The following is a 49651-nucleotide window of genomic DNA, read 5'->3' as shown; positions in this document are numbered from 1 at the left end:
TGCGCCCCCACCCTCTTTCGTCTTGTCAAGGCGTCTTTCCAGCCTTGACAAGACGAAAGAGGGTGGGATAATTGGCGCAACCGGGGGTTCCCCCAAGCACAACACCAACCCTCAACTATGACCAAGACCCTCTTCATCAACCTCAACACCCTTACGGGGCCGGGCATCAGCATCGGGAAAGACCCACCTCTTGTACCCATACCACCGAAACGCCATAGCGATCAACGTTCCAATGATCTGAGCACTGGCAAAGTCCGCGATCTCCTCAAAAACCCGACTGACATGCGGCTCCTGCAAGTCGAACAAGTACCGCGACACGTACAACGGCAACGAGTTCAACGCGATACCAACACCGTTGATCAGGAAGAACAGCAGCGCCTCGTGGTGCCGCTCTCGCCCCCCTCGGGTCCGGAACGACCACTCCCGGTTCAGCACGTACGACACGATCGTCGCCACCAAAGTAGCGATGATCTTCGCTGTCACCGGCTTGTCGACGAGCACGGTCGTCTTCAACCCGAAGAAGATGGCCGTGTCGATCACGAAGCAGGTGCCGCCCACCACCGCGAACTTCAACAACTCGCGGTGCTTCAGGGCCAGTGAGCGGATCGGCTCCGGGAACCGGAGGACCATGTTTTCGACTACGGACACCCAAGCAGTGTACGGAGATCAGCTTAAAGCGCAGGTCAGGCGACCTCGCGGTCCTCGTCTTCGGTGACTACCCGCAGTCGCCTGGTCGCTCGGACGGCATCTCCGCGCGCGTCGGCTTCCGGGAAGACCCACTTCTTCATGGCCCAGTACTTGAAGGCCGTGGCGATCAGCATGCCGATGATCGATCCGCTGACGAAGTCCGCCACTTCCTCCGTGACCAGCGAGACCGCCGGGAACTGGAGCCCGAACAGGTGCCGCGACACGTACAGCGGCAGCAGGTTCAGGCCCACCGACACACCGCTCACGAGGAAGAACAGCGCGGCTTCGTGGTGACGTTCGCGACCCCCGCGGGTGTGGAACGACCACTCGCGGCTCAGGACGTACGACGCGATGACCGCCACCAGGATGCCGATGGCCTTGGCCGTGACGACCTTCTCCTGGAGCACGGTCAGCTTCAAGGCGTACCAGACGCCGTTGTCCACGAGGAACGTCGTTCCGCCGACGACCGCGAACCTGATCAGCTCGCGGTGCTTGTTGAGCAGGAAGCGGAGCGGTTCCGGCAGTCGGGCCATGGCCCTGCGTACGGCTGGCAGCACCAGCGCAGTTTACGGATGCGTGATCAACTGACTACGGAGGGGTCGGGCAGTAGCCCGGCAGGAGTTCCCCGAGCAGCGGCGGCCACCACGGCGGCAACGGCTGGCACGACGGCGTCGTCGGCGGAACCGTCGTCGTGGGCGGCGTCGTCGTCGGGGCCGGAGTCTCCACCGGCGGAGACGGCACGGTGGGTTCCGGCGTAGTCGTTGTCGTAGTAGTCGTCCCGGCAGGCGGCGTAGTCGTAGTCGTTGTCGTCGGCGGAACCGTCGTGGTCGTAGTCGTCGGCGGCACCGTGGTCGTAGTCGTCACCGGCGGCAAGACCACCGGCGGCACCACCGGCGGCTCGACACCGGGGATCAACGACACCGGCACGTCAACCGACTTCGTCGCACTGCCGAGCGTCGCCGTGAACCGCACGGTCCCACCCCGGTACGGCAGCCCGAACGCCCACACGGACATCCGGTACGTGCCGTCGCGCTGGAGGTCGGCGCGGCACTCGACGCGGTGGTGCGTCACCGCGCACCCCGCGTACGGCGCGACCAGGACGATGCTGTCGTCGGTCGAGATCGTCAGGGTCAGCGGCCCGGCGTTCGTCCCCGTGTTGCGCACGGTCACGTCCAGGCGCGGGTCCCAGAACACCTCGTGCCACTTGGTCACCGTCAACGCCAGGTCGTCGCGCACGGGCTGGACGTCGACCGACACCGTCACCTGCACGGTCAGGGTCGTGCCCGCCGACACGGTGCCGGTGATGACCCCGCCGGTCGCCGTGGTGTCGGCCTGGAGGTTGAACACGAACGTCGCCGTGCCGCCGGGCGCGATGCCCTGCGTGGTCGAGCAGGTGACCGTGCCGGTGCCCGCCGGACAGGTGACCGACTGCTCCGTCGCACCGTCCAACGCCAGCACCCGCGCGCCAGCGAACGAGCCGACGGGCCCGACCGAGCGCACGCCGGGCGGCAGCGCCAACGCCGTGCTGGCCGGGTCCGACACCGACTCGCCGGTGTTGCGGATCGTGATCGGCAGTGCCTTCGGGGCCTCACCGGGGACGAGCGAGAACCCGCTGGGCACCGTCGGCACCAACGTGGCAGGCGTCGGCGCGGGCGGGTCGGCTGGAACAGAAGGAGCAGGAGAAGCCGGCGTCGGCGACGGCGGATCCGGCTGCGGCGCCTGCGCGGGCGGCGGCACGACCGGCGGCACCACCGCGGGCGGCACGACAGCAGGCGGCACCACAGCGGGCGGCACCACAGGCGCGGGCTGCGACGTCGCCACAGGCGGCGGCTCGGCGATCGCGGGCGTGCTGTCCCCACCACCGGCCGTCAACCCGATCGCCATGGCCACGGCCAACGCCGCCCCGGACGCGGCCACCCCGAACAACTGCCGGGGCAACGACCCGAGCGCACCCGCCGCACCACCAGCTCCCGCCGCACCCACGACGGCCGTCGTGGCAACGGCCTTGCCCGCCCCGGCGGCGACCAGGTACCCGGTCGCCCCGAGCCCCAGCACCAGCGGCGCGATGACCGCGCGCAGCGATCCGTTCACGTCGGCGAGCTCGGCGGCCAGCGCGCGGCACCGGTCGCACTCGTCGAGGTGCGCCTCCACCTGCGTCGTCTCGCGCTTGGACAGCCCGCCGCGCACCCACGCGCCGAGCTTGTCGACGGTCGCGCGACACCGGTCGGACGTGGTCTCGGTGAGGTGGACCTGGAGGTACGCCTGGCGCAGGCCTTCACGGGCCCGGTAGGCGAGCGCGGAGACGCCGTTGGCGGTCAGGCCGAGCAGCGGGGCGACCTCGGCGGGCGACTGGCCCTCGATCTCGGTGTGCCACAGCACGGTCTGCCAGCGTTCGGGCAGCCGGGCGAACGCCTGCGCGGCCATCGACCGCTCCAGGCCCGCGACGGCGGTGTCGCTGAACGGCACGCTCACCGCGTCGGCGGGCACGCCGGACACGGCGGAGACGTCGTCGGACAGCTCCACCTTCTTGTCGCGGCGCGTCTTGTCGTAGGCGGTGTGCCGCAGCGCGGTCAACAAGTAGGCGCGAAAGGCTGAATCCGGACCGCGTCCACCACGGAGAGTGTCCAGGACTTTTGCAAACGCCTCGGACACCAGATCATCTGCCTCGGCAGAGGAACGCGTGAGCTGGCGGGCCAGGTTGTAGGCCGCCGAAACGTGGCGTTCGTACAGCTCGCCGTACGCTTCGATCTTCCCGCCGCGCACGGAGCCGATCAGCTCCGCGTCGCTCGGTCCCTGGACGTCAGCAGGAACGGTCGCCACGTATTTCCTCCCTCGCAGCGGTCAGTGTGACTCACGACGTCGCTCACCGTCACCTCAAGCCCCCCGACTGGTTGGGTGAAATCCCGTCACGACGGCCCGCCCGCCGCGTCCCGTGGTAGTGAACCGACCGGGAGGGGAGACAACCCACGTGGGTGTCGCACAGGCGGAACGCGTCTTGAAGTCCAGGTGGCGGACGGCCAGCCTGGCCGCGGGCTGGGCTTTTCCCGGCGATTGGCCGTTGCGGGAGGTCGACGACGTCTGCGCGGCCATGCTCGACACGGCGGACCCCGACGAGGCGCTGGTGCGGCTCGGCCGGGCTCGCGCGGAGGCGGGCGCGGGCCTCGACGAGACCCTGCTCGACCTGGCCGCGCTGCACGCCGTGCTGGACGGCGACCACGGCATGGTGTCGCCGAACATCGACGCGCTGCCCGCCCGGATGCTCCGGTTGACCGCCTCGGGGTGGGCCGACGTGCTCACCGAGGAGGCGAACGACCGCGGCGCCGAGGACCCGCTCACGGGCCTGGCGACGCGCGGCTACCTGCGCACCCGGCTGGCCGAGCTGTACCGCGAGACCCCGACGCCCGACGACCACTACGCGCTCGTCCTGGTCGGCCTCGACCTGACCCGCGCCACCGGCTGGTCGCGCGTGGTCGCCATGACCCTGCTGTCCGACGTGCTGCGGGTCGTCTTCGACGGCGGCGAGACCCTGGCCACGGTCGGCCCGTCGGTCGCCGCCGTGCTGACCCGCCGCGACGCCGCGCTCGGCAGGCGGATCTCGAACCTGCGCGTGCTGGCCGCCGACCGCCTCGCCGTCGACCCGCACGTAAGACCCACCGGCCCCGCCAAGGTCTGGTCGGAGCACCTCCCCGCGACCCACCACGACGTGTGCGCGCTGATCGCCGCGCTGGCCAGGTGACACCACTCGCGGGGGCGAGACCGCCGGGGCGCTGAACCCCTGTCCAGCACCCTCCCTTGCCGGAACGCCCGTCGCTCCCCGGAGCGGCGGGCGTTCGCGGTTCCGACGCCTTCGACGCCCGCGGGTTGCTCCCCCGAGGCGGACGTCACCAGGTCCACTACTTCACTAGTGAAAGGTGTTACCTTGGTGGCCGCCGACCGAGGGGAGAGGGACAATGACCTGGCGAGAACCGCCTGACCAGGCGATTCCGGTCATCGCCGAAGGCTTGGGCAAGAAGTACCGCCGAGGGTGGGCGTTGCGGGACACGTCGCTGGTGGTCCCGCGGAACCGGATCGTGGCCCTCGTCGGCCCGAACGGCGCGGGTAAGAGCACGTTGATGGGGCTCGTCACCGGGTTGCTGCGCCCGACGACCGGCGAGATCGCCGTCTTCGGCGACCGCCCGGCGGGCAAGGGCCTGCACCCCGCGGTCTCCTACCTGGCCCAGCAGAAGCCGCTGTACCAGCAGCTCACCGTGGCCGAGACGATGCTGCTCGGCGCGCGGTCCAACCCGACCTGGGACGACGGCTACGCGCGGCGCCTGGTCGAGCAGGCCGCGGTGCCGCCGACCGCGAAGGTCGGCACCCTGTCCGGCGGCCAGCGCACCCGCGTCGCGCTGGCGTTGGCGCTGGGCAAGCGCCCGCGCCTGCTGCTGCTCGACGAGCCGTTGGCCGACCTGGACCCGCTGGCCCGCGAGACCGTGCTGAGCTCGCTGGTCGCCGAGACGAGGGCGCAGGGCATCACCGTGGTGCTGTCCTCGCACGTGCTGGCGGAACTGGAAGGCGTGTGCGACCACCTCGTGCTGCTGCACAAGGGCCGCGTCCTGCTCGCGGGGGACGTCGACCGGCTCGGCGCCAACGGCACCCCGCTCGGCGAACTGGCGCTGAACCGCATGCGCGAAGCGGCACGGGAGGACGCGGCATGATCTGGGTCGCCTGGCGGTTGCACCGCCTCCAACTGATCACCCTGCTCGTCCTCCTGGTCGTCGGCGCGGTCGCGGTCGTCCTGCTGCGGTCGGCCATGCTCGACGACATCGCCGCCCTGCGGATCGCCGACTGCGTGACGAACACGGGCCGGGCGTGCCAGGCCTCCGAGGCCGTCGGGGACTTCAGGGTCGAGTGGCTCACCCCGCTCAACCTGGGGCAGGGCGCGATCCTCAGCCTGCCCGCGATGATCGGCGTCTTCATCGGCGCCCCGCTGTTCGCCAGGGAGTTGGAGCAGGGCACCCACGTCCTGGCCTTCACCCAGTCGGTGAGCCGCACCCGGTGGATGGTCGGCAAGCTCCTGGTCGCGGCAGTGCCCGCGGTGGTCGTGCTGATCGCGGCGCAGCAGCTGGTCCGGTGGTGGCTGTCGGCGGCCGGGAACCTGGGGCCGCTGGTCAACGGGCCGTTCCACGTCCTGAACATCGGGATCGAGAACGCCTCGCCGGTGGGCTACGCGCTGTTCGCCTTCGCGCTCGGCACGTTCCTCGGCGTGGTGTCCCGCCGCACCCTGGTGGCGATGACCGGGGGGCTCGCCGCGTTCATCGTCGTGCGCTTCGCCCTGTTCGACCTGCCCGGCCACCTGGTTCCCGTGCGGCACCTGGAGACCGACGCGGGCGGGAGCCTCGCCGAGAGCCAGGGCGTCTCCCTGGTGATCGACAAGGGGTGGCTGGACGCCGCCGGGCAGCGGGTCCCCGACGACCGGGTCGGCGCGCTGATCCAGGCCTGCAAGCCGACCGGGACGCAGGACGAGTTCCTGGCGTGCCTGCCGCGGTCCGGGCTCGTCGAGAAGTACGCGGACTTCGTGCCGGAGAGCCAGGCGTGGCAGGTGCACCTGGTCGACGCGGCCGTCTTCGGTGGACTGGCGGTCCTGCTGCTGGTGGGCACCGGCTGGGTGCTGCGGCGGCAGAGCTGACCTCGGTGGAGGCCCCTGAACAGCGGGAGCACCTATGCTGGCCGACGTGATCGAGTTCCGGATCGACCGGCGCTCCGGGGTCTCCACCTACATGCAGATCATCCAGCAGGTCCGACAGGCCATGCGACTGGGACTGCTGAACCCCGGCGACCGGCTGCCCTCAGCGCGGGAGGTGGTGGAGGCGACCGCCGTCAACCCCAACACCGTGCTCAAGGCGTACCGCGAGCTGGAACGGGAAGGACTCGTGGAGGCGCGCCGCGGCCTGGGGACGTTCGTGACGAAGTCGCTGTCCTCCGAGGCCACCACCGGCGACGACGCGCCGCTGCGGCAGGAGCTGACCGGCTGGATGGGCCGCGCCCACGCGGGCGGCCTGGTGGTCGAGGACGTCGACGCCCTGTACTCCGCGGTCCGCGACGAGCACTACCCCGCCGAGGAGCGATCGTGACCCCCTTGACCGCCACGGCACTGAGCAAGCGGTACCGAAATCGCTGGGCCGTCCGTGACTGCACGTTCGCCGTCCCCGAGGGCAAGGTCGTCGCCCTCGTCGGCCCGAACGGCGCGGGCAAGAGCACCCTGCTCGGCATGGCCGCGGGCCTCGTCCGTCCGACGTCCGGCGAGCTGAGCGCGTTCGGCACGCCCGTCCGCGGCGAGATCCACCCGGACGTCTCGTTCCTGGCGCAGCACCGGTCGCTGCACGCCGGTCTCACGGTGCGCGAGTTGACGCGGGTCGTCGGGGCGATGAACGACCGCTGGTCCGCCGACCGGGTCGACGAGGTGCTCGGCCTGCTGGCGGGCGTGGACCGGGACGCGAAGGTCGGCACCCTGTCCGCGGGCGCCCGGACCCAGGTGGCCATCGCGCTGGCACTGGGTCGGCTGCCCCGGCTGCTGCTCCTGGACGAGCCGCTGTCGGACCTGGACCCGCTGGCCCGCGACGAGACGCTGCGGATCGTCATGACCGAGGTCGCCGACCGCGGCACCACGGTGGTGATGTCCTCGCACCTGCTCAGCGACCTGCGCGAGGTGTGCGACCACCTGCTGCTCGTCGACGAGGGCCGGGTCCAGGTCGACGGCGACATCGACGAAGTCCTGGCAGGGCACCGGATCCTGGTCGGCCCCGCCGCGGAAGAGTCCACTGTGGAGGGTTCTCTGGTCAGCGCGACCCGCACGGAACGCCAGTCCACGTTGCTGCTGCGCGGGAACGAGTCGACGCCCGCGGGCTGGGTGGGCGCCGAGCCCGACCTGGAGTCCCTGGTCATGGGCTACCTGCGGGCCTCCCGCGAACGCCGGTTGGCGGATCGCCGCGGGTAGTCGTCCCGAAGTCCTCGAACGCCCGTCGCTCCTCGGAGCGGCGGGCGTTCGTCGTCGCGGGGCTTGACACCCGGACAAGTGATCCACTTAGCTAGTGTCTTAGTTGAGTGACACAATTCAGGGAGGGTGGCGTGGTCGAGTTCCGCATCGACAAGGCCAGCGGCCTCCCGGCGTACCTCCAGCTCGCCCGGCAGGTCCGCGAGGCGCTCCGGCTCGGCTGGCTGAAGCCCGGCGACCGGCTGCCGACCGTGCGCGACGTCGTCGCCACCAGCGGCGTGAACGCGAACACCGTGCTCAAGGCGTACCGCGAGCTGGAACGCGCGGGCCTGCTGGAAGCGCGGCAGGGCTCGGGGACGTTCGTGAAGGCCGCGCTGGGATCGGTGGACCCCGCGGTGATGGAGCGGCTGCGCGCCGGGCTCGTCGACTGGGTGGACGGGGCGCGCGCCGCCGGACTGGAGAACGAGGACATCGACGCGCTGGTCGGGTCGGTGCTCGCCGAGGGGGAGACATGACGGCTGTGGTGGACACCGCGGGCATCGCCGTGCGGGGGCTGGGCAAGAGGTACCGGAGGTCGGTGGCGTTGCACGACTGCACGTTCGACCTGCCCGCGGGCCGGGTCGCCGCGCTGGTGGGCGCGAACGGCGCGGGCAAGACGACGCTGCTGACCGTCCTTTCCGGACTGCTGCGCCCGGACGAGGGGGAGTTCGCGCTGCGGCCCGGCGAACGGGTCGCGTTCGTGTCGCAGGAGAAGCCGGTGTACCGGTCGTTCACGCCGAGGGCGATGCTCCAGCTGGGCGCGCGGCTGAACCTGGCGTGGGACCAGACGCGGGCGCAGGCGTGGTTGAAGCGCTTCGACATCCCGATGGACCGCCGGTGCGGAGCGCTGTCCGGCGGGCAGCGCACGCAGGTGGCGCTGGCCGTGGCGATCGGCTCCCGGCCGACGCTGCTGCTGCTCGACGAGCCGCTGTCGGACCTGGACCCGTTGGCGCGCACGGAGGTCATGCGGGAACTGCTCGGCGAGGTCGCCGAGTCGGGGACGACGGTGGTGCTGTCGACGCACATCGTGACCGAGCTGGCGGGGGTCGCCGACCACCTGTTGTTGTTGGCGCACGGGAAGCTGCTCGTCGGCGGCGACCTGGACGAGCTGCTGGCCGCGCACGTGATGGTGGTGGGGCCTCGGGCAGAGACGCCGCCCGTGGCGGGGGAAGTGTTGTGGGACAAGCACTTGGACGGCCAGTCGCTGTTCCTGGTGAAGGTGTCGTCGCCGCCCGCGGTGTCCGCGCCGTGGGTGGTGCGGCCGGTGACGTTGGAGGACTACGTGCTGGCGCAGCTGTCGGTCACGCGCAAGGGGGAGTCGGCATGACCACGGTGACGCGGGCGAAGGTGACCTTCGCCGACCTGCTGTGGGTGGCGTGGCGCAGGCACCGCACGCTGATCCTCGCCACGACCGCGCTGACGGCCGTCGCCGTGCTGGGCATGGTGCGGACGATCGACGCGTCGGAGACCGGGCCGACCGGGCTCATCGGCGTCTACTTCCGGCTGTTCTGGCAGCCCCAGGAGGTCAACCTGGTGTTCGGGGCGGCGATCGCGGTGTTCTGGGGAGCGCCGCTGGTGGCCCGCGAGCACGAGGCCCGCACCAGCCTGGTGGCGTGGGGGCAGGACGTCCCGGCCACCCGCTGGCTGACCGGCCAGGTGGCGCTGCTCGGAGGACTGGCGAGCTGCCTCGCCGCGGCGGTGTGGCTGACCGAGCGGTACCTGACCGGCCGGATCCACGAGGTGAGCAACGGCGCCTTCTACGAGCCGTTCACCTCCTGGTTCGAGGTCTCCCCGCAGCTCCAGATCGGCTACGCGCTGTTCGGCCTCGCCGTCGGCGTGGCGGCGAGCGTCCTGGTCCGGCGGACCATGCCCGCGATGGGGATCGCGCTGGTCGTGTTCGGCGTGGCACGGGTCGGGGTGATCAGGTGGGCTCGGCCGTACCTCGTGCCGCCGGTGCACACGTTCGAGCCGTTCGGCAACGAGTACAAGTTCCAGGTCCCCGACTACGCGATGTACGTCTCCAGCGGGTACGCCGACGCGAACGGCGTGCCGCTCGCCTACCAGGAGAGCTGGAACTGCGGCCGCGTCGGGTCCGTGGAGAACTTCGAGTGCGTCAAGGCCCACGGGGTGGCAGGCCACTACGCCGACTTCCAGCCGCTCGAACGCCTCGGGCTGTTCCAGTGGATCGAGACCGGGATCTTCGTGGTCCCCGCGGCCGGGCTGCTGGTGCTGGCCTGGTGGTGGCTCGGGCGGGCCCGTCGGGTGTAGCCGGTGTCGGGAGTCCACGTTTGTGCAGGTAGAGTGACCGTCCCGTGGACTCCCGTACCGGCCTTCCCGTCGTTGGCATGATCGGTGGCGGCCAGCTCGCCCGCATGACCCACCAGGCGGCCATCCCGCTCGGCCAGTCGTTGCGCGTGCTCGCCGTCTCCGACTCCGATCCCGCCGCGCTCGTCGCGCGCGACGTCGTGCTCGGCTCGCACACCGACCTGGACGCGCTGCGCGCGTTCGCCGAGGGCTGCGAAGTGGTCACGTTCGACCACGAGCACGTGCCCGGTGAGCACCTGCGGGCGCTGGTCGCCGAGGGGGTGAAGGTGCACCCCGGCCCGGACGCGCTGATCCACGCGCAGGACAAGCTGGTGATGCGCCGCAAGCTCTCCGCCATGGGGCTGCCGGTGCCGCCGTTCGCCGAGGTCACCGCCCCCGCCGACGCCCTGTCGTTCGGCGCGGAGCACGGCTGGCCGTGCGTGCTCAAGGCCGTGCGCGGCGGGTACGACGGCAAGGGCGTGTGGATGCTGAACACGCCGCACAGCGCGCGGACCGTCGTGGAGGAACTGCTGGCCGCCGGCACGCCGTTGATGGTCGAGCAGTGCGTGCCGATGCGCCGCGAGCTGGCCGCGCTGGTGGCGCGGTCGCCGTTCGGCCAGGGCGCGGCGTGGCCGCTGGTGGAGACCGTGCAGTCGGACGGCATCTGCGTCGAGGTGCTGGCACCGGCCCCGGACGTCGCCCCCGGTGTGGCCGAGGCCGCGCAGGAGCTGGCGCTGAAGGTCGCCGAGGAGCTGGGCGTCGTCGGGCTGCTGGCCGTGGAGCTGTTCGAGACCGCGGATGGCGTCGTGGTGAACGAGCTGGCCATGCGCCCGCACAACTCCGGCCACTGGACCATCGAGGGCTCGCGCACCTCGCAGTTCGAGCAGCACCTGCGGGCCGTGCTCGACTACCCCCTCGGCGTGACCGACCTGGCTGCCCCCGCCGTCGTGATGGCGAACGTCCTCGGCGCTGAGGAAGCCCCGAAGATGGGCCCCGACGAGCGGCTGCACCACCTGTTCGCCCGGTTCCCCGACGCGCACGTGCACCTGTACGGCAAGGCGGAGCGGCCGGGCCGCAAGATCGGCCACGTGACGCTGCTCGGGGAGCGGATGGACGACGTGCGCGACCGGGCGAAGCTCGCCGCGCACTGGCTCTCCGACGGCGTGTGGCTGGACGGGTACGACATCCACGGAGGGCAGCAGCAGTGACGCACGTTGGCGTGATCATGGGAAGCGACTCGGACTGGCCGGTGATGAAGGCCGCCGCCGAGGCGCTCGCCGAGTTCGACGTGCCGTACGAGGTCAGCGTGGTGTCGGCGCACCGGACGCCGCAGCGGATGATCGACTACGCGCGGTCGGCGGCCGGTCGCGGCCTCAAGGCGATCATCGCGGGTGCGGGCGGCGCGGCCCACCTGCCCGGCATGGTCGCCTCGACGACCGTGCTGCCGGTCATCGGCGTCCCGGTGCCGCTGAAGTACCTGGACGGCATGGACTCGCTGCTGTCGATCGTGCAGATGCCCGCGGGCATCCCGGTCGCCACGATGGCCGTCGGCGGCGCGCGCAACGCGGGCCTGCTGGCCGTGCGCATCCTCGCCGCGTCGGACCCGGCGTTGCAGGAGCGGATCGCCCGGTTCCAGGCCGACCTGGAGCAGATGGTGCTGGACAAGGACGCGGCGCTGCAGAAGTCGCTCTGACCATCCCCGCGCGGGTGCCTTCCCCGAAGTGGTGAAAGGCACCCGTGCGCGGGTATGTGAACGCGGGCTAACATCGACCCAGTAGGCCCTACTGGGAGGTAACAAGTGGACCCGAGCTTCGGCACGTACCAGCTCGCCGAGGAGCACGACGCGCTGCGCGAGGCCGTCCGCTCGCTCGCCGACAAGGAGATCGCGCCCCACGCGGCCGACGTCGACGAGAACGAGCGCTTCCCGGTCGAGGCCCTCGACGCGCTGGTCAAGTCCGGTTTCGCCGCCGTGCACGTGCCCGAGGAGTACGACGGCCAAGGCGCGGACTCGGTGGCCACCTGCATCGTGATCGAGGAGGTCGCGCGGGTCTGCGCGTCGTCGTCGCTGATCCCGGCGGTCAACAAGCTGGGCACGATGCCGATCCTGCTGTCCGCGTCGGACGAGCTGAAGCAGCTCGTCATGCCGTCCATCGCCTCCGGCGAGGCCATGGCGTCCTACGCGCTGAGCGAGCGCGAGGCCGGGTCGGACACGGCGTCCATGCGCACCCGCGCGGTGCTGGACGGCGACCACTGGGTCCTCAACGGCACGAAGTGCTGGATCACCAACGCCGGCGAGTCGACCTGGTACACCGTCATGGCGGTCACCGACCCCAAGGCGGAGAAGAAGTCCAACGGCATCTCGGCGTTCGTGGTCCACAAGGACGACCCCGGCTTCACCGTGGGCTCGAAGGAGCGCAAGCTCGGCATCAAGGGCTCACCCACCCGTGAGATCCACTTCGAGAACTGCACCATCCCGGCGAACCGCATCATCGGCGAACCCGGCACGGGCTTGAAGACCGCCCTCCGCACCCTCGACCACACCCGCCCGACCATCGGCGCGCAGGCCGTCGGCATCGCGCAGGGCGCACTGGAAGCCGCCATCGCGTACGTCAAGGACCGCAAGCAGTTCGGCAAGGCGATCGCCGAGTTCCAGGGCGTCCAGTTCATGCTGGCCGACATGGCGATGAAGGTCGAGGCCGCCCGCCACATGGTCTACGTGGCCGCCGCGAAGGCCGAACGCGGCGAACCGAACATCGGCTTCATCACCGCCGCAGCCAAGTGCTACGCCTCCGACGTCGCCATGGAGGTCACCACCGACGCCGTGCAGCTGTTCGGCGGCGCGGGCTACACCCGCGACTTCCCGGTGGAGCGCATGATGCGCGACGCCAAGATCACCCAGATCTACGAGGGCACGAACCAGATCCAGCGCGTCGTCATGTCCCGCGCGCTGCTCAGGGGCTAGTTCGACGGTGTCGCACGACGGCCCGGAGGCGGTTCGCCTCCGGGCCGTTCTGTTGTCCGGCAACGGGTTGTGAGCAGGGGCACAGTGGCGGGTTCTTGCCTTCGGCGCAAACGCTTGCTGAATGCTGACAGCGTTTCGACAGCTTGGAATCGACCGAAACGGTGTTTGGATTCCCTAGAGTGTCGTTCAAATACGAACGAATCTTCGGGGAGTGGGAAGCATGGAGCGCGTGCGGGACCTGGCGGCACTGATCGGGCGACTGGGCGTGGGCGCGGTGTTCATCGCGCACGGCTGGCAGAAGTTCTTCGAGTACGGCCTGGACGGCACCGCGGCGTCGTTCGTGCAGATGGGAGTGCCCGCGGCCACGCCTTCGGCCTGGTACGCGGCTGTCGTGGAGCTGGTGGCGGGCGCGTTGCTGCTGGTCGGGTTCGCCCTGCCGGTGGCCGGGGTGCTGCTGGCGCTGGACATGGCGGGCGCGCTGCTGATCGTGCACCTGCCGAACGGGATGCTGGCCCCCAACGGGTACGAGCTGGTGCTGGTGCTCGGGGTGGCCGCGTTGGCGCTGGGCTTCAACGGTGGCGCGTACTCGCTGGACCGGGTGTTCAGGAAGACGCCGGAACCCGTGTCGGTCTGAGGCGGTGCCGTGGGGGCGGCCGAAGCCCCCACGGCTAACGTCCGCGTCCATGGACAGCCGGATCAGGTCGCTGCTGCCGACCCTCGTGGTCGACCTCGTGCTGCCGATCGGCGGCTACTACCTGCTGCGCCAGTTCGGCGTGGACGAGTGGATCGCGCTCGCCGCGGGCGGTGTGGTGTCGGGGCTCGTGCTGGTGGCCGGGATCGTGCGGAGCCGCCGGGTCGACGGGACCGCCGTCTTCATGCTCGGGCTGTTCGCGTTCGGGCTGCTGACGCTGCTCCTCACCGGCGACGAGCGGTTCGCCATCGCCAAGGACTCGCTGATCAGCCTCGTGCTGGGGCTGCTGTTCCTGGGGTCGCTGCTCACCGCGCGGCCCCTGCTGCTCGTGCTGGTGGCGAAGACCGCGCCCGCGGTCGTGGAGCGGTACGAGGACTCACCCGCGGTGCGGCGGACCGTCCGGTTCGCCACGCTCCTGTGGGGTGCGGGTCTGCTGGCCGACGCCGCACTGCGGGTGGTCCTCGTCTACGCGTTGCCGGTCGACGTGATGGTGGTCGGCTCGCCGTTGCTCACCGTGCTGGTGGTCGCCGTCCTGATCGTCGTGACCCGCTGGTACGGCAAGCGGCAGCGCGACTAGACCGAGAAACCGCCGTCGACGCTGAGCGCGGCCCCCGTGGTGAACCACGACTCGGGCCCGGCCAGCCAGCCGACGGTGGCGGCGATGTCGTCCGGCGCGGCGTAGCGCCCCACGGGGGTGAGGCCGCGGACGACGTCGGCGTTCGGGCCGTCCGCCGGGTTCGCGTCGGTGTCGGTCGGGCCGGGGTGGACGAGGTTCACCGTGATGCCCCTCGGGCCCAGTTCGCGGGCCAACCCCTTCGTCAGGCCGACGAGCGCGGTCTTGCTCATCGAGTACAGGCTGAAACCGGGGAACACCACGCGTTCCGCCATGTTGCTGCCGATGCTGATGATCCGCCCGCCGTCCCGCAGGTGCCGCGCCGCCGCCCGCGCGGCCACGTACGGCGCCCGCACGTTCACCGCCATCGTCCGGTCGAACTCCTCCGGTCTCAGGTCCTCGACCGGGCCGACCGCGAACACGCCCGCGTTGTTCACCAGCACGTCCAACCCGCCGAACGCCGCGACGGTCTCCTCCACCGCGCCCGTCACGGCGTCCACGTCCGCGCTGTCGGCCCGCAGGGCCAGTCCACGGCGACCCTCCGCCTCGACGCGGCCGACCACCGCGGCCGCGTTCTCCTTGTCGTGCAAGTAGGTCAGCACCACGTCGGCGCCTTCCCGCGCCAGCCGCACGGCCACCGCGGCGCCGATGCCCCGGCTGCCCCCGGTGACCAGTGCGACCTTGCCCTCGATCCTGTTCATGGGACGAGCCTGGCCGACGCGGAAGTCGTTGTCCGGCGGGAAAACGACGTCAGGGTCAGGCCGCGCCGCCCAGTTCCACGGTCGTCTTCTCGCTGATCCGCCTGGCGGGCAGCAGGTCCGCGTTCACGTTGCTGCACTGCACCAGCGACCCGCCGCCCGCGAGCACGGCGAGCAGGCCGTTGAGCAGCCCGTCCGGCTGGTTCCACTCCACGGTCGACAGCACCCGCGTGTCCAGGCCGATGCCGAGGACCTCCGCGCGGGTGCGGGCTTCCGCGACGACGTCGTCCACAGTGGACTTCCCGAGCGCCGGGGTGTCGCCGGGCGTCGGGCCGTACGGGGTGAAGTCGTCGCCGTACACCCGGACGTCGTCGAGGAAGTCGACCGCGCCGTCCAACTCCTGGCCGCGCAGGCCGAGGCCCATCGGGTGCAGCGAGGCGACGGCGACCACGTCCGCGCCCGGAGCGGTGCCGTCGGGCGCCACGAACGCCACCTTGGCGCCGCTCGGGTCGTCCGTCACGGTCGCGCCCGCCCACCACGCGCCGAGCAGCACGCCCGCCGTCTGCCAGTGCGCGGGCAGCAGCACGGCCACCCGGTCGCCGGGCTCGACGTCGTGCTCGTCGCGCAGCCAGTTCGCGGTCTTCGCGGCCCAGTTGGCGATGGTGGCGCGCGACAGCTCGACCCGTGAGCCGTCCGCGTCGTCGTAGTGGGTGATCAGAGGTCGCCCCGGCCCGGCGGCCAGCAGCGGCGCGAACAGAGCTTCGGTGACGCTCACGGTGGTGCGGCTCCTAGTCGACGCAAGGGACTTCCGGCTGGGCGGCGCGGTGCGCGCCGTCCAGACCGACCACCTTGCCACCCGCCATCCGGTGCGGGGGGCTCGGGGGCGTGCTGGGCACCAGCGTGGGCCCGAGCAGCTGCCCGACGAACGCCTTCACGGCCGCCACGTCGACCTTCACGATGCTCTGCCCGCGCTCGTTGCGGGCGTCGATGTCCACGACCGGGATGGTGGCGAACTCGACCGTGCCGCCCGCGATGCCCTTGGCCTGCTGGGCGAGCGTCACGAGGTCCAGCTTCTCGTCCACCACGATCGACTTGGTCACCGCGTCCAGCAGCCCGGACAGCTTGGCCTGGTCGGTGAACGTCCCCGCCGACAGCAGCTCCGTCACGGCCGAGGACAGGAACACCTGCTGCCGCCGGATCCGGCCGAGGTCGCCGCCGGGCAGGTTGCGCTGCCGCACGAACGCCAGCGCGTCGCCGCCGGTCACCCGCTGCCGCCCCGCGCCGAAGTTCGCGCCGGACGCCGGGTCGCTGGTGCCCGCGTTCAGGCACACCTCGACGCCGCCGATCACCTGCGTGAGCAGGTAGAAGCCGTAGAGGTTGATCTCCGCGTAGTTGTCGACGCGCACGCCGGTGAGGTCCTGCACGACCTGCACGAGCACCCGCCGCCCGGCCTGGTCGCCCTGCTTCTCCAGCTCGGCGCGGTCGGTGACGCCCTCGCCCTCCAACCGGCGGATCGTGGCGTACTTCGTCAGGCCGTACGCCCCGTTGATCTTGTCCTCGCCGACGTCCGGGATCGGCACGTACGTGTCGCGCGGGATCGAGATCGCCGTGGCCTTCCCGCCGCCGTGCGGGATGCGCAGCACGATGAGCGTGTCGGTGTTCACGCCGTCGGCCGCCTCGGTGCGCAACTGCCGCAACACGCTGGGGGGCAACGTGTTCCCCTGCGCGTCGGTGCGGCTGTCGCTGCCGACGAGCAGGATGTCCGTCGCCCCGTCCATCATCGGCGGCGCGTTCGGCACGTCCGACAGCACGCTCAGCACGTCGGTGGTGTTGACGCTCTCCTGCACCCGCTTGAGCGTCGCCCAGCCGTACCCGGCGCCCGCGAGCACCGACGCCGACAGCACGGCGACGAGCACGCGCGCGACCACGGCAAGGGCAGCCCTCAAGGCGTCCTCCTCAGCGGGGGGTGGTGAGCACCAAGGCTAACCACGCGACGGCCTCCGACGTGGCCGTATTCACTGATACGGACGCGTCAGTTCACGCAGACGAGGCCGCCCGCGGTGATCGCCGGAGGCGCCGAGGGCGTGGTCGACGGCGAGCCGGGGACCGACGTGCCCGGCGTGCCCGCGGGGTCCGACCGGTCCTCGGTCGGGGTGTAGTCGGCGCCGACGTAGACCGCGACCTGGTTCCTGGTCAGCGATCCGTCCTCCTCGACGGTGGCGTCGCCGAACTCCTTCGCGAGCTTCTCCGCGACGGCCTTGTCGCCGGGGGCGTAGTGGACGACGCTGGACTCCAGCAGCGTGTCGGCGGTGCCCGGCTGGCCGCGCAGGTAACCCTTGGTGGCCAACGAGTCCAGCACGGTCGCGGCGAGCTTCGCGGTGCCGGAGGCGTTGTACACGTTCACGGTGACCTGGCTGTTGGGCGTGACCGGCAGGTTCGACGACGAGGTGCTCGGCGACTGCGTCTCGTCGGTCGCCAGGTTCTTGATGAAGTTCTTCACCTTGGCCGGGTCGACCTGGAGCACGTTGCCGTCGCCGTAGGTGTCCATCGTGTCGCCGACCGGGATGGTGCGGAACTCGATGTTGCCGCTCACCAGGCCCTGCATCTGCTCGGCGAACGTCGCGATGTCCCAGCCCTGGCTCAGCACCACGGACTTCTGCACCGCCGCGACGAGGTTGTCGAGCTGGGTGATGTTGGTCAGCATCCCGGTCGACAGGACCTTCTTCGCCAGCGCGCCGATGAACACCTGCTGCCGGGCGATCCGGTCCAGGTCGCCGCCGGGCAGGCCCTCGCGCTGCCGCACGAACGACAGCGCCATCGCGCCCTCGATCGTCTGCGGGCCCGCGACGAAGTTGGCTCCGGACTTGTAGTCGCTGGTGGCCTGGTTCACGCAGACCTCGACACCGCCGATGGCCTTGGTGACCTCGTAGAAGCTGGCCAGGTTCACCTCGGCGTACCGGTCGATCGTCACCGAGTTGCCGGTGAGGTTCTCGATGGTCTTGATGAGGGTCTTGCGGCCCGCCGTCGTGGACTCGGTGTTGATCTTGGCCTGGTCGGTCTCGCCCTTCGCGGCCATCTCCTCCGCGACGGTGTTCTTCTGCCGGGCGAACGCCGAGTTGAGCTTGTGCTTGCCGAAGCCGTCCGCGATCTCCACGTACGAGTCGCGCGGGAACGAGAACGCGCGGGCGCGGGTCCCGTCGACCGGGATGTGCACGAGGATCATCGTGTCGGTGTTCATCTCGCCGTCGGCGACACCGCCGCTGAGGAGGTCGAGCACCTCGGGCGCGAGCGGGTTGCCCTGCGCGTCGACGCGGCTGTCGATGCCGACCATGAGGATGTCGACCGCGCCGTCGAGCGGCTTGCGTCCGACGCCGCCCGGCTCCTCGCCCGCCTGGGCGGAGATGACGTCGGTCGTGGTCGTGCCCTGGTCGAGCGTGCGCAGGAAGCTCCAGCCGTACCAGGTGACCACGATCACAGCCGCGGACAGCAGGGCCAGCAGCGAACGCCCGGTGATGAGCAGTGCTCGGAGCGTGGTCGAACGCCGAGGTGCGGGGGTCGCGACAACCCGGATAGGTCCTGGTTGCTCGCTCGCCAGTGGCGGTCTGCCCTCCACGAGTGGTGCCTCCCCCGTGCGCGGTGCTCTGAAGCAAAGATTAATGGGCCAGGTGCCATGGGCGCTGGTTGTTCTTCTTATACGGGAGACGCTGTAACAACCTGGTGGGTTGCACGCTTTACTAGGTGACTCACTGCGACGGTTACACCGGTGTAAAGGACTTGGACATGCGCGTTCTGGTGACAGGTGGGGCGGGTTTCATCGGCTCCAACTACGTCCGGGAGTTGCTCGGTGGCGGCTACCCGGCCTTCGCCGACGCCGAGGTCGTCGTGCTCGACAAGCTGACCTACGCGGGCAACGAGGAGAACCTCGCCCCCGTGGCGGGCAGCGACCGGTACCGGTTCGTCCAGGGCGACATCTGCGACCCGACCGCCGTCGCCAAGGTGATGGAGGGCGCCGACGTCGTCGTGCACTTCGCGGCCGAGTCGCATGTGGACCGGTCGATCAGCGGATCCGCCGACTTCGTGCTCACGAACGTGCTGGGCACGCAGACCCTGTTGCAGGGCGCGCTGGACGCGGGCGTCGGCAAGTTCGTCCACGTCTCCACGGACGAGGTCTACGGGTCGATCGACGAGGGCTCCTGGCCCGAGACCCACCCGTTGGAGCCGAATTCGCCCTACTCGGCGTCCAAGGCGTCCTCGGACCTGCTGGCGCGGGCGTTCCACCGCACGCACGGCCTGCCGGTCAGCATCACCCGGTGCTCGAACAACTACGGTCCGTACCAGTTCCCGGAGAAGGTGCTGCCGCTGTTCGTCACGAACCTGATGGACGGCGGGAAGGTGCCGCTCTACGGCGACGGCCTCAACGTCCGCGACTGGCTGCACGTGGACGACCACTGCCGCGGCATCCAGCTCGTCGCCGAGGCCGGCCGTCCCGGCGAGGTCTACAACATCGGCGGCGGCACCGAGCTGACCAACCGCGAGCTGACCGAGCTGCTGCTGGCCGCGATGGACGCCGACTGGTCGTCGGTCGAGATGGTGACCGACCGCAAGGGCCACGACCGCCGCTACTCGGTCGACATCACCAAGATCAGCGCCGAGCTGGGCTACGCGCCCCAGGTCGACTTCGCCGAGGGCCTCGCGAGCACCGTGGCGTGGTACCGCGAGAACCGCGCGTGGTGGGAGAAGCTCAAGGCTCGGGCGAACGGCTGATGGCGCTCGCACTCCTCGTGCCCGGCGGTCGCGGCCAGCTCGGCCGCGACCTCGTCGCCGCCACCCCGCGCGACGGCATGGCGCACGCGCCCTCCTCGGCGGAGCTGGACCTCACCGACGCCGAGTGCGTCGCCGACGCGGTCGCGACGTTCGCGGCGAGCGCCCGCGACGGCGGGCTGCGGCCCGTGGTCGTCAACGCCGCCGCCTACACCGCCGTCGACCAGGCGGAGACCGACGAGGACCGGGCGTTCGCGGTGAACGCGCTCGGCCCCGAACGGCTCGCGGTCGAGTGCGCGCGCCACGACGTCCCGCTGCTGCACGTGTCGACGGACTACGTGTTCCCCGGCGACGGCGACCGGCCGTACGAGCCGTCCGACGAGACCGGGCCGCGGTCCGCGTACGGGCGCACGAAGCTGGCCGGCGAGCAGCGCGTCCTGGCTTCCGGCAAGCGTTCCTGGGTCGTGCGCACCGCGTGGGCCTACGGCGCGCACGGCGGCAACTTCGTGAAGACCATGGCGCGCTTGGAGAAGGAGCGCGACACGGTGTCCGTTGTGGACGACCAGCACGGCTCGCCCACGTGGACGCTGGACCTCGCCGCGGGACTGGTGGAGCTGGCGGACCTCGTGACGACCCGGCGCGAGCCCGCCGGGCGCGTGCTGCACGGCACCGGTGGCGGGCAGACCACCTGGTACGCGTTCACCCGCGCCATCTTCGAGGAGCTGGGCGCCGATCCCGGCCGGGTGCGCCCGTGCCCGTCGACGGAGTACCCGCGACCGGCCCCGCGGCCCGCGTACTCGGTGCTGTCCGGGAAGTCCTGGGCCGACGCCGGGCTCACGCCGCTGCGCCCGTGGCGGCAAGCGCTTTCAGCGGCGTTCGCGGCGGGTCTGCTCGGACCGGTCGTGATCTAGCCGAGACCCGTCCGAGACCGCACCGTGAACCACGTGTCCGGTTCGCACGTATGCCCCCCTGTAACCGGCTTCAGCAGGCGAGCAGGGGAGTGGTCACGTGCGTCATGGTGTGGACTCGGATGTGTTCGGCAAGACCGCGCACAGCCCGTCCTTCTTCGAGCTGGCGCGCAAAATGGGCGACGGCGCCCAGCACATGGTCGACTTCTGCATCCCGTGCAACCCGTACTTCCCGACCCCGCAGATGTTCGCGTCCCTCGCCGACAACCTCGAAGGCATCCTGAAGTTCTACCCGAGCAGCACCGACGCCATCGCGGGCCAGCTCGCCAGGACGCTGCGCCTCAACCCCGCCACGATCGCGATGTCCAACGGCTCCACCGAGATCATCACTTGGATCGACCACCTGTGGATCAAGGAGAGCGTGGCGATCCCGATCCCCACGTTCGGCCGGTGGACCGACCAGCCCATGGAGACCGGCAAGCGCGTCGACATGTTCCCGTTGCAGGAGAGCGAGGGCTTCGAGCTCAACATCGACGCCTACCTGAAGTTCATCCGCGCCCGCGGCTCGAAGGTCGCGGTGCTGTGCAACCCGAACAACCCCGACGGCGGCTACCTGCCGCGCCGGGAGATCATCCGGTTCATGGACGAACTGGCCGATCTGGACCTGGTCATCATCGACGAGTCGTTCATCGACTTCGTCGAGGTCGAGCGCAACCCGTCCGTCGTCAGCGAGGCCATGATCAGGCCCAACGTCGTGGTGCTCAAGAGCCTCGGCAAGAACTTCGGCCTCCACGGCGTCCGCTTCGGCTACCTCGTCGCGAACCCCGCGCTCGCCAAGCGCATGGCGACCACCCTGCCCAAGTGGAACCTCAACTCGCTCGCCGAGGCGTTCGTGTTCATGCTCGGCGACCACCTCGACGAGTACGGCGAGAGCCTGGTCAAGCTGTCCATGGACCGCTACCGCATGGGCATGGAGCTGTCCCGCCTGCCGGAACTCCAGGTGTACCCGTCCCAGGCGAACTTCCTGCTGGTCAAGCTCGCCCCGGACGTCGACGGCGTCGAACTGCGCGACTACCTGCTCCACAAGCAGCAGGTCTTCATCCGCGAGTGCGGCAACAAGCTCGGCATGAGCGGCCAGTTCGTCAGGCTGGTCGTCCGCCCCGAGGCCGACGTGGACCGCCTGGTCTCCGGCATCCGCAGCTTCGGCAACTCCCGCTGGGAGATGGAACGCCCGTCGCTGGTGTCCTAGGCGTCCTGCCACTCCACGCACGACGGCCGCTGCGCCGTCAGCAGGAACTCCTTCAGCGCCGCCGCCAGGACGCCCACCTGGACGCCGCTGCCCGCCGGGTAGTCGACGTACTCCGAGGCGTACACCGGGGAGGCGTCGTCGCCGATCAGGGTCGAGTAGTCCTGGTCCGGGTCGGCGTAGGTGAGGTAGCCGTAGCCGCCGCTCACGGCCGCCGCGACGTCGTGGTCCGGGATCTTGACCTCGCCGGGGGCGCCCAGGAGGCCCTCGGCGTCGGGGATGAGGGCGCGTTCCTGGTGCTCGATCACCGCCGCGCCCGCGCCGGGTTCGGCCAGCCTGGCCAGCAGCGCGTCGACCTCTTCGGGGGTCGTCACGGTCATCTGCTCACCGGACTCGTCCGCGTCCTGGACGGACCACACGGCGTTGAAGCTCATTCGAGGGCCTTCTCTTCGCTAGTCGACGAGGCGGAATGGATGCTCTCAGTGAACGACCCGGTCCGCAAACGGCCCAGGCTTGCGCCGATGGGGTGGTGACGGTCCGGAGGACTGGATAACGCTGCGCGCTTGCGAGAACCTTTTCAGATGTCCGACCACGGGCGGGTTCCCGCACCCTCCACCCGCAGCCAGGACGGCGACCGCCGCCGCTTCCTCCGCTGCGTCGCCGCCGTGACCGGTTCGCGGCAGGTCACGTGGAGCACGATCACCGGTTCGCGCGACGACGCGGACGACCAATCGCCCCGTCGCTAGCGGTCTACCGGCCCGCCGCGCGGTGGTACGCGGCGAGGGTGGTCTCGGCGCAGCGGCGCCAGGTGTACTCGGAGGCGTGCGTCCGGCGAGCGGCCTGGGCCGTCGCGTTCGGTGGGGTCTCCACGGCGGCGAACATGGCGTGCGCCAGCGCGTCGGCGTCGCCGACCGGCACGAGCTGGGCGTGCCCGCCCGAGACCTCGCGCAGCGCCGGGACGTCCGAGCAGACGACCGGCACGTTGCACGCCAGCGCCTCCAGCACGGGCAGGCCGAAACCCTCGTCGCGCGACGGCAGCACCAGCGCCGAGGCGCCCGCCACAACGCTGCGCAGGTCCACGTCCGCCAGGTAGCCGGTGCGGATCACCCGACCGTCCACTCCGGACTGACGGGGACCGGCGAGCACGAGCGGTGGCAACGAGGTGTCGCCCGCGTGGGCCTTCAACAACGTCTCCAGGCCCTTGCGCGGCCCGCCCGCTCCCACGAACAGCAGGTACTGCGACGGCAGCCCCAGTCGGGCGCGCAGGGCGTCGTTCGGCGGCCGGGACGCGAACCACGCCGGGTCGACGCCGAGCGGGGTCACCACGATCCGGTCCGGCGCGATGCCCAGCCGCTCCTCGACCGTGCGCGCGACGGCCTGGGTCGGGGTGCAGACGACGTCGGCGCGCTGGGCGGACTGGCGGACCAGCTCCGGCAGCCGCGCGTCGGAGGCGGGCAGGTCGCCCGGCGACGCCAGGAACGCGAGGTCGTGGATCGTCACGACGCCACCGGCCCGGATCGCGGGCGGCAGCACGAAGTTGGTGGCGTGCATGACGTCGGTGAACCCGGTCAGCAGCTCGACCGGCGGGAACTTCGAGCGCAGCCAGAACTGGCGGAGCAGCCGGGCGGACACGGGCAGGCCGCGGGCCTGGACGCCGTGCGGCAGGACCGTGCGCAGGGCGCGCCAGCCCCGCAGGGTGAACGCGACGGCGCGCACGTCGACCTCGTCCGGCATGGACGCGAGCTCCTCGGCCAGCGCGGAGGTGTACCGGCCGATGCCCGTGCGGTGGCCGAGCAGCGGCGTGCCGTCGAGCAGCACCCTCAGCGGCTTAGGCATGGGGTCCACCGCGGAGTTTCTTGAGCACCCGCCCGGTCGCGCGCTTGGCCAATTCCGTCGGTCCTCCCTGGTCGAGGTATTCGCGGACGAGCTTCACGTCGCGGCGCACCTTCGCGCCGGTGGTCAACGGGGTGTTGCGGACGAGCGGCGCGTTGCCCGGCAGGCGGTCGGTGGCGGGGCGCGGGTCGCGGCAGAACTCCACCAGCGGCGCGAGCACCACCTCCCAGGTGAACCGCTCGCGCACCACGGCGATGCGGTCGCGGCAGCCCGCCGCGAACTCCTCGTCGTACAGCACCTTCTCCAGCGCCAGCGCCAGCGCGGCGGGGTCCTCCGACGGGACCACCACGCCCAGCCCCTCGCGCTCCACCAGTTCGGCGAACGAGTCGCCGTCGGTCGTCACGATCGGCAGCCCGGACCACAGGTAGTCCAGCACCCTGGTGCGGAACGCGAACGTCGTCTCGACGTGCTCGTAGTGCGTGGTGACGCCGCAGTCCGCGTCCAGCAGCCAGTTCTGCCGCTCGTGGTAGGGCACCCACGTCTCGTTGAAGAACACCGACGAGCCCACGAGGTCCAGCCGCTGGGCCAACGCGCGCGTCCGGCCCGCGATGTCCATGTCCGGCACCTCGGGGTTCGGGTGCTTCATGCCGAGGAAGAACAGCTTGAGGTCGGGGTGGTCGTCCCGCAGCCGGTGCACGGCGTGCAGCAGGGTCAGCGGGTCGAACCAGCTGTACACGCCACCGGCCCAGATCACGACCTTGTCGGCGCCGGAGATGCCCGGCACGACGTCCTTGATGGCGGGCGCGGTGCGCTGCGGGGGCTTGCCCGGCAGGCCGAACGGGACGACCGACAGCAGCGACCGGACCGTGGGGTCGTTGTCGTACAGCGTCGGCGTGAGCCTGCCGATCGCGGCCAGGTGGCCGAGCCAGAAGTGCCGCTGCCGCTCGGACGCGCAGAGGAAGAAGTCGCCGCGCTTCAACTGGTTCGTGAGCACGCGGGTGACGCCGACGACGTCCAGCGCCCGCTGCTCGTCGGTCTCGTCCTTGCCCTGCTCCAGCAGCTCCAGGTGCATCGGGTCGTAGACGTCGCACACCACGACCTTCGTGGACCCCGCCCGTTTCAGTTCGGGCACCAGCTCCAGCACGTGGCCTTGGAGCACGATCACGTCGGCCCACGCGATGTGCGGAGCCAGGTCGCGGGGCTTCGAGCCGGACACGGCGAACGGGGCGTCCGGCGGCGCGCACAGCGGGTTCACCGTGACCAGGTGGACCTCGTGCTCGCCCGCCAGCACGTCGGCCATGTTCCACGCCCGGATGGCGGGACCGGCCATCTTGGCCGACAGCGCGTCGCCGGTGATGATCAGGATCCGCCGCGGCCTGCCGAACACCTCGTCCAGCGCGAACACGTCGACCAGGACGTCGTGCGCGGCGAGGTAGCGCGGCAAGGGGTACGCGGGCTCCATCGCCTTGCGCATCAACGTGACCAGGTCGCGGTCGCTGCGCACCCGCTTGGCCTGCTCGACCTTCCGCGACTCCCGCAACGACGGCATCAGCTCGACGAACTGGTCGATCGCCAGGAACCCGGCCAGCGCCTTGCGGTCCACCGGCACCGGGGCCAGGTCGTCGGCCGGGTCGGACGGCCTGCGGGTGATCTCCAGCTGCGTGGCGTCGATCTCGCCGCGCGCGGTGGCCCGGCGGACCACCAGTGCGAGCGCGGCGGGCAGCACCTTGGCCAGCGTCTCGTCGGAGAAGTTCTTGTACAGCGCGGCGAGCGCGTTGCGCTCCAGCAGGTACAGCTCGCGGCTGTGGTCGATCGAGGACATCGACGCGTGGTGCTTGTGGAACGTCAGCGACGCGGGCTCGTAGCGGACCCGCCAGCCGCGCAGGTTCATCCGCCAGCCGAGGTCGACGTCCTCGTAGAACATGAAGAACCGCTCGTCGAACCCGCCGAGCGACTTGTACACCGAGGTGCGGACGAACAGCGCCGACCCGGTGCCGAACAGGACGTCGCGCGGGGTGTCGTGGCTGCCGTCGTCCGGCTGCCCGGCGTGCCGCTTGTAGCCCATGCCGAACCACGTGAGCCCGCCGTCGACGAAGTCGACGTCCGTCCCGTCCCAGTCCAGCACCTTGCTCGCCACCGCGCCCACGGTCGGCTCGGCCTGGAGCACCCGCACGGCCGCCCGCACCCACTCCGGGTGCGGCCGGGCGTCGTTGTTCAGGAACGCGAGCACCGACCCCGTGGCGGAGGACACACCCAGGTTGCAGCCACCCGCGAAGCCCAGGTTCGTCGGCGACTCCACGACGGTCGCGGACGGCACGGCGGCCCGGATCCGCTCGGCGCTGCCGTCACCGGACGCGTTGTCCACGACGACGACCTCGAGCTTGTCCGCCGGGTACGACAGGTCGGCCAACGCGCGCAGGCACGTGATGGTGTCCTCGGCGCCGCGGTAGTTCACCACGACCACGGATACGACGGGCAGCACCATCACTCTCCTCGCTCCACGACGGGTGTGCGGGGCTAAGCCTGCCTCATCACCGCGAGTGCCGGGTGACGAAGGGGGCTAGCGGCCCGCCCAAGCGGTCCACACCTCGCGGCGGGGCACGGTCGAGCGGCGGCCCACGGCCAGTCGTGCGACCAGCGCGGACGGGGAGCGGAGCAGGACCTCGGCCAGGACGCGCAGGCGGAGCGGGACCCGGAAGTTCGCCGCGTCGGGGACGTCGGAGCGGAACGGGAGCAGGGCGGTGATCGCCGCGAAGCGGGCCGTCTCGCGCAGCGCGACCGCCGCCGGGGCGCACCTGAGCAGCATCAGCAGCCGGTTGCGCTCGTTCCACCGGTGGAACGGGGCCGAGCCCGGCCTCGTGCTCGCGCCGTGGCGGTGGCGGACCCGCGCGGGGCCGACGGACACCACCCGGTACCCGGCCAGCCGGAGCCGCCACGCCGTGTCGGTGTCCTCGTAGTAGCAGAAGAACCCGGCGGGCACGCCGCCCACGCGCCGCAGCGCGTCCGTGCGGAGCAGGGCCGCGCCGCCGCAGAAGCCGAACACCTCCCGGCCCGCGAGCACCACGTCGACGCCATGGCCGTCCGCGGTCAGCGCCACGCCGACCGACTGGGTCGCGCCGTCCGCCAGCACCATCGACGACGTGGCCGCGCCGACCGCGGGGTCGGCGTCCAACGCCTCCTCCAGCGAGGTCAGCCACGCCGGGTCGGGGGCGGCGTCGTCGTTCAGCCAGGCCACGTACGGGGTGTCCACGCGGTCCAGCACGGCCGCCAGGCCACCGGCGTAACCGAGGTTGCGGGGCAGCCGCACCACGTCCGGCGCGCTCGGGTGGGAGGCCAGCAGGGCGGCCGTCCCGTCATCGGACGCGTTGTCGACGACGAGTGTCCGGTGTGGACCCCTCTGGGCGGCGAGCGCGTCGAGGCACGCCGTGACGTGCTCCCGCCCGCGCCAGGTCACCACGACCACGGTGCTGCGACTGGACACGGCGTGAGACGGTACGGCACGTGCCCCAGCTCGTTGTGCTGACCGAGCAGCTGCTCGCCCCCGTCCCCGGCGGCACCGGGCGGTACACCCGTGAGCTGGCCGCGGCGCTCGCCGCGACCGCGCCCGCCGGGTGGACCGTGACCGGAGCCGTCAGCCGCCACCGGGACGTCGAGGCGGCGGTGATCCCCGGCGTGGAGGGTCCGAAGGTGCTGCCGCTGCCGCGCCGGGCCCTCATCGCCACCTGGGAGTACGGGATCCCGTACTGGCCGGGGGGTGACGCGGTTCACGCCCCGACGCCGCTGGCGCCGCCGGGGGACCGGGTCGTGGTGACCGTGCACGACGCCGTGCCGTGGACCCACCCGGAAACGCTGACCCCGCGCGGGGTCGCGTGGCACCGGAAGGTCATCAGCCGCGCCACGGCCAAGGCGGGCGCGGTCGTCGTGCCCACTCGGGCCGTCGCCGACGACCTCGCCACGCACGCGCCCGGAGCGGCTCCCGTGCACGTGGTCGGCCACGGGGTGACCGAGTGGCCCGAGGAGGCGCCGATCCCGTTGCCCGAGCTGTACGTCCTCGCGATCGGCACGCTGGAACCCCGCAAGGGCTTGGTTTCCCTGGTCGAGGCCACGAGGGACGGCGGGATTCCCCTTGTCTTGATTGGTCCTCAGGGCTGGGGCGACGTCGACGTGCGCGCGCCGCACGTGCGGATGCTCGGTCGTCTGGCGGACGCCGAACTGGCCTACGCGCTGCGCCGCGCGACCGTGCTCGCGGTGCCCAGCCTGGCCGAGGGGTTCGGGTTGCCGCTGCTGGAGGCCATGGCGGCGGGGGTGCCCGTGGTGCACACCGACGCCCCCGCGCTGGTGGAAGTGGCCGGGGGAGCGGGACTGGTCACACCCCGTGGCGACGTCGAGGCGCTCACCAGGGCAATCAGGTCCGTTGTGGACGATGGGACTACCGCTGCCCGCATGGTAAGCGCAGGTCTGCGCCGTGCGGAGGCGTTCACCTGGGAGAAGGCCGCGCGCGACACGTGGGCCGCGCACCTCGAACTTCGGCGACGCCGCGTCACTTGAGCGATCGGCGGTGGATCGGGTGGTCGGCGGCACTAGTCTCAGCCCGTGCCCATCGTCGAACCGAGCGTGCTGATCGACGCCACCGCGGTGCCCTCGGACAGGGGTGGCGTCGGCCGCTACGTCGACTCGCTCGTGGCCGCGCTGGACGCGGACGGCGCCCGGCTCAGCGTCGTCTGCCAACCGCGCGACGCCGAGCTGTACACGCGGATCGCGCCGACCTCGCGGGTCGTCGTGGCGGCCGAGTCCGTCGCGACCCGCACCGCGCGCCTCACGTGGGAGCAGACGACGCTGCCGCGGATCGTGGCGCGCCTCGGCGTCGACGTGCTGCACTCCCCGCACTACACGATGCCGCTGGCGAACCGGTCCGCGACGGTCGTGACGCTGCACGACGCCACGTTCTTCACCGACCCGGTGCTGCACTCCTCGGTCAAGGCCCGCTTCTTCCGCGGCTGGACCCGCGCGTCGCTGCGGCGCGCGGCCCTGTGCGTGGTGCCCAGCGAGGCCACGGCCGCCGAGCTGGCCCGCGTCGCGGGCGCGGACCGCCGGGCGCTGCACATCGCCCAGCACGGCGTGGAGTCCGACCGGTTCCACCCGCCGACGGCGGAGGAGACGGCCGTGGTGCGGCGGTCGCTCGGCCTCGGCGACCTGCCGTACGTGGCGTTCCTGGGGGCGCTGGAGCCGCGCAAGAACGTGCCCGCGCTCATCCGCGGCTTCGCCCAGGCGTGCGTGGGCAGGCCGAACCCGCCCGCGCTGGTGCTCGCGGGCCAGCCGGGCTGGGACAGCCAGGTGGAACGGGCGCTGGACGTGGTGCCGCACCGGATCCGGGTGATCCGGGCGGGCTACCTGCCGTTCGAGCAGCTCGCCGGGTTCCTCGGCGGCGCCGAGCTGGTCGCCTACCCGAGCCTTGGCGAGGGCTTCGGCCTGCCGGTGCTGGAGGCCATGGCGTGCGGCGCGTCCGTGCTCACGACCAAGCGGCTGAGCCTGCCGGAGGTCGGCGGCGACGCCGTCGCGTACTGCGGGGTCGGCGCGGGCGACATCGCCGCGGGCCTCGCCGAACTGCTGGACGACCCGGCCCGCCGCGCCGCGCTCGCCGCGGACGCCCAGGTCCGGGCGAAGGCGTTCACCTGGTCGACCAGCGCGGCCCGGCACCGGTTGGCGTACTCCCGCGCGAACCTCCTGCACCGCCGGGGCCGCTAGGGCCTGAACGGGTGATCATCGGGCACCCGGCTGGCGTCTGTCCCCTCGCGCTCCGGGGTGAAACGGTTTTCGGCATGAGACCCGGCCCACCGCCTCCGCCCCTGCCCGCGTCGCTCGACCTGAACCCGTCCGCCAGGACCGTCGCCAAGTTCCGCGACCTCGTGGCGAAGGGGCGGCAGCGGCACGCCGCGCTGCTCGTCGCCGCGCGCGGGATCGCCCCCGCCGAGCGCGAGCGCAGGACGCTGTCGTTCGCGGAGCACTACCGGACCGTCCCCGCGGTCGCGCCCTACGAACAACCCCTCGCGGTGGTGACCAGGGTCGAGGGCTTCCCGGAGGCGATCACCTACATCAACGCGCCCGATCCGGCGCACCACGAGATCCGGGCGTACCACAACGTGAGCCCCGAGGCGGGCATCCCGGTGCCCTCGTGGTTCCTCAAGAGCTCGGACGTCCTGTACTTCCAGTACCGGGCCGCGGCGCAGGGGGAGCCGCCGCCGTTGCGGAGCGTCCAACGCCGCAACGTGGCCTCGGGCACCGGCAGCACGGTGATGACGTGCGCGCTCGCGCTGTTCGGCGAGGACCTGTACGGGATGGAGCTGCGCCCCGACGACCCGAGCGCCGCCCGGTCGGCGGACTACGGGCCGGACCGGGTGCTCACGGCGAGCCCGGCCGACCTGTACTTCGCCTGGCTGGGCACCGAGAACGGGGTGTCGTCCATCTGGCTGGTCCGCGACCACGGCGAACTGCTCGGGGCGGGCGCGCTCACGCACATCGTGGTGAACTCCGGCCAGAACATCACGATCCACCTCGCCTGACATACCCCCCAGGGGTATGGTGGCCGGCATGAACGCATCCTGGTCCACCGCTGTCTCGGCCACGCTGCACTGCCTCACGGGCTGTGCGATCGGCGAGGTGCTGGGCATGGTGGTCGGCACGGCCGCGGGACTCCCCACGTGGGGCACGGTCGTGCTGTCCATCGCGCTCGCGTTCCTCTTCGGCTACGGCCTCACCCTGCGCGGCGTCCTCAAGGCGGGCATCGGCGTCGGTGCGGCGGTCAAGCTCGCCCTGGCCGCCGACACCGTGTCGATCGCCGTCATGGAGGTCGTCGACAACGCCGTGGTGGTCGCCGTCCCCGGCGCGATGGACGCGGGACTCGCCAGCGCCCTGTTCTGGGGCTCGCTGGCGTTCTCCCTCGCGGTCGCCTTCGTGGTCACCGTGCCGGTCAACCGGTGGCTGATCTCGCGGGGCAAGGGGCACGCGGTGGTGCACCACGCGCACCACCACTGACGGTGCACAATGTGGCGCGTGACCGAATCCACGCGCTACGGCGACGCACTGGCGGCGGTGACCGTCACCTACTCGCCAGGTGAGACCCTCGACCGCTTCCTCGACACCCTGGCCAAGGCCACCACGCTGCCGGTCCGCGTGGTGCTGGCGGACAACGGGTCCACGGACGGCGAGCCGGAGCGCGCCGCCGCGGAACGCGACGAGGTCACCTTCCTGCCCACGGGCGGCAACCTCGGCTACGGCGGCGGCCTCAACCGCGGCGTGGCCTCGCTGCCCGACGACGTCGGCTGGGTCGTCCTGGCGAACCCGGACGTCGAGTGGGCCGAGGGCTCGCTGGACAAGCTGCTGGAGGCCGCGAAGCGCTGGCCGCGCGGCGGCGCGTTCGGCCCGCTGATCCGCGAGACGACCGGCGAGGTCTACCCGTCCGCCCGGCTGCTGCCGTCACTGGGCCGCGGTCTGGGGCACGCGGTGTTCGGCAAGGTCTGGAAGTCGAACCCGTGGACCCGCGAGTACCGGCAGGAGAAGGCCGAGATCGTCGAACGGCCGGCGGGCTGGTTGTCCGGTTCGTGCATCCTCATGCGCCGTGAGGCCTTCGACTCGGTCGACGGCTTCGACGCGCGCTACTTCATGTACTTCGAGGACGTCGACCTCGGCGACCGCGTCGGCCGCGCCGGCTGGCTCAACATCTACGTGCCGGAGGCCGAGGTGGTCCACATCGGCGGCCACGCGACCGCCAGCTCGTCCGCCCGGATGCTCGCCGCGCACCACAGCAGCGCCTACCGCTACCTCGCCGACCGCCACCGGGGCCCGCAGTGGGCCCCGGTGCTGTTCGCGGTGCGGGTCGGTCTCGGGCTGCGGCTGAAGATCGTCACGCGTCGCCGTTGAGCCGCTGGGCCAGGCCCGGCGGCGGTGGCGGTTCGCCGTTCAGCCGCTGGGACAGGCTCGGCCTGCCGCCAGGCCCCTGCTGCACCGTAGGCAGGGGCCCAGGCCCGACCCGTTGCACGGGTTCGGTCTGGTGCTGCTGCGGCTGGTAGTGCTGCTGGGGCTGTTGCTGCTGGTACTGCTGCTGCGGAGCCTGCTGCTGGTACTGCTGCGGCTGGTGCTGCTGCGGTCTGCGGTCACCCGCCGCCATCTGGGCGGAGATCACCATCGTCGACTCCGGGTCGAGGTCGCGCGGGTCCACCGCGTTGACCACCGTCCTCGGGATCTGCTGGGTCGCCGACGAGTCCATCGGCGAGGTCATGTTGTCCGGCGTGACGACGTGGGCGCCACGTGCTCGTGCACGGGCAAGCAGCGCGTCGGCCCGGTCGCGGGGGTCCATTCGGATCTCTCCTGCGTTGCCTAGGGCCGGCTGGGGGTGCCGGCGTTCCCGATTTCTGACACGCGCCCGCCAGGGACCACTGCCCGTCTATCGGATGCTGTCTGCCACAGTATTCGAATCGGTCGTTGCGTGTTAGTGGAGGAGGAAAAACGGGCATGTCGGAGCTGCACGGCGTGGAAGCGGTGGTTCTGGTCGGTGGCAAGGGAACCCGACTTCGTCCTCTGACCCTGTCCGCCCCCAAGCCCATGCTCCCCACAGCGGGCGTGCCCTTCCTGGAGCACCTGCTGTCGCGGATCAGGGCCGTGGGCATCACCCACGTGGTGCTCGGCACCTCGTACAAGGCCGAGGTCTTCCAGGACCACTTCGGCGACGGCGCCAAGCTCGGCCTGGAGCTGGAGTACGTGGTGGAGGACGTGCCGCTGGACACTGCGGGCGCGATCCGCAACGTCGCCCACAAGCTGCGGGAACGCGACGTCATGGTCTTCAACGGCGACATCCTGTCGGGCGTCGACCTGCACGGCATCGTCGAGACCCACCGCACCTCCGAGGCCGACGTCACACTCCACCTGGTCAAGGTCGACGACCCGCGCCGCTTCGGCTGCGTCCCGACCGACGACGAGGGCAGGGTCACGGCGTTCCTGGAGAAGACCGAGAACCCACCGACCGACCAGATCAACGCGGGCTGCTACGTCTTCCGCCGCGAGGTGATCAACGAGATCCCCGAGGGCCGCCCCGTCTCAGTAGAACGCGAGACCTTCCCCGGCCTCCTGGAGCGCGGCGCACGCGTACAGGGCCACGTCGACGCCACCTACTGGCTCGACCTCGGCACCCCCGCCGCCTTCGTCCAGGGCTCGTCCGACCTGGTCCGCGGCATCGCCCCCTCAGCAGCACTCCCCTCGGAACCAGGCGAAGCCATCGTCCTGCCAGGCGCGGAGGTCCACGAGTCCGCGGTCCTGTCCGGCGGCACCACGATCGGCGCGAACGCCACCGTCTCAGCAGGCGCCACGGTCACCGCGTCCGTCGTCTTCGACAACGCGGTCATCGGCGAGAACGCCACGATCGAGCGCTCGGTGCTCGGCGCGGGTTCCCTGGTCCAAGCAGGGGTGGTCCTCCGCGACGCCGTCATCGGCGACGGCGCGGTCATCGGCGCCCGCTGCGAACTGATCGGCGGCGCCCGAGTCTGGCCCGACGTGGTCCTCCCCGAGGCGGGGGTCCGCTTCTCCGCGGATGCCTAGGTCCTGGCACCCCCCGTTCCCCTTGGACACGGGAGCGGTCCTCCGCCCACTCCGCAGAGGAGCGGGCGACCCCACGTTCCACCAGGACCAGCAGGGCACCACCTGGCTGACCGCCAACACCCCAACGGGCCAAGGCACCCTCCGCCTCCACAGAGCAAACGACAAGGTGGAGGCGGAGGCCTGGGGCGAAGGCGCGGACTGGCTCCTAGAAGGCCTACCAGCGTTGCTCGGAGCCAACGACGACGACACCGGTTTCACCGCCCACCACCCCTTGGTCGCCGAGACCCGCCACCGCTCACCCGGCTTGCGCCTGGGGTCGGGAGGCCGGGTGTGGGACGTGCTCCTACCGGCGGTACTGGAACAAAAGGTCACCGGCACCGAGGCCAGACGCTCCTACCGAGAGCTGTGCCACCGCTTCGGCACCCCAGCCCCCGGCCCGACACCACAGGGCATGAGGGTCGCCCCAACACCACGAGCGATCATGGCCATCCACGACTGGGAATGGCACAAGGCAGGCGTGGACAGCGCCCGCAGAAGAGCCCTCATAGCAGCCGCCCAGGTAGCCCACCGCCTGGAAAAGGCAGTAGAGCTGAAAGGCGAGGACGGCCGCACCCTCCTCCGCAAAATCCCCGGCATCGGCATCTGGACAGCAGCAGAAATCGCCCAACGAGCGTGGGGCGACCCCGACGCGGTCAGCTTCGGCGACTTCCACATCCCCAACGTCGTCGGCTGGGCCCTACTGGGCAAACCCATAGACGACGACGGCCTGGCCGAAGTACTGGCCCCCTACGCCCCACAACGCCACAGAGCAGTCCGCTACATAGAGGCCTCAGGCTTCAAAAAACCAAGATTCGCCCCAAGATTCTCCCCCAGGGACTACCGCGCCATGTAGCACCACCCTGCCAAAAGCGGCACCACCAAGCCGCCCACAGCACCCCAAGTGGAAGCACGCACCAAGCGCCCCGCACTCCAAACGGAAGCACGCACCAAGCCCCCACAACATCCCCAAGCGGAAGCACTCAACCTGGGCGGCACCCAGACCCCTGGCCGCACCTCGATCCTCAGCGCCCTTCGTGCTTTTCCGTCTTTGTCAAGGCGTCTTTCCAGCCTTGACAAAGACGGAAAAGCATCGAAATAATGGCGCGATCGGGGTGCAGCCACCTCAAAACCCCAGGTCACCCATGCAGACGAGTCAACGCCGCATCAATCATCGGAATCAGATCGTCAACATTCCCCGGCAACGACTCCAACGGCCACCACTGCAAGTCCACCGACTCCGCAGACCGCACCGGCTGAGCCCCCACCGGAGCCCGAACCAGGAACCGCACGTCGAAGTGCCGAGTAGGCACCCCCAACGAACAAGTAATCGGATGCACGTCCAGGTGAATCGGCTGCGGCTCGATCCGCAACCCCCGAATCCCCGACTCCTCCACGGCCTCCCGAAGCGCCGCCCCCACCAACGTCTCATCCGACGGCTCGCAGTGCCCACCCAACTGCAACCACCGCCCCACCCGAGGATGCAACGTCAACAGCGTCTGCTCCCCAGTCCCATCCAGCACCAGCGCGGACGCCGTGATGTGCCCGGCCGCACAGGACCGCGCACAAGCGTCCTCCCGTGCCGCCAGGAACCCGAGATAAGCCTGCCGAAGCGCCTCCTGCTCCCGCCCGACCGGCTTCCACCCCTCCAATGTCGCCACGGCATCAGCGTGCAGCGTCACAGCTCCACAAACCCTTCATCGACTGGCGCACGCGGCGTCAACGGCTCCAGCGGATGACCAACGGCCACCGCCCCCAACGGCTCCCAAGACTCCGGCAGCCCCAACACCGCCCGCACCACATCCGCGCAGAAAATCGTCGACGACACCCAGCAGGACGCCAACCCGACCCCGGCCAACGCCACCAGCAACCCCTGCACAGCGGCCCCACCGGCCACCGTGAACATCGTCACCTCGGCCGCAGCCCGCCGCGAATCCGGATAGTCGTGCGCCCCTTCCCGAACCAGGAACGGCAGCACGATCTCGGTAGCCCCGTGCAGCAGATCCCCCCGCTTCACCCGCCGAGCGATCCGATCCTCATCCCACCCGTCGGCCCGCAGATCCGCTTCCCACTGCTCCCGCATCGCCTCCAACAAAGCGACCCGCCGCCCGGACACGTGCACGAACCGCACCGGCCGAGTGTGATGCGGAGCGGGCGCGGTCAAGGCAGCTCCCACCGCCCACCGCAACACCGCCGGATCAACCGGCTCCCCACTGAACTCCCGCACCGACCGCCGAACGAGCACAGCCTCAGCCCGCCCCTGCTCGATCGCCTCAGACGTCCCCAGCCGGAACAGATCCTCCTCGATCGGCCGAGTCAACTCCCGCGCCGTAGACCCGTCATCCTCAATGGACAGTCCACGCAGGACAGCGACCGGCATCCCCCCGAGCTTCCCCTTCACCAAATCCGCAGCCGCCGCGATCTCATCAGCAACAGCGACCTCGGTAACGACAAGCTCGTTCCCCTGCGAATCGACCTGCCCCCGATACCGATGCACCACGGCCAACCCAGCCGACCCGATGGCCGCATCCGTCTGCCCAACCCGCCACGCCCGCCCCATCGTGTCCGTAACGACAACCCCGACAGTAACCCCCAACCGAGCAGCCAAATCCGCCCGCAAAGCAGCCGCCGACCCATCCGGATCCACGGGCAGCAACGCGATCTCATCCCCGGCCACGTTCGACGCGTCCACCCCCGACGCCGCCTGCACGATCCCCAACCGGTTCTGCGTGATCAACGTCCGCGACTTCCGAGCCAGCACCCGCACCGACTCGGCCAGCACCCACTCCCGCCGAACCGCGTCCCGCTCCTCGGGATCCGAGGGCACGGCGATCAACCGACCCTCCACTTTAGACATGATCTTGCTGGTAACAACGACGACATCACCATCGCGCAACCAAGGCGCAGCAGCCGCGACAGCCGCCCCCAGATCGTCCCCAGGCCGGAACTCGGGCAGCCCAGGAACCGGCAGCACCTCGATCCCGGCAGACGCGGAGTGGTCAGTCAACGGAAACCCCCGCCAGGTCCAACGCGGCCGCCGCCATCGCCGCGGTAGCGTCCACATCGGACATCAACAGCGGCACCGACCGCACGGCGACACCTTCCACGTCGGCCGTGTCACCCGTGTGCACGAGCCACCCGTCGAGCACCCCTTCGTCGGAGCACTGCCGCGACCCGAGGTACCGGCCAACGGCTTCGGCGCTCGTCTCCACGCCGATCGCCGTCAGGCAGGCGTCGGCCATCCCGCGGAGCGGCTTCCCGCCGATGATCGGCGACAGCCCGACCACGCTCGCCTCCGTCTTGCGCAGCGCGTCCCGCACCCCCGGCACGGCCAGGATCGGCCCGACGCTCACCACGGGGTTCGACGGGGCGATCAGCACCGCGTCGGCCGACGCGATGGCCTCCAGCACCCCCGGCCCGGCCGTGGCCTGGTCGACCCCGACCGAGGCGAACGACTGGGCGGGCAGCGACGCGTGGTGCCGCACCCACCACTCCTGGAAGTGGATCGCCTTCTGCTCGCCGTCCTGCTCGACGACGACGTGCGTCTCGACCCGGTCGTCCGACATCGGCAGGAGGGTCACCCCCGGCTCCCAGCGGACGCACAGCGCCTCGACGACCGCGGAGAGGGGGTACCCCGCCCGCAGCATCCGCGTGCGCACCAGGTGCGTCGCCATGTCGCGGTCGCCCAGCCCGAACCAGGTGGGCTCGGCGCCGTAGGCGGCCAGCTCCTCCTTGACGGTCCACGACTCGTTCTCGCGACCCCACCCGCGCTCGGTGTCGATCCCACCGCCGAGCGTGTACATGCAGGTGTCCAGGTCGGGCGTGATCCTCAACCCGTGCATCCACACGTCGTCACCGGTGTTCACCACCGCGACGACCTCGTGCCCCTGCCCGGACCCCAGGAGGGCCTTCAGGCCGACCAGGAACCGGGCACCGCCAACGCCACCCACCAAAACGACGACCTTCACGGGTCGCGATCCTCCCACGAGGTGAAACTCCAGGTTCCGCCAGCGCCGAACTAGCGCCAGAAGAGGAAGTTGTACTGCCCGAAGCTGGCGAGCGCCCGCTCCCCGCCGATGAGGCCGTAGGCCGCCCCGCCGATGTCGAAGAAGACCGACGCGAACGCCGGGAACGCGAACAGCGCGGCGAACAGCGCCAGCGGCGCCCACGGGCGCACCTGCGCGCCGAACCGCTGCGCCTTGTAGGGCAGGTACGGCTCCCAGATGCCCCACCCGTCGAGGCCGGGGATCGGCAGGATGTTGAGGACGAACGCGATGATCTGGAGGTACGCGAGGTACGAGAGGGCGGCCGCGAGTGCCACGGACGGGTTGAAAATGGCCACCGATCCGGCGAGAAGCGCACCGAGCACGAGGTTGCTCAGCGGACCCGCCAGGGAGACCATCGACTCGACCCCCTTCGACCGCAGGGAGTGGTGGTTGATCCACACCGCGCCACCCGGAAGAGGGATTCCGCCGAACGCCAGTAGCACCAGCGGTAGCACGATGCTCAGCACTGGATCGGTGTAGCGGCGGATGTCGAGGGTCAGATATCCCTTCTCCCGCACCGAGTAGTCTCCGCCTCGGTAGGCGACGGCGGCGTGCCCGAACTCGTGCAGGCACAAGGAAACCGCCCATCCGCCGAGCACGAACAGGACGGTTCCGGTGACGGCGAGGGCCCCGGTTTCTTCGCCGAAGGTGGTGAGCACGGCCCCCGCTGCCGTGACCGCCAACAGACCCAGGAACAGTGGACTGGGTCGCACAGCTGATCGCTTCACCCCATCAGTGTGGCCTGTCCCGTGGAGTGCCCTCTAGGCCGTTGGAGCTGCGGGCATCGCTGCGGGCAGGGGACCAATCACCGTCTGTGCTGCTAGTCAAGGGTTTTGGGGCCATTCGCGGGAATATCCCCCGTCCTGTGGACTCGGCTTGACCCCCTGCTGTGACGCAGGTGTAATCACATCGGTGTCATTCGTCGTTGTGGGGACGGCGAGTGGTGTCCGCCAACCGGGGAGAGCGGAAGGCGAGGAGGCGGACGGTATGCAGGAAATCGACGGGGATCGTGTCGTGGACCGGTTGGAGGGCTCAGCGCAGGAGCTGGGCGTGCTGACCGAGTTGTACGACCCGACTGACGAGCAGGACTGGCAGGAGCGCGCCCTGTGCGCGCAGACCGACCCGGAGGCGTTCTTCCCTGAGAAGGGCGGATCCACCCGTGAGGCCAAGCGCATCTGCCTTGGCTGCGAGGTGCGTTCGGAATGCCTGGAGTACGCCTTGGCGCACGATGAGCGCTTCGGCATCTGGGGCGGCCTGTCCGAACGCGAGCGGAGGAAGCTCAAGAAGCGCGCCGTGTGAAAGCTCGCCGAACCGGCCTGTCGTGAGGAATGCTCAACGGACAGGTAAGGCGGCGAGCGGCACGGGAGTGGGCACTTGGTGAGCAGTACCACTCCGCGGCTTCGGACCGCGCCGGTGTTGGCCGTGCTGGTCTGCCACGACGGGGACCAGTGGCTCGGTACCGCGCTGTCGGCGTTGCGCCGCCAAGAACCGAGGCCTCGTCACATCATCGCGGTGGACACGGGGTCCACCGACCGCACCGCGAAGATGCTCGCGGAAGCGGCCGACGGTCCGGACCGGATCCTCGACGGCGTGCTGGGCATGCCGAGGGGCACCGGGTTCGCCGCCGCCGTGCACGCGGCCGTGGACCACGGCGTGCAGCGCTGGGGCGACCCCGGCAAGTGGGTGTGGCTGCTCCACGACGACAGCGCGCCCGAACCGGACTGCCTGTCGGCGCTGCTGACCGCCGCCGAACTGTCGCCGGGCGCCGCCGTGCTCGGCCCGCTGGCCCTGGACTGGGCCGATCCCCGGCTCGTCGTCGAGGCGGGCGTCTCGACCGACGCCTCCGGCCACCGGCAGACCGGCCTCGGCCCGACCGAACCCGACTGGAGCCGCTTCACCTCCGGCGGGTCGTCCCGGTTCGAGCAGAGCACCGAGGCGCTCGCCGTGTCCTCCGCCGGGTCGCTGGTCAAGCGGTCGGTCTGGCACGAACTGGGCGGCTACGACCGGCGGATGCCGCTGCTCCGCGACGACGTCGACTTCGGCTGGCGCGTCAACCGCGCCGGCCACACCGTGCTGTGCGTCCCCGTGGCCCGCACCCGGCACGTCCGCGCCGCCGCTCGCGGCCTGCGACGCCTGGACGCGGTCGCGGCGCGACCAGGGCCGTTGCTGCGCGGCGTGGACCGCGCGCACGGCCTCCGCACGTTCCTGGCGAACACCTCCGCCCCCTCGTTCCTGCTCGGCCTGCCGAGGCTCGCGGTCCTCCAGGTGCTGCGCGCGATCGGGTTCGTGCTGCTGCGCAGGCTGACCGACGCGCGCGGCGAACTCGGCGCGCTGGGCTACGTCCTGGGCGGCCGCGCCGGGCTGCTCGCCGCCCGCCGGTCCCGTCGCGGCGGCTCCGGCTCGGTGCGCGGGCTGCTGACCAGCCGCACGACCAGGTTCCGCAACGCCGTCCGGTCGGCCACCTCGTACCTGATCCGCCGCCGCGTCGAGGCGGACGCGGCGCTCGGCAGGCTGCCCGAGGACGAGGGCAGGCCGAGCGGCTGGCGGCCGCCACCGTCCGAAAAGGACGGCAGGCGGCGGGTCGTCGGCCCGGACGCCCTGCCCGCCGGCGTGCTCGGCCGGGGCCATCCGGCACGGGCGACCGGCGGCCTGCGCAGGCCCGCGACCGTCGTGCCGGTCATCACCGAGGCGGCGGCGCTCGCACCCGCGCTGCGGCCGAGCCCCAAACCCCGCCCGTCACCGGTGCCGAGGGACGGCGTCCGCGAGCCGGAACTGGTGTTCGTCGAGGTCGACCGGGCCCGCGTGCTGCGGTCGTTGCTGGTCGGCCCCCCGCTGCTGCTCGTGCTCGGCCTGACCCTGTTCGCGCTGGTCGCGAACGCGGGCAGGCTCGGACTGGACCTGTCCGGCGGCCGGTTGCTGCCCGTCGAGGGGCTCGGCGAGACGTGGTCGGGCTACCTCGCCGCGTGGCACCCGGTCGGCGGCGGCACGACCGCCCCGGCCCCCGCCTCGCTCGCCGTGCTCGGCCTGTTCGGCTCGGTGCTCGGCGGCCCGTCCGCCGTCGTCGCGCTGCTCCTGCTGTTCGACACCCCGCTCGCCGCGCTGGCCGCGTACGTCGCCAGCAGGCACACGCGGGTCCGCCGCCCGGTGCGCGCGGTGGTCGCCGCCGCGTACGGGCTGCTGCCCGCCGCCACCTCCGCGGTCAGCCAGGGGCGGCTCGACGTCGTCGTGGTCCACGTCCTCGCGCCGCTGGTCTTCACCGGCGTGCTCGGCGTGCTGCGCGGCGCGGGCGGCCGGTCGTGGCTGCCGGTGGTGTCCGGGACGGCGTTCGCCACGGCCGTGCTCGGCGCGTTCTCGCCGCTCGTGCACCTGCTGGTGATCGTCGGCTCCTTGATCGGCTTCGTGGTCGTGCCCGGTCAGCCGGGGGAGGGCCGCCGCCGGGTCGCGGGCCTGTTCGCCGTCGTCCTGCTGCCGATGGCGCTGCTGCTGCCGTGGCCCGCCGTGGTCCTCCAGCACCCCGTGGTCGTCCTGCACGGCACCGGGGCGGTGCTGGCCACCCCCGCGGCCGGTGTGCTCGACCTGGTCGCCCTGCGGCCCGGTGGGCCGGGCGCGCTGCCGTTCGTGGGCGCGCTGGTGCTGCTGGCCGCGCTCGGCGGGCTCGCGCTCCGGCCGAACCGGGCGATGCTGCCCGGTCTCGGCGTGGTCGTGCTCGGCGTCCTCGCCGGGGCGGCGCTGCTCGCCGTGCCGATGTCCCCGCTGACCGGCGGCCCGGCCCAGTACGGTTGGACCGGCGCTCCGCTCGTGCTGCTCGGCTGGGGCCTGCTGTGGGTCGTCCTGGCCGCGTGCAGGCGCGACGGACCGCCCGCAAGCGCTCGCGTGCGGCACCTGGTGTCCGTGGTCGGCGTCCTGGCCGTCGTCGGCCTCGCCGCGTCCGGCCTGCTCGGCCTGCGCGACGGCCCGCTGCGGACCGGGGCGGGCCACCTGCCGTCGACCGTGGCGCAGGAGCTGCCGCGCACCGGTCGTGGCGTGCTGGTCCTCGGCGCGAACGGCGACCGCACCCGCCAGGTGGCGGGCCGGACCCCGGCGTTCGGCGACGACGACCTCGTGCCGACCTCGTCCACGCCCGCCCGGCTGACCCGCTGGACCCGCGACCTGACCGAGGGCGCTCCGGACGCCGCCCGGCTCGCGCTGGCCCAGGCGGCGACGGCGGGCATCGGCTTCGTCGTGCTGCCGGACGACCCGGCGGCCGACAAGCTGCGCGCGTCCGTCGGCGACCTGGTCGCCGACTCGCCCCCTACCTCCGACGGCCGCCCGGTGCTCCGGCTCCAGCTCGCCGCGGGCAACGCCGTGCTGCTCTCGCCGGAACTCGCCGGTCGCGCCCGCTCCGGCGGCAACCCCCCGACCGAGCTGGGGGTGCCCGGCATCGCGCCGGTCGAGTCCGGACCGCCGTCGGCGGCCATGCGCGTCTCGGAAGGGCCCGCGGGACGGGTGCTGGTGCTGGCCGCGGAGGACGAGCCCGGCTGGCGGGCCACCGTCGACGGCCGCCCGGCCCCGGTGTCGCGCGTCTGGGGCCACCAGGTCGGCGTCTCGGTGCCGACCGCGGCCAGCGAGGTGCGGATCGAGGCGTCGGGCTCCGTGCGCGAGCTGATGCTGCTGCTCCAGGGCGCGGCGGCCCTGTTCACCCTGCTGACGGCCATCCCGTCGCGGGCGGCTACTCCCCGTCGATGACGTCCGGGTCCAGCCCGAGGTAGTTGGCGACCTGCTCGACCAGCACGTCGTGCACCAGGTCGGACAGGTCGGCCCCGTCCTTGGCGCGCGCCTCCAGCGGCCGCCGGTACAGCACGATCCGCGCACGGGTCGGCCCGCCGGACTTGTCCGAGGCCGCGGGCATCAACCGGGCGAGGGGCACGTTGCCGTCCTCGACGACCCCGCCGTCCTCGCTGTCGGTCGGCTGCACGTCCGGCACGTCGTCCACCGCGACGTCGAGCTGCGTCAGCTCCGTCCGCCACCGCGCCTCGATCGGCTCCAACGCCTCCAGCACCAGCGCGTCGAACCGCTCCGCCCGGCTCCGGGCGGCGGGCAGCGTCGCGGGGTACAGCGGCCCGCGCAGCCCTCGACCGTGCCGGTCGCGGTTGCGTCGCCGCGGAGAACCCTGTCGCCACGAACCCCGAGCAGTCACCACACCCGCAAGCCTAGTTGTCCTGCTCGGGAGGGACTCGAACACACCCTGCGGATACGTGAACGAGAGCTGTCTCACGGCAAAACCAGCGTGCCTCCGACACGACTCCCGTCGGACGCGCTATCGTCCCCGCCGTGCGGAGCGTGAGACGGTGCTCGCGAACCGGGTGCGCTAACCCGGCAGTCGCCACGCTCACCTATGCCTATGCGGACTCCACCGCTGTCGTCGGTCCCCTCGCCACGTACTCCGAACCGCACAGCTACGACCTGTGCGAGGAGCACGCGTTGAGGCTCACCGCCCCCCGCGGGTGGGAAGTCGTGAGGTACCAGGGTGAGTTCGCGGCTCCTGAGCCGACCGTGGACGACCTGACGGCGTTGGCGGAGGCGGTGCGCGAGGCGGGCAGGGCGGATCGGCCCCTCGAGGTGCGCGATCTCCAGCGGGATCTCCAGACCGGGAACATACGGCGGGGTCACCTGCGGGTTCTGCCTGACCCGAACGAGGACTGAGTCGCCGGTCGGGTCACCGGTAGGCTTCCGGCCGGGCGGTGTCAAGAGCTGCCGCAGCCGTGAAAGCCCAGCCGAGGAGTGTCCGCGTGCGCGATCTGTCCGGCGTCGTCAAGGCCTATGACGTCCGTGGTGTGGTGGGCGAACAGCTCGACGCCGCCGTCGTCCGCGACCTGGGCGCCGCGTTCGCGCGGCTGGTGGGCGGTCCGGCGGTCGTCATCGGCCACGACATGCGCGACTCGTCGCCCGAGCTGTCCAGCGCCTTCGCGGACGGCGTGACGGCGCAGGGCGTCGACGTGGTCAGCATCGGCCTGGCCAGCACGGACATGCTCTACTTCGCCTCCGGCAAGCTCGACCTGCCCGGCGCGATGTTCACCGCCAGCCACAACCCGGCGAAGTACAACGGCATCAAGCTGTGCCGCGCGGGCGCGTCGCCGGTCGGCCAGGACACCGGGTTGGCGCGGGTCCGCGAGGACGCCGAGCGCGGTGTCCCGGACGCCGAGGGCGTCACGCCCGGCACCCGCTCCGAACGCGACCTGCTCGCCGACTACGCCGCGTACCTGCTGGAACTGGTCGACCTGTCGACCAGCCGTCCGCTGAAGGTCGTCGTGGACGCGGGCAACGGCATGGGCGGCTACACCGTGCCCGAGGTGTTCAAGGGCCTGCCGATCGAGATCGTGCCGATGTACTTCGAGCTGGACGGCAACTTCCCGAACCACGAGGCCAACCCGCTCGACCCGAAGAACCTGGTCGACCTCCAGGCCAAGGTCGTCGAGGTCGGGGCCGACGCGGGCGTGGCCTTCGACGGCGACGCGGACCGCTGCTTCGTGATCGACGAGCGCGGCGAGCCGGTGTCGCCGAGCGCGATCACGGCGCTGGTCGCGGTGCGCGAGCTGGCCAAGGACCCCGGCGGCACGGTGATCCACAACCTGATCACCTCGAAGGCCGTCCCGGAGATCGTCGCCGAGCACGGCGGCAAGCCGGTCCGCACCCGCGTGGGCCACTCGTTCATCAAGGCCGAGATGGCGTCCACGGGCGCGATCTTCGGCGGCGAGCACTCCGCGCACTACTACTTCCGGCAGTTCTGGAACGCCGACACCGGCATGCTGGCCGCGCTGCACGTGCTGGCCGCGCTGGGCGAGCAGTCCGGGCCGCTGTCCGAGCTGACGGGCGTCTACGAGCGGTACTCGGCGTCCGGCGAGGTCAACTCGACCGTCGCCGACCAGGCCGACCGGGTTTCCGCCGTCAAGGCAACCTTCGGGGCACGGGACGGCGTCACCTTCGATGAGCTCGACGGTCTCACCGTCGACCTGCCCGACGGTTCGTGGTTCAACCTGCGGGCCTCCAACACCGAACCGCTGCTCCGCCTGAACGTGGAAGCCGCCGACTCCGACGCGGTCGCCGCATTGCGGGACGAAGTCCTCGCGATCGTGCGCGGCTGACGAAAGGGAACGACCAATGGCAGTGCAACTCGACGCCCAGCTGCTGGAGATCCTGGCCTGCCCGTGCCCCGAGCACGGCGCCCTCCTGGTCGGCGCTCCGGCCGACCCGACGGCTGATTTCCTCACGTGCTCGGTGTGCCACCGCTCGTACCCCGTGACCGACGGCATCCCGGTGCTGCTGCTCGACGAGGCCGTGCGGCTGGACGCCGACCAGGACCCGACGGCCGGGTGACCTGGCGTGTTCGACGACAGCTTGCTGGACGACTCCACCCGCATCGGTGAGAACGACACGGGCGGGTGGCTCCGCGCCGCCGCCCACGCGGGGGCCCAGGTGCGCGCGACCGCCGAGGTCGCGGCCGAACTGGGCGTGGCGAGGACGTTCGAGGAACGGCCGCGCGCGCTCGTCCTGCTGACCCGACCCGGCGTGGGGACGTCGGTCGCGAAGCTCAGCTCCGCGCTGCTGGGACCGGCCTGCCCGGTGCCGGTGGTCGTGGCGGACGAGCTGCCGCCGTGGGTCGGCGCGCTGGACGTGGTGCTGGCGCACACCGAGGACCCCGGCGACCACGTGCTGGCCGAGTCGATCTACCGCGCGGGCCGTCGAGGGGCCCGCGTGCTGTTGACGGCCGAGCCGGAAGGTCCCGTCGCCGCGTCGGCCGCGGGCCACGCGCTGCTGATCCCGCCGAGGGTGCCCGTGCCGCAGGGCTTCGGGTTCGCGCGGGCGTTCGGCGGCTGGCTGGTCGCGCTGAACGCGATGGGCCTGCTCAAGACGGACGTCGGCCTGATCGCCGACGAGCTGGACCGCGAGGCCGAGCGCGACCACCCGATGCACGAGTCGTTCGTGAACCCGGCGAAGTCGCTGGCGCTGCGGATCGCCGACCGGACCCCGCTGCTGTGGGGTCTCGACCACCCGGCGACGGCGGTCGCGGCGCACGGGGCCGCGATGCTCGCGTGCTACGCGGGTGTGGTCAGCGACGTGGCCGGGTACCCCCAGGCGCTCACCAAGTCGGTCCTGCACCGCAGGGCCGTCCGGTCGACGTCGGCCGAGGACCTGTTCGCGGACCCGGACGACGAGCCGACCGGTCAGGTGAGGGTGCTGCTGCTCGCCGTGCGGCAGGGGCAGCTCGCCGAGATCGCCCGTCGTGCCGCGCAGGAGACGTTGCCGGGGGCCGACGTGCTCGAACCGGCGGAGGAAGTGACCGGCGGTGACGCCGTCTGCGCCGCGCTGCTCGCACTGCGGTTCGAGCTGGCCGCGCTCTACCTGGGCCTCGCCGCGGGAACGCTGGGCGGACCGGGGCTGTACGCACCGGCGGTCTGACGCCGACGAGGGAGAAGACCGTGGAACTGCTGCACAACGCGATCCGGCCGTACGCGTGGGGCTCGCGCACCGCCATCTCCGAGCTGCTCGGCAAGGCCGTCCCGGCACCGCACCCCGAGGCCGAGCTGTGGATGGGCGCGCACCCCGGCGACCCGTCCCGCGTCGTCGGCGCGGACGGGTCGGAGCGGTCGCTGCTGGAGCTGCTGGCCGAGGACCCTAAGGGCCAGCTCGGCGCCGAGTTCGCGACCCGGTGGGGCGGCAGGCTGCCGTTCCTGATGAAGGTGCTCGCCGCCGAGGAGGCGCTGAGCCTCCAGGCCCACCCGTCGGCCGAGCAGGCCGCGTCGGGCTTCGCCGCCGAGGAGCGCGCGGGCGTCCCGATGGACGCGCCGACCCGCAACTACAAGGACCCGTCGCCGAAGCCGGAGCTGATCTGCGCGCTGACGGAGTTCCACGCGCTGGCGGGCTTCCGCGACCCGCACCGCACGGCCGCGCTGCTGCGGTCGCTCGACGCGCCGGACTTCGCCCCGTACGCCGAGCTGCTCGCGGCCCAGCCGGACGCGCAAGGTCTGCGGGCGCTGTTCACCACGTTGATCACGCTCCCGCAGACCTCGCTGGACGGGCTGCTGCCGCAGGTGCTCGACGCGTGCGTGCTGCACGTCAAGGAGCACGGCGAGTTCGACCTGGAGTGCCGGACCGTCCTGGAGCTGGGCGAGGCCTACCCCGGCGACGCGGGCGTGCTGGCCGCGCTGCTGCTCAACCGGCTCGTGCTCCAGCCCGGCGAGGCCGTCCACCTGCCCGCGGGCAACCTGCACGCGTACCTGCACGGCACCGGCATCGAGATCCTGGCGAACTCGGACAACGTCCTGCGCTGCGGCCTCACCCCGAAGCACGTCGACGTGCCCGAGCTGCTGCGCGTGCTGGACTTCACCTGCGGCGACATGCCCGTGCACCGCGGCGAGGAGGTCGTCCCCGGCTTGGCCGTCTACCGCACGCCGTCGACCGAGTTCGAGCTGTCCCGGATCGACCTGGCCCCGTCCGCCGAGGTCCGCGTCGACGACGACGGCCCGCAGATCCTGCTCTGCGTCCACGGCTCCGTGCGCGTCGAGGACGGCCGCGGCGGCGAGGTCGACCTGGCCAGGGGGCAGTCCATGTGGCTGGCCGCGCACGACCCCGAGGTGGTCGTCCGCTCGACCGGCGACGAACCCGCGCTGCTGTTCCGGGCCACCGCCGGGGCCTGAGCCCGTCGCGGAGGTTAGGGTTCGGCTCGACAAATCGGACTTCGACCTCATCAGGGAGCTCACGTGTCAGCTGGGGGCGGAAGCAAAGCGATCATCGCCGCGTTGTTGGCCAACGCGGGAATCGCCGCAGCCAAGTTCGTGGGCTTCTTGGTGACGGGGTCGTCATCGATGCTCGCGGAGTCCGTGCACTCGCTGGCGGACACGTCCAACCAGGGGCTTCTCCTGCTGGGCCAGAAGACGTCGCAGCGGGCGGCGACGCGGAACCACCCGTTCGGCTTCGGGCGTGACCGGTACTTCTACTCGTTCGTCGTCGCGCTGATGCTGTTCACGCTCGGCTCGGTGTTCGCGCTCTACGAGGGCATCCACAAGCTGGAGTCCCCGGAGCCGCTGTCGTCGCCGATCGTCGCGGTGATCATCCTCGTGGTCGCGATCGGTCTGGAGAGCTACAGCTTCATGACCGCGATCAAGGAGTCGAAGGAGATCAAGGGCGACGCGACCTGGTGGGGCTTCATCCGCCAGTCGAAGGTGCCGGAGCTGCCCGTCGTGCTGCTGGAGGACGCGGGCGCGCTCGTCGGCCTGGTGCTCGCGCTGATCGGCGTCGGGCTCGCGACCCTGACCGGCGACCCGGTGTGGGACGCGATCGGCACGATCTCCATCGGCGTCCTGCTGGGCGTGATCGCGATCATCCTGATCGTCGAGATGAAGAGCCTGCTGATCGGCGAGGGCGCGTCGCCCGCCGAGCTGGACGTGCTGGAGGCCGAACTGGCCAAGGGCAAGGTGGAAAGCGTCATCCACATCCGCACCCAGTACATCGGCCCCGACGAGCTGCTGGTGGCCGCCAAGATCGCCCTCAACCCCGGCCTGTCCGTCGCCGAGACCGCCGAGGCGATCAACGACGCGGAGTTGCGCGTGCGCAACAAGATCCCGGCCGCCCGGCTGATCTACCTCGAGCCGGACCTGGACCGCAGCCTGGCGAAGAAGGCCTGACCCGTTCGCCGACGCGCCCCGGCACGCGCGGACCCCTAGGGTGGAAGGTCGTACTTCACCCTGCCAGAGGAGGACCGCCGTGCCGGGGAACGGGCTGTGGCGCACCAAGTCCATCGAGCAGTCCATCGAGGACACCGACGAGCCGGACACCAAGCTCCGCAAGGACCTCACGTCCTGGGACCTGATGGTGTTCGGCGTCGCCGTGGTCATCGGTGCGGGCATCTTCACCGTCGCCGCGCAGACCGCGGGCGACCTGGCGGGGCCGTCGGTCTCGCTGTCGTTCGTGCTGGCCGCCGTCGCCTGCGGGCTGGCCGCCCTCTGCTACGCCGAGTTCGCGTCGACCGTCCCGGTGGCGGGCAGCGCGTACACGTTCTCCTACGCCACGTTCGGCGAACTGGTGGCGTGGATCATCGGCTGGGACCTGGTGCTGGAGTTCGCGGTCGGCTCGGCGGCCGTGGCGAAGGGCTGGTCGTCCTACCTCCAGATCGTGCTGGCGCAGGTCGGCCTGGACAGCAAGACCACCGTCTCGCTCGGGTCGGTCGACTTCGACTGGGGCGCGGTGCTGCTGGTCGTCGCCCTGACCACGCTGCTGGTGCTGGGCACCAAGCTGTCGTCTCGGGTCAGCCAGGTGATCACCGCGATCAAGGTGCTCGTGGTGCTGCTGGTGATCGTGGTCGGCATCGGCTACATCAAGGCGTCGAACTACTCGCCGTACATCCCGCCCGCCGCGACCGGCGGCACGGGCGTCGGCTCCAGCGGGTTGGAGCAGTCGCTGCTCTCGCTGATCACCGGCCAGGAGGGCAGCACCTTCGGCGTGTACGGGATGCTCGCCGCCGCGTCGCTGGTGTTCTTCGCCTTCATCGGCTTCGACGTCGTCGCCACCGCCGCCGAGGAGACCCGCAACCCGCAGCGCGACCTGCCGCGCGGCATCATCGGCTCGCTCGTCATCGTGACGGTGCTGTACGTGGCCGTGGCGCTGGTCATCACCGGCATGGTCCCGTACACGGACCTCAAGACCTCCGCCGACGGCACGCCCGCGAACCTCGCGACGGCGTTCGCGAACCTGGGCGTCGACTGGGCGGCCAACGTGATCGCTGTCGGGGCGCTCGCCGGTCTCACCACGGTCGTCATGGTGCTGATGCTGGGCCAGACCCGCGTGCTGTTCGCCATGTCCCGCGACGGCCTGCTGCCCAGGGGCCTCGCGAAGACCGGTAGGCACGGCACCCCCACCAGGGTGACGATCCTGGTCGGCACGCTGATCGCGCTCGCCGCCGGGTTCTTCCCGGCGGGCAAGTTGGCCGAGATGGTCAACGTCGGCACGCTGTTCGCGTTCATGCTCGTCTCGGCGGGTGTGCTGATCCTGCGCAGGACCCGACCGGACCTCCCGCGCGGCTTCCGCACCCCGCTCGTGCCGCTGGTGCCGGTCCTCGCGATCCTGGCCTGCCTGTGGCTGATGCTGAACCTGACCGCGTTGACCTGGGTCCGGTTCCTGATCTGGATGGTGGCGGGCGTGGTCGTGTACTTCGCCTACGGCCGCGGTCACTCCGTGCTCGCGTTGCGGGACAAGGAGAAGCTCCCCTGATCCCCCCGGTGGTCGGCCTCCAC

50 protein-coding genes are annotated in these 49651 nt (G+C 71.4%); 33 read left to right on the top strand and 17 right to left on the bottom strand.

Going from position 1 to position 49651, the window contains the following annotated elements:
- Positions 1 to 111 precede the first annotated feature (111 nt).
- From ACFWW9_RS25805 to ACFWW9_RS25795, 3 genes are read right to left on the bottom strand one after another with little or no spacing between them, the layout of a single operon-like run.
- Positions 112 to 648 carry a GtrA family protein gene (locus ACFWW9_RS25805; RefSeq protein ID WP_390382988.1) on the bottom strand — a complete coding sequence of 179 codons (537 nt, stop codon included), beginning with the start codon at positions 646 to 648 and terminating at the stop codon, positions 112 to 114.
- Between the two features lie 35 nt (positions 649 to 683).
- The gene (locus ACFWW9_RS25800) at positions 684 to 1241 is read right to left on the bottom strand and encodes a GtrA family protein (RefSeq protein ID WP_390382997.1); all 558 of its coding nucleotides are present in this window, start codon (positions 1239 to 1241) and stop codon (positions 684 to 686) included.
- Between the two features lie 34 nt (positions 1242 to 1275).
- Entirely contained in the window at positions 1276 to 3507 is a 2232-nt protein-coding gene (locus ACFWW9_RS25795) for a sigma-70 family RNA polymerase sigma factor (RefSeq protein ID WP_390382985.1), read from the bottom strand.
- 148 nt (positions 3508 to 3655) lie between these two features.
- Between ACFWW9_RS25795 and ACFWW9_RS25790 the strand changes: the two genes are divergently transcribed.
- The 13 genes from ACFWW9_RS25790 to ACFWW9_RS25730 all read left to right on the top strand — a co-directional run bounded on the left by ACFWW9_RS25790 (position 3656) and on the right by ACFWW9_RS25730 (position 14233).
- On the top strand, positions 3656 to 4423 hold the full coding sequence (locus ACFWW9_RS25790) for a GGDEF domain-containing protein (RefSeq protein WP_390382982.1): 768 nt from the start codon (positions 3656 to 3658) through the stop codon (positions 4421 to 4423).
- Positions 4424 to 4637: 214 nt separating this feature from the next.
- Positions 4638 to 5384 carry an ABC transporter ATP-binding protein gene (locus ACFWW9_RS25785; protein WP_390382979.1) on the top strand — a complete coding sequence of 249 codons (747 nt, stop codon included), beginning with the start codon at positions 4638 to 4640 and terminating at the stop codon, positions 5382 to 5384.
- Positions 5381 to 6355 (top strand): ABC transporter permease subunit, encoded by a 975-nt coding sequence (locus tag ACFWW9_RS25780; protein WP_390382977.1) that lies wholly within the window; start codon positions 5381 to 5383, stop codon positions 6353 to 6355. The genes ACFWW9_RS25785 and ACFWW9_RS25780 overlap by 4 nt, the downstream gene beginning before the upstream one ends.
- 46 nt (positions 6356 to 6401) lie before the next feature.
- A complete protein-coding gene (locus ACFWW9_RS25775) occupies positions 6402 to 6800 on the top strand; it encodes a GntR family transcriptional regulator (protein WP_390382994.1) in 399 nt (132 codons plus the stop codon).
- Positions 6797 to 7663: an ATP-binding cassette domain-containing protein gene (locus ACFWW9_RS25770; protein ID WP_390382974.1), complete on the top strand. Its 867-nt coding sequence runs from the start codon at positions 6797 to 6799 to the stop codon at positions 7661 to 7663. Before ACFWW9_RS25775 ends, ACFWW9_RS25770 begins: the two co-directional genes overlap by 4 nt.
- A 131-nt stretch (positions 7664 to 7794) precedes the next feature.
- Entirely contained in the window at positions 7795 to 8175 is a 381-nt protein-coding gene (locus ACFWW9_RS25765) for a GntR family transcriptional regulator (RefSeq protein WP_390382971.1), read from the top strand.
- Positions 8172 to 9026 (top strand): ABC transporter ATP-binding protein, encoded by an 855-nt coding sequence (locus ACFWW9_RS25760; protein WP_390382968.1) that lies wholly within the window; start codon positions 8172 to 8174, stop codon positions 9024 to 9026. The genes ACFWW9_RS25765 and ACFWW9_RS25760 overlap by 4 nt, the downstream gene beginning before the upstream one ends.
- Complete coding sequence (locus ACFWW9_RS25755) at positions 9023 to 9967, top strand: hypothetical protein (RefSeq protein WP_390382965.1); 945 nt, start codon at positions 9023 to 9025, stop codon at positions 9965 to 9967. The genes ACFWW9_RS25760 and ACFWW9_RS25755 overlap by 4 nt, the downstream gene beginning before the upstream one ends.
- A gap of 44 nt (positions 9968 to 10011) precedes the next feature.
- The gene (locus ACFWW9_RS25750; protein ID WP_390382962.1) at positions 10012 to 11211 is read left to right on the top strand and encodes a 5-(carboxyamino)imidazole ribonucleotide synthase; all 1200 of its coding nucleotides are present in this window, start codon (positions 10012 to 10014) and stop codon (positions 11209 to 11211) included.
- Positions 11212 to 11228: 17 nt separating this feature from the next.
- A complete protein-coding gene (gene purE, locus ACFWW9_RS25745) occupies positions 11229 to 11696 on the top strand; it encodes a 5-(carboxyamino)imidazole ribonucleotide mutase (protein ID WP_390382959.1) in 468 nt (155 codons plus the stop codon).
- A 105-nt stretch (positions 11697 to 11801) separates the two neighbouring features.
- Positions 11802 to 12965 (top strand): acyl-CoA dehydrogenase, encoded by a 1164-nt coding sequence (locus tag ACFWW9_RS25740; protein ID WP_390382956.1) that lies wholly within the window; start codon positions 11802 to 11804, stop codon positions 12963 to 12965.
- A 220-nt stretch (positions 12966 to 13185) separates the two neighbouring features.
- Positions 13186 to 13599, top strand: a complete 414-nt coding sequence (locus ACFWW9_RS25735) for a DoxX family protein (protein WP_390382953.1) — start codon at positions 13186 to 13188, stop codon at positions 13597 to 13599.
- Between the two features lie 49 nt (positions 13600 to 13648).
- On the top strand, positions 13649 to 14233 hold the full coding sequence (locus ACFWW9_RS25730) for a VC0807 family protein (RefSeq protein WP_390382950.1): 585 nt from the start codon (positions 13649 to 13651) through the stop codon (positions 14231 to 14233).
- On the opposite strand, the gene ACFWW9_RS25725 is transcribed toward ACFWW9_RS25730, so the two are convergent.
- From ACFWW9_RS25725 to ACFWW9_RS25710, 4 genes are all read right to left on the bottom strand, one after another.
- Positions 14230 to 14970, bottom strand: a complete 741-nt coding sequence (locus ACFWW9_RS25725; RefSeq protein WP_390382946.1) for an SDR family NAD(P)-dependent oxidoreductase — start codon at positions 14968 to 14970, stop codon at positions 14230 to 14232. The two genes, ACFWW9_RS25730 and ACFWW9_RS25725, sit on opposite strands and share 4 nt — an antisense overlap.
- Before the next feature lie 55 nt (positions 14971 to 15025).
- Positions 15026 to 15742: a TIGR03089 family protein gene (locus tag ACFWW9_RS25720; RefSeq protein ID WP_390382943.1), complete on the bottom strand. Its 717-nt coding sequence runs from the start codon at positions 15740 to 15742 to the stop codon at positions 15026 to 15028.
- A gap of 13 nt (positions 15743 to 15755) precedes the next feature.
- Complete coding sequence (locus ACFWW9_RS25715) at positions 15756 to 16913, bottom strand: LCP family protein (RefSeq protein WP_390382940.1); 1158 nt, start codon at positions 16911 to 16913, stop codon at positions 15756 to 15758.
- Positions 16914 to 16999: 86 nt separating this feature from the next.
- Positions 17000 to 18442, bottom strand: coding sequence for an LCP family protein (locus tag ACFWW9_RS25710; RefSeq protein ID WP_390382937.1), 1443 nt, complete (start codon positions 18440 to 18442; stop codon positions 17000 to 17002).
- A 305-nt stretch (positions 18443 to 18747) separates the two neighbouring features.
- Here ACFWW9_RS25710 and rfbB point away from each other — a divergent pair, with 305 nt between their 5' ends.
- From rfbB to ACFWW9_RS25695, 3 genes are all read left to right on the top strand, one after another.
- Entirely contained in the window at positions 18748 to 19731 is a 984-nt protein-coding gene (gene rfbB / locus ACFWW9_RS25705; RefSeq protein ID WP_390382935.1) for a dTDP-glucose 4,6-dehydratase, read from the top strand.
- Entirely contained in the window at positions 19731 to 20639 is a 909-nt protein-coding gene (rfbD, locus tag ACFWW9_RS25700; protein ID WP_390382932.1) for a dTDP-4-dehydrorhamnose reductase, read from the top strand. The genes rfbB and rfbD overlap by 1 nt, the downstream gene beginning before the upstream one ends.
- Before the next feature lie 97 nt (positions 20640 to 20736).
- On the top strand, positions 20737 to 21885 hold the full coding sequence (locus tag ACFWW9_RS25695) for a pyridoxal phosphate-dependent aminotransferase (RefSeq protein ID WP_390382929.1): 1149 nt from the start codon (positions 20737 to 20739) through the stop codon (positions 21883 to 21885).
- Here the strand turns inward: ACFWW9_RS25695 and ACFWW9_RS25690 are convergent.
- The gene (locus tag ACFWW9_RS25690; RefSeq protein WP_390382926.1) at positions 21882 to 22316 is read right to left on the bottom strand and encodes an Imm1 family immunity protein; all 435 of its coding nucleotides are present in this window, start codon (positions 22314 to 22316) and stop codon (positions 21882 to 21884) included. The two genes, ACFWW9_RS25695 and ACFWW9_RS25690, sit on opposite strands and share 4 nt — an antisense overlap.
- 147 nt (positions 22317 to 22463) lie before the next feature.
- Here ACFWW9_RS25690 and ACFWW9_RS25685 point away from each other — a divergent pair, with 147 nt between their 5' ends.
- A complete protein-coding gene (locus ACFWW9_RS25685) occupies positions 22464 to 22628 on the top strand; it encodes a hypothetical protein (RefSeq protein WP_390382923.1) in 165 nt (54 codons plus the stop codon).
- Positions 22629 to 22632: 4 nt separating this feature from the next.
- Here ACFWW9_RS25685 and ACFWW9_RS25680 read toward each other — a convergent pair whose 3' ends face one another.
- From ACFWW9_RS25680 to ACFWW9_RS25670, 3 genes are all read right to left on the bottom strand, one after another.
- A complete protein-coding gene (locus ACFWW9_RS25680; RefSeq protein WP_390382921.1) occupies positions 22633 to 23718 on the bottom strand; it encodes a glycosyltransferase family 4 protein in 1086 nt (361 codons plus the stop codon).
- Complete coding sequence (locus ACFWW9_RS25675; protein WP_390382918.1) at positions 23711 to 26197, bottom strand: glycosyltransferase; 2487 nt, start codon at positions 26195 to 26197, stop codon at positions 23711 to 23713. Before ACFWW9_RS25675 ends, ACFWW9_RS25680 begins: the two co-directional genes overlap by 8 nt.
- Before the next feature lie 78 nt (positions 26198 to 26275).
- A complete protein-coding gene (locus tag ACFWW9_RS25670; RefSeq protein ID WP_390382916.1) occupies positions 26276 to 27196 on the bottom strand; it encodes a glycosyltransferase family 2 protein in 921 nt (306 codons plus the stop codon).
- Between the two features lie 20 nt (positions 27197 to 27216).
- Here ACFWW9_RS25670 and ACFWW9_RS25665 point away from each other — a divergent pair, with 20 nt between their 5' ends.
- The 5 genes from ACFWW9_RS25665 to ACFWW9_RS25645 all read left to right on the top strand — a co-directional run bounded on the left by ACFWW9_RS25665 (position 27217) and on the right by ACFWW9_RS25645 (position 31632).
- The gene (locus tag ACFWW9_RS25665; RefSeq protein WP_390382913.1) at positions 27217 to 28263 is read left to right on the top strand and encodes a glycosyltransferase family 4 protein; all 1047 of its coding nucleotides are present in this window, start codon (positions 27217 to 27219) and stop codon (positions 28261 to 28263) included.
- Positions 28264 to 28329: 66 nt separating this feature from the next.
- Positions 28330 to 29460, top strand: coding sequence for a glycosyltransferase family 4 protein (locus tag ACFWW9_RS25660; protein WP_390382991.1), 1131 nt, complete (start codon positions 28330 to 28332; stop codon positions 29458 to 29460).
- A gap of 74 nt (positions 29461 to 29534) precedes the next feature.
- On the top strand, positions 29535 to 30275 hold the full coding sequence (locus tag ACFWW9_RS25655) for a hypothetical protein (RefSeq protein ID WP_390382910.1): 741 nt from the start codon (positions 29535 to 29537) through the stop codon (positions 30273 to 30275).
- Positions 30276 to 30303: 28 nt separating this feature from the next.
- Positions 30304 to 30747, top strand: a complete 444-nt coding sequence (locus ACFWW9_RS25650) for a DUF4396 domain-containing protein (RefSeq protein WP_390382907.1) — start codon at positions 30304 to 30306, stop codon at positions 30745 to 30747.
- Between the two features lie 18 nt (positions 30748 to 30765).
- Positions 30766 to 31632: a glycosyltransferase family 2 protein gene (locus tag ACFWW9_RS25645; protein WP_390382904.1), complete on the top strand. Its 867-nt coding sequence runs from the start codon at positions 30766 to 30768 to the stop codon at positions 31630 to 31632.
- Here the strand turns inward: ACFWW9_RS25645 and ACFWW9_RS25640 are convergent.
- Positions 31616 to 32068, bottom strand: a complete 453-nt coding sequence (locus ACFWW9_RS25640) for a hypothetical protein (RefSeq protein WP_390382901.1) — start codon at positions 32066 to 32068, stop codon at positions 31616 to 31618. The two genes, ACFWW9_RS25645 and ACFWW9_RS25640, sit on opposite strands and share 17 nt — an antisense overlap.
- A 155-nt stretch (positions 32069 to 32223) precedes the next feature.
- On the opposite strand from ACFWW9_RS25640, the gene ACFWW9_RS25635 reads away from it, so the two are divergent.
- Positions 32224 to 33303, top strand: coding sequence for a sugar phosphate nucleotidyltransferase (locus ACFWW9_RS25635; RefSeq protein ID WP_390382898.1), 1080 nt, complete (start codon positions 32224 to 32226; stop codon positions 33301 to 33303).
- Complete coding sequence (locus tag ACFWW9_RS25630) at positions 33296 to 34195, top strand: DNA-3-methyladenine glycosylase family protein (RefSeq protein ID WP_390382895.1); 900 nt, start codon at positions 33296 to 33298, stop codon at positions 34193 to 34195. Before ACFWW9_RS25635 ends, ACFWW9_RS25630 begins: the two co-directional genes overlap by 8 nt.
- Before the next feature lie 283 nt (positions 34196 to 34478).
- Here the strand turns inward: ACFWW9_RS25630 and ACFWW9_RS25625 are convergent, their stop codons facing one another.
- Genes ACFWW9_RS25625 through ACFWW9_RS25610 form a run of 4 tightly spaced genes read right to left on the bottom strand, consistent with a single transcriptional unit; the run spans position 34479 to position 38113 of the window.
- Positions 34479 to 35021 (bottom strand): NUDIX hydrolase, encoded by a 543-nt coding sequence (locus tag ACFWW9_RS25625; protein WP_390382892.1) that lies wholly within the window; start codon positions 35019 to 35021, stop codon positions 34479 to 34481.
- Positions 35018 to 36346 (bottom strand): coenzyme F420-0:L-glutamate ligase, encoded by a 1329-nt coding sequence (locus ACFWW9_RS25620; protein ID WP_390382889.1) that lies wholly within the window; start codon positions 36344 to 36346, stop codon positions 35018 to 35020. Before ACFWW9_RS25620 ends, ACFWW9_RS25625 begins: the two co-directional genes overlap by 4 nt.
- Positions 36339 to 37307, bottom strand: a complete 969-nt coding sequence (gene cofD / locus ACFWW9_RS25615; protein WP_390382886.1) for a 2-phospho-L-lactate transferase — start codon at positions 37305 to 37307, stop codon at positions 36339 to 36341. Before cofD ends, ACFWW9_RS25620 begins: the two co-directional genes overlap by 8 nt.
- 50 nt (positions 37308 to 37357) lie before the next feature.
- On the bottom strand, positions 37358 to 38113 hold the full coding sequence (locus tag ACFWW9_RS25610) for a site-2 protease family protein (RefSeq protein ID WP_390382883.1): 756 nt from the start codon (positions 38111 to 38113) through the stop codon (positions 37358 to 37360).
- A 259-nt stretch (positions 38114 to 38372) separates the two neighbouring features.
- Between ACFWW9_RS25610 and ACFWW9_RS25605 the strand changes: the two genes are divergently transcribed.
- Positions 38373 to 38684 (top strand): WhiB family transcriptional regulator, encoded by a 312-nt coding sequence (locus ACFWW9_RS25605; protein WP_390382880.1) that lies wholly within the window; start codon positions 38373 to 38375, stop codon positions 38682 to 38684.
- 75 nt (positions 38685 to 38759) lie between these two features.
- Positions 38760 to 42110, top strand: coding sequence for a glycosyltransferase family 2 protein (locus ACFWW9_RS25600; RefSeq protein ID WP_390382877.1), 3351 nt, complete (start codon positions 38760 to 38762; stop codon positions 42108 to 42110).
- Here the strand turns inward: ACFWW9_RS25600 and ACFWW9_RS25595 are convergent.
- Entirely contained in the window at positions 42094 to 42564 is a 471-nt protein-coding gene (locus ACFWW9_RS25595) for a metallopeptidase family protein (RefSeq protein ID WP_390382874.1), read from the bottom strand. The two genes, ACFWW9_RS25600 and ACFWW9_RS25595, sit on opposite strands and share 17 nt — an antisense overlap.
- Positions 42565 to 42695: 131 nt before the next feature.
- Between ACFWW9_RS25595 and ACFWW9_RS25590 the strand changes: the two genes are divergently transcribed.
- The 7 genes from ACFWW9_RS25590 (at position 42696) to ACFWW9_RS25560 (ending at position 49628) form a co-directional block, all read left to right on the top strand.
- The gene (locus ACFWW9_RS25590; protein ID WP_390382871.1) at positions 42696 to 43067 is read left to right on the top strand and encodes a DUF3499 domain-containing protein; all 372 of its coding nucleotides are present in this window, start codon (positions 42696 to 42698) and stop codon (positions 43065 to 43067) included.
- Between the two features lie 86 nt (positions 43068 to 43153).
- Entirely contained in the window at positions 43154 to 44506 is a 1353-nt protein-coding gene (locus ACFWW9_RS25585; RefSeq protein ID WP_390382868.1) for a phosphomannomutase/phosphoglucomutase, read from the top strand.
- A 16-nt stretch (positions 44507 to 44522) separates the two neighbouring features.
- A complete protein-coding gene (locus tag ACFWW9_RS25580) occupies positions 44523 to 44738 on the top strand; it encodes a Trm112 family protein (RefSeq protein WP_390382865.1) in 216 nt (71 codons plus the stop codon).
- A gap of 6 nt (positions 44739 to 44744) precedes the next feature.
- Positions 44745 to 45821: an SIS domain-containing protein gene (locus ACFWW9_RS25575; protein WP_390382862.1), complete on the top strand. Its 1077-nt coding sequence runs from the start codon at positions 44745 to 44747 to the stop codon at positions 45819 to 45821.
- A 20-nt stretch (positions 45822 to 45841) separates the two neighbouring features.
- On the top strand, positions 45842 to 47059 hold the full coding sequence (manA, locus tag ACFWW9_RS25570) for a mannose-6-phosphate isomerase, class I (RefSeq protein WP_390382859.1): 1218 nt from the start codon (positions 45842 to 45844) through the stop codon (positions 47057 to 47059).
- 63 nt (positions 47060 to 47122) lie between these two features.
- On the top strand, positions 47123 to 48046 hold the full coding sequence (locus ACFWW9_RS25565) for a cation diffusion facilitator family transporter (RefSeq protein ID WP_390382857.1): 924 nt from the start codon (positions 47123 to 47125) through the stop codon (positions 48044 to 48046).
- A 79-nt stretch (positions 48047 to 48125) separates the two neighbouring features.
- Positions 48126 to 49628 carry an amino acid permease gene (locus tag ACFWW9_RS25560; RefSeq protein WP_390382854.1) on the top strand — a complete coding sequence of 501 codons (1503 nt, stop codon included), beginning with the start codon at positions 48126 to 48128 and terminating at the stop codon, positions 49626 to 49628.
- Positions 49629 to 49651: the final 23 nt, after the last annotated feature.

It is taken from the genome of Umezawaea sp. NPDC059074, assembly GCF_042738955.1.
GTDB lineage: Bacteria > Actinomycetota > Actinomycetes > Mycobacteriales > Pseudonocardiaceae > Umezawaea.
Note: the sequence above shows the minus strand (reverse complement) of the source record. Positions and strands in the feature narration are given on the sequence as shown.

Bases quoted from the DNA above. Each gene is read 5' to 3' on its own strand.
- ACFWW9_RS25785 (WP_390382979.1), top strand. From the start codon at position 4,638: ATGACCTGGCGAGAACCGCCTGACCAGGCGATTCCGGTCATCGCCGAA.
- ACFWW9_RS25580 (WP_390382865.1), top strand. From the start codon at position 44,523: ATGGCAGTGCAACTCGACGCCCAGCTGCTGGAGATCCTGGCCTGCCCG.
- ACFWW9_RS25685 (WP_390382923.1), top strand. From the start codon at position 22,464: ATGTCCGACCACGGGCGGGTTCCCGCACCCTCCACCCGCAGCCAGGAC.
- purE (WP_390382959.1), top strand. From the start codon at position 11,229: ATGGGAAGCGACTCGGACTGGCCGGTGATGAAGGCCGCCGCCGAGGCG.
- ACFWW9_RS25635 (WP_390382898.1), top strand. From the start codon at position 32,224: ATGTCGGAGCTGCACGGCGTGGAAGCGGTGGTTCTGGTCGGTGGCAAG.
- ACFWW9_RS25755 (WP_390382965.1), top strand. From the start codon at position 9,023: ATGACCACGGTGACGCGGGCGAAGGTGACCTTCGCCGACCTGCTGTGG.
- ACFWW9_RS25730 (WP_390382950.1), top strand. From the start codon at position 13,649: ATGGACAGCCGGATCAGGTCGCTGCTGCCGACCCTCGTGGTCGACCTC.
- rfbD (WP_390382932.1), top strand. From the start codon at position 19,731: ATGGCGCTCGCACTCCTCGTGCCCGGCGGTCGCGGCCAGCTCGGCCGC.
- ACFWW9_RS25760 (WP_390382968.1), top strand. From the start codon at position 8,172: ATGACGGCTGTGGTGGACACCGCGGGCATCGCCGTGCGGGGGCTGGGC.
- ACFWW9_RS25650 (WP_390382907.1), top strand. From the start codon at position 30,304: ATGAACGCATCCTGGTCCACCGCTGTCTCGGCCACGCTGCACTGCCTC.
- rfbB (WP_390382935.1), top strand. From the start codon at position 18,748: ATGCGCGTTCTGGTGACAGGTGGGGCGGGTTTCATCGGCTCCAACTAC.
- ACFWW9_RS25655 (WP_390382910.1), top strand. From the start codon at position 29,535: ATGAGACCCGGCCCACCGCCTCCGCCCCTGCCCGCGTCGCTCGACCTG.
- ACFWW9_RS25680 (WP_390382921.1), bottom strand. From the start codon at position 23,718: ATGCCTAAGCCGCTGAGGGTGCTGCTCGACGGCACGCCGCTGCTCGGC.
- ACFWW9_RS25630 (WP_390382895.1), top strand. From the start codon at position 33,296: ATGCCTAGGTCCTGGCACCCCCCGTTCCCCTTGGACACGGGAGCGGTC.
- ACFWW9_RS25690 (WP_390382926.1), bottom strand. From the start codon at position 22,316: ATGAGCTTCAACGCCGTGTGGTCCGTCCAGGACGCGGACGAGTCCGGT.
- ACFWW9_RS25725 (WP_390382946.1), bottom strand. From the start codon at position 14,970: ATGAACAGGATCGAGGGCAAGGTCGCACTGGTCACCGGGGGCAGCCGG.
- ACFWW9_RS25735 (WP_390382953.1), top strand. From the start codon at position 13,186: ATGGAGCGCGTGCGGGACCTGGCGGCACTGATCGGGCGACTGGGCGTG.
- ACFWW9_RS25640 (WP_390382901.1), bottom strand. From the start codon at position 32,068: ATGGACCCCCGCGACCGGGCCGACGCGCTGCTTGCCCGTGCACGAGCA.
- ACFWW9_RS25605 (WP_390382880.1), top strand. From the start codon at position 38,373: ATGCAGGAAATCGACGGGGATCGTGTCGTGGACCGGTTGGAGGGCTCA.
- ACFWW9_RS25780 (WP_390382977.1), top strand. From the start codon at position 5,381: ATGATCTGGGTCGCCTGGCGGTTGCACCGCCTCCAACTGATCACCCTG.